Origin of the sequence: Hydrogenophaga sp. T2 (assembly GCF_049843535.1) — a bacterium.
In the GTDB taxonomy this organism is placed as follows: domain Bacteria; phylum Pseudomonadota; class Gammaproteobacteria; order Burkholderiales; family Burkholderiaceae_C; genus Hydrogenophaga; species Hydrogenophaga crocea.
In genome coordinates this window covers 226,518-274,864 of the sequence record NZ_JBBHZJ010000007.1, presented here as the reverse complement: position 1 = coordinate 274,864, position 48,347 = coordinate 226,518, and the positions used below count along the sequence as shown (strand labels likewise).

At 69.8% G+C, this 48,347-nt stretch carries 46 protein-coding genes, 2 tRNA genes and 1 riboswitch (1 of these 49 only partly in view); of the genes, 15 read left to right on the top strand and 33 right to left on the bottom strand.

Features of this window, described 5'->3' with window-relative positions:
* Nucleotides 1–113: 113 nt before the first annotated feature.
* From pssA to WDZ95_RS17615, 4 genes are all read left to right on the top strand, one after another.
* Nucleotides 114–923 carry a CDP-diacylglycerol--serine O-phosphatidyltransferase gene (pssA, locus tag WDZ95_RS17630; RefSeq protein WP_166226755.1) on the top strand — a complete coding sequence of 270 codons (810 nt, stop codon included), beginning with the start codon at nt 114–116 and terminating at the stop codon, nt 921–923.
* Between the two features lie 216 nt (nt 924–1,139).
* Nucleotides 1,140–2,828, top strand: coding sequence for a 2-isopropylmalate synthase (gene leuA, locus WDZ95_RS17625; RefSeq protein WP_425780323.1), 1,689 nt, complete (start codon nt 1,140–1,142; stop codon nt 2,826–2,828).
* Between the two features lie 28 nt (nt 2,829–2,856).
* Nucleotides 2,857–4,398, top strand: a complete 1,542-nt coding sequence (locus WDZ95_RS17620; RefSeq protein ID WP_166226753.1) for a 2-isopropylmalate synthase — start codon at nt 2,857–2,859, stop codon at nt 4,396–4,398.
* A 175-nt stretch (nt 4,399–4,573) separates the two neighbouring features.
* Nucleotides 4,574–5,758 (top strand): serine hydrolase, encoded by a 1,185-nt coding sequence (locus tag WDZ95_RS17615; protein WP_166226752.1) that lies wholly within the window; start codon nt 4,574–4,576, stop codon nt 5,756–5,758.
* On the opposite strand, the gene WDZ95_RS17610 is transcribed toward WDZ95_RS17615, so the two are convergent.
* From WDZ95_RS17610 to WDZ95_RS17545, 14 genes are all read right to left on the bottom strand, one after another.
* Nucleotides 5,759–6,562, bottom strand: coding sequence for an IclR family transcriptional regulator (locus WDZ95_RS17610; protein ID WP_166226751.1), 804 nt, complete (start codon nt 6,560–6,562; stop codon nt 5,759–5,761).
* A gap of 64 nt (nt 6,563–6,626) precedes the next feature.
* On the bottom strand, nt 6,627–7,367 hold the full coding sequence (locus tag WDZ95_RS17605; protein ID WP_166226750.1) for an arginyltransferase: 741 nt from the start codon (nt 7,365–7,367) through the stop codon (nt 6,627–6,629).
* Nucleotides 7,364–8,131, bottom strand: a complete 768-nt coding sequence (gene aat, locus WDZ95_RS17600) for a leucyl/phenylalanyl-tRNA--protein transferase (protein WP_425780319.1) — start codon at nt 8,129–8,131, stop codon at nt 7,364–7,366. The genes WDZ95_RS17605 and aat overlap by 4 nt, the downstream gene beginning before the upstream one ends.
* 30 nt (nt 8,132–8,161) lie before the next feature.
* On the bottom strand, nt 8,162–8,509 hold the full coding sequence (locus WDZ95_RS17595; protein WP_166226748.1) for a VanZ family protein: 348 nt from the start codon (nt 8,507–8,509) through the stop codon (nt 8,162–8,164).
* Between the two features lie 81 nt (nt 8,510–8,590).
* Nucleotides 8,591–8,666 (bottom strand) — tRNA-Asn (locus WDZ95_RS17590).
* Between the two features lie 58 nt (nt 8,667–8,724).
* Nucleotides 8,725–10,905, bottom strand: a complete 2,181-nt coding sequence (locus tag WDZ95_RS17585; protein WP_425780317.1) for a TonB-dependent siderophore receptor — start codon at nt 10,903–10,905, stop codon at nt 8,725–8,727.
* 69 nt (nt 10,906–10,974) lie between these two features.
* A riboswitch (TPP riboswitch) is annotated at nt 10,975–11,077 on the bottom strand.
* 31 nt (nt 11,078–11,108) lie between these two features.
* Nucleotides 11,109–12,161, bottom strand: a complete 1,053-nt coding sequence (locus tag WDZ95_RS17580) for an NAD(P)/FAD-dependent oxidoreductase (RefSeq protein WP_425780315.1) — start codon at nt 12,159–12,161, stop codon at nt 11,109–11,111.
* A gap of 1 nt (nt 12,162) precedes the next feature.
* A complete protein-coding gene (fdxA, locus tag WDZ95_RS17575; protein ID WP_425780313.1) occupies nt 12,163–12,492 on the bottom strand; it encodes a ferredoxin FdxA in 330 nt (109 codons plus the stop codon).
* A 45-nt stretch (nt 12,493–12,537) separates the two neighbouring features.
* The gene (locus tag WDZ95_RS17570) at nt 12,538–13,842 is read right to left on the bottom strand and encodes a sulfate adenylyltransferase subunit 1 (RefSeq protein WP_425780311.1); all 1,305 of its coding nucleotides are present in this window, start codon (nt 13,840–13,842) and stop codon (nt 12,538–12,540) included.
* Nucleotides 13,842–14,828: a sulfate adenylyltransferase subunit CysD gene (gene cysD / locus WDZ95_RS17565; protein WP_425780309.1), complete on the bottom strand. Its 987-nt coding sequence runs from the start codon at nt 14,826–14,828 to the stop codon at nt 13,842–13,844. Before cysD ends, WDZ95_RS17570 begins: the two co-directional genes overlap by 1 nt.
* Nucleotides 14,825–15,562, bottom strand: a complete 738-nt coding sequence (locus WDZ95_RS17560) for a phosphoadenylyl-sulfate reductase (protein ID WP_425780307.1) — start codon at nt 15,560–15,562, stop codon at nt 14,825–14,827. The genes cysD and WDZ95_RS17560 overlap by 4 nt, the downstream gene beginning before the upstream one ends.
* A gap of 10 nt (nt 15,563–15,572) precedes the next feature.
* Nucleotides 15,573–15,968, bottom strand: a complete 396-nt coding sequence (locus WDZ95_RS17555) for a DUF934 domain-containing protein (protein ID WP_425780305.1) — start codon at nt 15,966–15,968, stop codon at nt 15,573–15,575.
* A 10-nt stretch (nt 15,969–15,978) separates the two neighbouring features.
* The gene (locus WDZ95_RS17550) at nt 15,979–17,760 is read right to left on the bottom strand and encodes a nitrite/sulfite reductase (RefSeq protein WP_166226740.1); all 1,782 of its coding nucleotides are present in this window, start codon (nt 17,758–17,760) and stop codon (nt 15,979–15,981) included.
* Nucleotides 17,761–17,778: 18 nt separating this feature from the next.
* A complete protein-coding gene (locus tag WDZ95_RS17545) occupies nt 17,779–18,570 on the bottom strand; it encodes a sulfite exporter TauE/SafE family protein (RefSeq protein ID WP_425780302.1) in 792 nt (263 codons plus the stop codon).
* A gap of 172 nt (nt 18,571–18,742) precedes the next feature.
* Here WDZ95_RS17545 and WDZ95_RS17540 point away from each other — a divergent pair, with 172 nt between their 5' ends.
* The gene (locus WDZ95_RS17540; protein WP_425780300.1) at nt 18,743–19,531 is read left to right on the top strand and encodes a hypothetical protein; all 789 of its coding nucleotides are present in this window, start codon (nt 18,743–18,745) and stop codon (nt 19,529–19,531) included.
* A 34-nt stretch (nt 19,532–19,565) separates the two neighbouring features.
* Here the strand turns inward: WDZ95_RS17540 and WDZ95_RS17535 are convergent, their stop codons facing one another.
* Complete coding sequence (locus WDZ95_RS17535; RefSeq protein ID WP_425780298.1) at nt 19,566–20,693, bottom strand: FAD-dependent oxidoreductase; 1,128 nt, start codon at nt 20,691–20,693, stop codon at nt 19,566–19,568.
* A 54-nt stretch (nt 20,694–20,747) separates the two neighbouring features.
* Entirely contained in the window at nt 20,748–21,023 is a 276-nt protein-coding gene (locus tag WDZ95_RS17530) for an oxidative damage protection protein (protein WP_166226736.1), read from the bottom strand.
* Between the two features lie 248 nt (nt 21,024–21,271).
* Between WDZ95_RS17530 and WDZ95_RS17525 the strand changes: the two genes are divergently transcribed.
* Nucleotides 21,272–22,042, top strand: coding sequence for a ferredoxin--NADP reductase (locus tag WDZ95_RS17525; RefSeq protein ID WP_166226735.1), 771 nt, complete (start codon nt 21,272–21,274; stop codon nt 22,040–22,042).
* A 7-nt stretch (nt 22,043–22,049) separates the two neighbouring features.
* On the top strand, nt 22,050–22,559 hold the full coding sequence (locus WDZ95_RS17520; RefSeq protein WP_425780295.1) for a disulfide bond formation protein B: 510 nt from the start codon (nt 22,050–22,052) through the stop codon (nt 22,557–22,559).
* A 12-nt stretch (nt 22,560–22,571) separates the two neighbouring features.
* Here the strand turns inward: WDZ95_RS17520 and argA are convergent, their stop codons facing one another.
* Entirely contained in the window at nt 22,572–23,909 is a 1,338-nt protein-coding gene (gene argA, locus WDZ95_RS17515; protein ID WP_425780293.1) for an amino-acid N-acetyltransferase, read from the bottom strand.
* 58 nt (nt 23,910–23,967) lie between these two features.
* Between argA and hrpA the strand changes: the two genes are divergently transcribed.
* Nucleotides 23,968–27,876: an ATP-dependent RNA helicase HrpA gene (gene hrpA, locus WDZ95_RS17510; RefSeq protein WP_425780291.1), complete on the top strand. Its 3,909-nt coding sequence runs from the start codon at nt 23,968–23,970 to the stop codon at nt 27,874–27,876.
* A 21-nt stretch (nt 27,877–27,897) separates the two neighbouring features.
* Here the strand turns inward: hrpA and WDZ95_RS17505 are convergent, their stop codons facing one another.
* Nucleotides 27,898–28,827 (bottom strand): FecR domain-containing protein, encoded by a 930-nt coding sequence (locus WDZ95_RS17505; protein WP_425780289.1) that lies wholly within the window; start codon nt 28,825–28,827, stop codon nt 27,898–27,900.
* 193 nt (nt 28,828–29,020) lie between these two features.
* Here WDZ95_RS17505 and WDZ95_RS17500 point away from each other — a divergent pair, with 193 nt between their 5' ends.
* Nucleotides 29,021–29,740 (top strand): (2Fe-2S)-binding protein, encoded by a 720-nt coding sequence (locus tag WDZ95_RS17500; protein WP_425780287.1) that lies wholly within the window; start codon nt 29,021–29,023, stop codon nt 29,738–29,740.
* A gap of 39 nt (nt 29,741–29,779) precedes the next feature.
* On the opposite strand, the gene WDZ95_RS17495 is transcribed toward WDZ95_RS17500, so the two are convergent.
* Genes WDZ95_RS17495 through lptF form a run of 5 tightly spaced genes read right to left on the bottom strand, consistent with a single transcriptional unit; the run spans nt 29,780 to nt 34,540 of the window.
* On the bottom strand, nt 29,780–30,961 hold the full coding sequence (locus WDZ95_RS17495; protein WP_425780285.1) for a pyridoxal phosphate-dependent aminotransferase: 1,182 nt from the start codon (nt 30,959–30,961) through the stop codon (nt 29,780–29,782).
* A 37-nt stretch (nt 30,962–30,998) separates the two neighbouring features.
* The gene (locus WDZ95_RS17490; RefSeq protein WP_166226728.1) at nt 30,999–31,943 is read right to left on the bottom strand and encodes a CysB family HTH-type transcriptional regulator; all 945 of its coding nucleotides are present in this window, start codon (nt 31,941–31,943) and stop codon (nt 30,999–31,001) included.
* On the bottom strand, nt 31,940–32,305 hold the full coding sequence (locus tag WDZ95_RS17485; protein ID WP_166226727.1) for a sirohydrochlorin chelatase: 366 nt from the start codon (nt 32,303–32,305) through the stop codon (nt 31,940–31,942). The genes WDZ95_RS17490 and WDZ95_RS17485 overlap by 4 nt, the downstream gene beginning before the upstream one ends.
* Nucleotides 32,306–32,312: 7 nt before the next feature.
* Nucleotides 32,313–33,431 (bottom strand): LPS export ABC transporter permease LptG, encoded by a 1,119-nt coding sequence (gene lptG, locus WDZ95_RS17480; RefSeq protein WP_425780283.1) that lies wholly within the window; start codon nt 33,429–33,431, stop codon nt 32,313–32,315.
* Nucleotides 33,428–34,540: an LPS export ABC transporter permease LptF gene (gene lptF / locus WDZ95_RS17475; RefSeq protein ID WP_425780281.1), complete on the bottom strand. Its 1,113-nt coding sequence runs from the start codon at nt 34,538–34,540 to the stop codon at nt 33,428–33,430. Before lptF ends, lptG begins: the two co-directional genes overlap by 4 nt.
* A 27-nt stretch (nt 34,541–34,567) precedes the next feature.
* Here lptF and WDZ95_RS17470 point away from each other — a divergent pair, with 27 nt between their 5' ends.
* The 3 genes from WDZ95_RS17470 (at nt 34,568) to WDZ95_RS17460 (ending at nt 37,867) form a co-directional block, all read left to right on the top strand.
* Nucleotides 34,568–36,049 (top strand): leucyl aminopeptidase, encoded by a 1,482-nt coding sequence (locus WDZ95_RS17470; RefSeq protein ID WP_425780279.1) that lies wholly within the window; start codon nt 34,568–34,570, stop codon nt 36,047–36,049.
* A gap of 9 nt (nt 36,050–36,058) precedes the next feature.
* Nucleotides 36,059–36,496: a DNA polymerase III subunit chi gene (locus tag WDZ95_RS17465; RefSeq protein ID WP_425780277.1), complete on the top strand. Its 438-nt coding sequence runs from the start codon at nt 36,059–36,061 to the stop codon at nt 36,494–36,496.
* A gap of 177 nt (nt 36,497–36,673) precedes the next feature.
* Nucleotides 36,674–37,867, top strand: a complete 1,194-nt coding sequence (locus WDZ95_RS17460; protein ID WP_166226722.1) for a branched-chain amino acid ABC transporter substrate-binding protein — start codon at nt 36,674–36,676, stop codon at nt 37,865–37,867.
* Between the two features lie 81 nt (nt 37,868–37,948).
* Here the strand turns inward: WDZ95_RS17460 and WDZ95_RS17455 are convergent, their stop codons facing one another.
* Nucleotides 37,949–38,506: a glutathione peroxidase gene (locus WDZ95_RS17455; protein WP_420810310.1), complete on the bottom strand. Its 558-nt coding sequence runs from the start codon at nt 38,504–38,506 to the stop codon at nt 37,949–37,951.
* A gap of 293 nt (nt 38,507–38,799) precedes the next feature.
* Here WDZ95_RS17455 and WDZ95_RS17450 point away from each other — a divergent pair, with 293 nt between their 5' ends.
* Entirely contained in the window at nt 38,800–39,321 is a 522-nt protein-coding gene (locus WDZ95_RS17450) for a TlpA family protein disulfide reductase (RefSeq protein WP_425780274.1), read from the top strand.
* A gap of 21 nt (nt 39,322–39,342) precedes the next feature.
* Nucleotides 39,343–40,101: a sulfite exporter TauE/SafE family protein gene (locus tag WDZ95_RS17445; protein WP_166226720.1), complete on the top strand. Its 759-nt coding sequence runs from the start codon at nt 39,343–39,345 to the stop codon at nt 40,099–40,101.
* On the opposite strand, the gene WDZ95_RS17440 is transcribed toward WDZ95_RS17445, so the two are convergent.
* Nucleotides 40,102–40,938: an SIR2 family NAD-dependent protein deacylase gene (locus WDZ95_RS17440; RefSeq protein ID WP_425780271.1), complete on the bottom strand. Its 837-nt coding sequence runs from the start codon at nt 40,936–40,938 to the stop codon at nt 40,102–40,104.
* A gap of 105 nt (nt 40,939–41,043) precedes the next feature.
* Between WDZ95_RS17440 and WDZ95_RS17435 the strand changes: the two genes are divergently transcribed.
* Nucleotides 41,044–42,303, top strand: a complete 1,260-nt coding sequence (locus WDZ95_RS17435) for an NRAMP family divalent metal transporter (protein ID WP_425780269.1) — start codon at nt 41,044–41,046, stop codon at nt 42,301–42,303.
* 6 nt (nt 42,304–42,309) lie between these two features.
* Here WDZ95_RS17435 and proX read toward each other — a convergent pair whose 3' ends face one another.
* From proX to WDZ95_RS17395, 8 genes are all read right to left on the bottom strand, one after another.
* Complete coding sequence (proX, locus tag WDZ95_RS17430; protein WP_425780267.1) at nt 42,310–43,335, bottom strand: glycine betaine/L-proline ABC transporter substrate-binding protein ProX; 1,026 nt, start codon at nt 43,333–43,335, stop codon at nt 42,310–42,312.
* A 37-nt stretch (nt 43,336–43,372) separates the two neighbouring features.
* On the bottom strand, nt 43,373–44,482 hold the full coding sequence (proW, locus tag WDZ95_RS17425) for a glycine betaine/L-proline ABC transporter permease ProW (protein WP_425780265.1): 1,110 nt from the start codon (nt 44,480–44,482) through the stop codon (nt 43,373–43,375).
* 16 nt (nt 44,483–44,498) lie between these two features.
* Nucleotides 44,499–45,698, bottom strand: a complete 1,200-nt coding sequence (gene proV / locus WDZ95_RS17420; protein WP_166226716.1) for a glycine betaine/L-proline ABC transporter ATP-binding protein ProV — start codon at nt 45,696–45,698, stop codon at nt 44,499–44,501.
* Nucleotides 45,699–46,162: 464 nt separating this feature from the next.
* A complete protein-coding gene (locus WDZ95_RS17415) occupies nt 46,163–46,366 on the bottom strand; it encodes a SlyX family protein (RefSeq protein ID WP_425780263.1) in 204 nt (67 codons plus the stop codon).
* Nucleotides 46,363–46,980: a DUF1294 domain-containing protein gene (locus WDZ95_RS17410; protein WP_425780261.1), complete on the bottom strand. Its 618-nt coding sequence runs from the start codon at nt 46,978–46,980 to the stop codon at nt 46,363–46,365. The genes WDZ95_RS17415 and WDZ95_RS17410 overlap by 4 nt, the downstream gene beginning before the upstream one ends.
* Before the next feature lie 73 nt (nt 46,981–47,053).
* Nucleotides 47,054–47,143, bottom strand: a tRNA-Ser gene (locus WDZ95_RS17405).
* Nucleotides 47,144–47,163: 20 nt separating this feature from the next.
* Nucleotides 47,164–47,559, bottom strand: a complete 396-nt coding sequence (locus tag WDZ95_RS17400; protein ID WP_425780259.1) for a DUF2237 family protein — start codon at nt 47,557–47,559, stop codon at nt 47,164–47,166.
* A gap of 24 nt (nt 47,560–47,583) precedes the next feature.
* Nucleotides 47,584–48,347 carry the 3' portion of an SPFH domain-containing protein gene (locus WDZ95_RS17395; protein ID WP_166226713.1) on the bottom strand. The gene runs 154 nt beyond the window's last position, so 764 of the gene's 918 nt are visible here — the last part of the coding sequence; its start codon lies beyond the right edge, outside the window; it ends in the stop codon at nt 47,584–47,586.

Below are 48,347 nucleotides of genomic sequence, written 5' to 3'. Positions count from 1 at the left end.
GCGCGACGCAAGGCCGGGGCCGCGCAGGTGGCCCCGGCCTTTTTCATTCGGGCGCGTGGCACGTACACTGCGCCCCTGGCGGCCGTCTTGTGCCGCGGCGACCCATTGCACCCATGCACGACGGAACCGAGACCGAAATCGAACGCACTGCCGACGCACCACGCCGGCCCAAGGGCATCTACTTCCTGCCCAACATGATCACGCTGGCCGCGCTCTTCGGCGGCTTCTATGCGGTGGTCATGGCCATGAACGAGCGCTTCGACCTCGCGACCGTGGGCATCTTCGTGGCCATGGTGCTCGACAGCCTCGACGGCCGCGTGGCCCGGCTCACGAACACGCAAAGCGCCTTCGGCGAGCAGATGGACTCGCTGGCCGACATGGTGTCCTTCGGCGCGGCGCCCGCGCTCATCGCCTACGAATGGGCGTTGCGTGACCTCGGCCGCTGGGGCTGGATCGCGGCCTTCGTGTATTGCGCCTGCGCCGCGCTGCGCCTCGCGCGTTTCAACGTGAACACCGGCGTGGTCGACAAGCGCTTCTTCCAGGGCCTGCCGTCGCCCGCGGCCGCGGCACTGGTGGCGGGTTTCATCTGGCTCATGCAGGAGACCGGTGTGGCGCCCATGGACGTCACCTGGGTGCTCTTCGCGCTCACCCTCTACGCGGGGCTCACCATGGTGACCAACGTGCCCTTCTACAGCTTCAAGGACCTGAGCCTGAAAAAGAGCGTGCCGTTCGCGGCGCTGGTGCTCGTGGCGCTGGGCATCGCGGTGATCAACATCCACCCGCCCACCGTGCTGTTCCTGCTGTTCGTGGTGTACGGCCTCTCGGGTTATGGCGTGTACTTCTGGCGCAAGTCCAAGGGCCGGCCCACGAGCGTGATCAGCACCTCGACCGACGAGCCCGACGAACGCGGCCTGCATGACTGATCGCACCCATCGTCAACCCCTATCGGGTCGCTGATGGGCTTGTGATACATTGCATCGCATGTTTTCCCAAGCCGCTTCGCTGCTACTACTGGGTGTCCTGACCGGGCAGATGCGGTAGCGCGCGAGCGATTCACACCAAACGGCCCGTTTGCACCCGCAGCGGGCCGTTCGTGTTTCTGGGGCTGCGGGTTCTGTCGAACCGAGAGAGTCCACACCATGCTCAAGCAACCTGCAAGCAAGTACGCCGCCTTCCAGCCCGTCGGCCTCAAGGACCGCACCTGGCCCGATGCCGTCATCCGCAAAGCACCGGTCTGGCTGAGCACCGACCTGCGCGATGGCAACCAGGCGCTGATCGAGCCCATGGACGTGGAACGCAAGCTGCGCATGTTCCGCCAGCTCGTGAAGATCGGCTTCAAGGAGATCGAGGTCGGTTTCCCCTCGGCCTCGCAGATCGAATTCGAATTCGTGCGCCGCCTGATCGAGGAAAACCTGATCCCGGAGGATGTGACGATCCAGGTGCTCACCCAGGCCCGCGAGCCCCTGATCCGCCGCACCTTCGAGGCCTTGCAGGGCGCGCGCAGCGCCATCGTGCACCTCTACAACGCCACCGCACCCGTCATGCGCCGGGTGGTGCTGGGCATGGACGAGGACGCAATCGTGGCGCTCGCCACCGACAACGCGCGCCTGTTCAAGCAGCTCGCTGCCGAGCAGCCGGGCACGCGCTGGACCTTCCAGTACTCACCCGAAATGTTCTCGGGCACCGAGCTCGCCTTCTCCAAGCGTGTGGTCGATGCGGTGACCGAGGTCTGGGCGCCCACGCCGGAACACAAGTGCATCGTGAACCTGCCGTCCACGGTGGAGCACAGCACGCCCAACATCTTCGCCGACATGATCGAGTGGATGCACCGCCACCTGGCGCGGCGCGACGCCATCGTGCTCTCGGTGCACCCGCACAACGACCGCGGCACGGGCACCGCCGCGGGCGAATTCGCGCTCATGGCCGGCGCCGACCGCCTCGAGGGCTGCCTGTTCGGCAACGGCGAGCGCACCGGCAACCTCGACATCGTGAACGTGGCGCTCAACCTCTACACGCAAGGCGTGTCGCCCGGGCTCGATTTCTCCGACATCGACGAGATCCGCCGCACCGTGGAGCACTGCAACCAGTTGCCCGTGCACCCGCGCCACCCCTACGTGGGCGACCTGGTCTACACCTCGTTCTCGGGTTCGCACCAGGACGCGATCAAGAAGGCCTTCGCGGCCCGGCAAGACAACGACGTCTGGAACATGCCCTACCTGCCCATCGACCCCAAGGACCTGGGCCGCAGCTACGAGGCCGTGATCCGCGTGAACAGCCAGTCGGGCAAGGGCGGCATCGCCTACCTGCTCGAAACCGAGTACGGCCTTGAACTGCCGCGGCGCCTGCAGATCGAGTTCAGCCAGGTGGTGCAGGCCGTGATGGACACCGAAGGCAAGGAGCTCGTGGCGCGTGACCTGTGGCAGTTGTTCGAACGCGAATACGGCCTGGCCAGCGCGGCGCCGGCCCATGTGAGCACCACCGAGCAGGCCGACGGCCAGGTGCGCGTGGCCGCGGACCTCGACTGGAACGGCCGCGTGATGCCCGTGCAGGGGCAGGGCAACGGTCCCATCGACGCCTTCGTGAGCGCGCTCAACGCCGCCACGGGCCGCCATGTGCGCGTGCTCGACTACCATGAACACGCCATCGGCGCCGGCGCCCAGGCGCAGGCCATGGCCTACATGGAGCTGCGCGTGGACGGGCAGCACACCGTGTTCGGCGTCGGCCGCGACACCAACATCGTATCGGCCTCGTTCAAAGCCATCGTCTCGGGGCTGCGGCGCGCCGCCCCACAAGCACAATCCGCATCGATCGAACACGCCGCGTCCTGAACGCCGAGCGACCCACCGGAGCCCCACCATGAGCGAACAACTGATCATCTTCGACACCACCCTGCGCGACGGCGAGCAATCGCCTGGCGCCTCCATGACCAAGGACGAAAAGCTGCGCATCGCCCGCCAGCTCGAGCGCCTCAAGGTCGACGTGATCGAGGCCGGTTTTGCCGCCAGCTCGAACGGCGACTTCGAGTCGGTGAAGGCGATCGCCGACACCATCAAGGACTCCACGGTGTGTTCGCTCGCGCGCGCCAACGACCGCGACATCTCGCGTGCGGCCGAGGCGCTCAAGGGCGCGAACCGGGCGCGCATCCACACCTTCATCGCCACCAGTGCGCTGCACATGGAGAAGAAGCTGCGCATGACGCCCGAGCAGGTGCTCGAGCAGGCGCGGCAGTCGGTGCGCTTCGCGCGCAACCTTGTGGGCGACATCGAGTTCAGCCCCGAAGACGGCTACCGCAGCGACGTGGACTTTCTGTGCCGCGTGCTCGAGGCCGTGATCGACGAGGGCGCGACCACGCTCAACATTCCCGACACCGTGGGCTACGCGGTGCCCGAGCTGTATGGCAACTTCATCCGCACCCTGCGCGAGCGCGTGCCCAACTCCGACAAGGCCATCTGGAGCGTGCATTGCCACAACGACCTGGGCATGGCCGTGGCCAACTCGCTCGCGGGCGTGAAGATCGGCGGCGCGCGCCAGGTGGAGTGCACCATCAATGGCCTGGGCGAGCGCGCGGGCAACTGCTCGCTCGAAGAGATCGTGATGGCGGTGCGCACGCGCCGCGACTACTTCGGCCTCACCGTGGGCGTGGACGCCACGCAGATCGTGCCCGCCAGCCGCATGGTGAGCCAGACCACGGGCTTCGTGGTGCAGCCCAACAAGGCCGTGGTGGGCGCCAACGCCTTCGCCCACGCCAGCGGCATCCACCAGGACGGCGTGCTCAAGGCACGCGACACCTACGAGATCATGCGCGCCGAAGACGTGGGCTGGGCCGCGAACAAGATCGTGCTGGGCAAGCTCTCGGGCCGCAACGCCTTCAAGCAGCGCCTGCAGGAGCTTGGCATCGAGATGGAGTCGGAGTCCGAGATCAACACCGCGTTCGCCAAGTTCAAGGAGCTGGCCGACCGCAAGGCCGAGATCTTCGACGAGGACATCCTCGCGCTGGTGAGCGACGAGAGCGTGACGGCCGAGCGCGAGCAGTACGGCCTGGTGTCGCTCTCGCAGCGCAGTGAAACCGGCGAGCGCCCGCACGCCGCCGTGGTGTTCACCGTGGACGGCAAGGAATTCCACGGTGAGGCCGATGGCAACGGCCCGGTCGATGCCTCACTCAAGGCGATCGAGCAGCACGTCAAGAGCGGCGCCGAGCTGCTCCTGTACTCGGTCAACGCCATCACCTCGGGCTCCACCGAAAGCCAGGGCGAGGTCACGGTGCGCCTGCAGCACGGTGGCCGCGTGGTCAACGGCGTGGGTTCCGACCCGGACATCGTGGTGGCCTCGGCCAAGGCCTACCTGAGCGCGCTGAACAAACTCCACAGCAAGGCCGACCGCGTCGCGGCACAGGGCTAAGTTCAAGAAAATCAAGCACTTGGAAGCTCATCGGGCGAAAAGGTCAGAAAAAGGCAGTATGCGTGGCCTTTTTCCTCCGATCGCTCAAGACAGCCTTCCAAGTTTTTGATATTGCTGAATTTTTTCGGCGTCCCTATACTCCCGCCAGCGTTGGTCTGAGCCGGAGTGTGGAGTCATGTTGTTGCGTTCGAATGCCCTGAAATCGCTGTGTGCCCTGGTGATGGCCATGGCTGTGCTGGGCGGCACCACGCTGCCCACCGCTGCCCAGGCCTCGACCACCAACGCCAAGACCAAAAAAGCGCAGGTCAAGAAGGTGCCGGTGAAAAAGCCCGTCGCCGCCAAGACCGCCGCGGCCTCGCGCAAGACCGCCACCCGCAAGGTCAGCGTGGCCCGCGCCAAGACGCCCGTGCAGGCGCGTCGCAGCAAGGTGATGCAGCCCACGGCCAAGGCCGGTGCGGTCAAGGTCAGCAGCAGCCACCTGCGCGCCGTCAAGGCCGAGCCCGCTGCCGCGGTGATGCAAACGGCCATCGCCGCACCGTCCCCGTCCATGGCCCCGCGCATGGGCCTGCGCGACAGCGCCGATCACCTCGATTTCAACTCGAACGTCGCGCTGGTCATCGACCAGCAGACGCAGGAAGTGCTGTTCTCCAAGAACGACCACGCGGTGCTGCCCATCGCGTCGCTCACCAAGCTCATGACGGGCCTCGTCGTGGTGGACGAGAAGCTCGACATGAACGAGCCCATCACCATCACGCGCGACGACATCGACACGCTCAAGGGCAGCGGCTCGCGCCTGGCCGTGGGCACCACGCTCACGCGCGGCGAAATGATGCACCTGGCGCTGATGTCGAGCGAGAACCGCGCCGCCAATGCCCTGGGCCGCACCTACCCGGGCGGCATGCGCGAGTTCGTGCGCCTCATGAACGCCAAGGCGGCCCAGCTGGGCATGCACGACACGCGCTACGTCGAGCCCACGGGCCTCTCGAGCGACAACCGCTCGAGCGCGCGCGACCTCGCCACCCTGGTGTCGGCCGCCTACGAGCGGCCGATGCTGCGCGACCTCTCCACCTCGCCCGGCTATGAAGTCGACGTGGGCCGCCGCACCCTGCAGTACAACAACTCGAACCGCCTGGTGAAGAGCCCCGACTGGGACATCGGCCTGCAGAAGACCGGCTACATCTCCGAGGCCGGCCGCTGCCTCGTGATGCAGGCCCGCGTGGCCGGCCGCCAGCTCATCATGGTGTTCCTCGACGCCACCGGCAAACTCGGCCGCCTGCAGGACGCCGAGCGCGTGCGCCGCTGGGTCGAGAACCGCGGCGGTGACGTGCTCACCACCGAGCGCGCCCGCCCGCAGGGCTGATCAGCGCGCGCCGGGCCGCGGCAAGCGGTCGCTCGGGTGGCCGAGCGCGGCGGAGATTTCTGCCGCAGTCGCCTGCAGCCGAGGCAGCCAGCCCTCGTCGATGCGATCGGCCGGGGCCGAGATCGACAAACCCGCCACGAGCTTGCGCTGGTCGTCGTAAATGCCGGCGGCCATGCAGCGCACGCCGAGCTCCAGTTCTTCGTTGTCGCGCGCCACACCGGTCTGGCGGCATTGCGCGAGCTCGCGCTCCAGCGCGGGCAACTGTGTGAGGCTGTTGCGCGTATTGCCTGCGAGGCCGGTGCGCGTGGCGTAGGCGCGCACGCGCGCGGCGTCGTCGTCGGCCAGGAATAGCTTGCCGGTGGAGGTGAGGTGCAGCGGCGCGCGGCCGCCGATGGCGCGAACCACCTGCATGCCCGATCGCTCGCTGTAGGCGCGCTCCACGTACACGATTTCGTCGCCCTGGCGCACGCTCAGGTTCACCGGCTGCTGGATCTGCTTGTGCAGCTCCCGCATCGGGCCCAGCGCCGCGTCGCGCACGTTGAGTCGCGCCTTCACGAGGTTGCCGAGCTCGAGCAGTCGCATCCCCAGGCGGTAGCTGCCGGCCTCGGGGCGGTCGACGAAGCGGCCGATCGTGAGGTCGTTGAGGATGCGGTGGGCGGTCGAGGGGTGCAGACCGGTCTTCTCGCTGATTTCCTTGAGGGAGACCGGCTCCTCTCGCGAGGCGAGCACCTCGAGCAGGTTGAACATGCGCTCGAGCACCTGGACGGTGGGCGCTGACGGGGGGGTGTCGGTTCGCTTGATCATGATCGGGAGTGCAAGCGCCATCTTACGAGATGAAATCGACCCCGTGTGGCCGACGCGGCCCGGATCAGTCTTCCAGGCGTCTCCAGCGGCCGTCCACCAGCCGCTCGTGCGGGCGGAACCCGGCCTTGTAGGCCATCTTCGGGCTCTGCTCGATCCAGTAGCCCAGGTAGACGTGCGGCAGCTCCAGGGCCCGCGCCTGCTCGATCTGCCACAGCACGCTGTAGGTGCCGTAGGCCGCGCGCGCCTCGGGCTCGTAGAAGGTGTAGACGGCCGACAGGCCGTCGTTGAGCACGTCGATGATCGAGACCATGACCAGGCGCGACGGCTCGCCGTTCGCGTCGGGTTCGTGAAACTCCACGAGCCGCGAGTTGACGCGGCTTTGCAGCAGGAACTGCGTGTACTGGTCGACGCTGTCGTGGTCCATGCCGCCGCCGGCGTGGCGGCTGTTCTGGTAGCGCAGGTAGAGCTGGTAGTGCTCGGGCACGAAGCACAGCTTGAGCACGCGCGTGATCAGACCGGCGTGCTGGCGCTGGGCGCGGCGCTGGCTGCGGTTGGGCGTGAAGCCGTTCACCGGCACGCGCAGCGGGATGCAGGCGTTGCAGCCGTCGCAATACGGCCGGTAGGTGAACATGCCGCTGCGCCGGAAGCCGTGCGTGACGAGGTCCGAGTACGCGTCGTTGTGGATGAGGTGGCTGGGCGTGGCCACCTGGGAGCGCGCCTGCCGGCCCGCGAGGTAGCTGCACGGGTAAGGCGCCGTCGCGTAAAACTGCAGCGCCTGGAGCGGGAGTTCCTTGGGGTGCGTCACGCGCCGTCGTCAGAGGTGAGGATTTCGCGCCAGTATAGGGGGCTGAATTCCCAGCGCGGGGCCGGCTGCAGCAATGCCAGACGCACGTGCTGGACGAAGGCGTCGCGCGGCATCAGGCGCCCGCCCAGCGAGGCCAGGTGGGCCGTGTCCTGCTGGCAGTCGATCAGCGTGATGCCGTGCGCGCGGCAGAACGCCACCAAGGCCGCGAGCGCGATCTTGGACGCGTCGCTGCGGCGGCTGAACATGGATTCGCCGAACACCATGCCGCCGAGGTTGACCGCGTACAGCCCGCCGCACAGCTCGCCATCGATCCAGGTTTCCACGCAGTGGGCCGTGCCCGCGCGGTGCAGGCGGGTGTAGGCCTGCACCATGGCCGGCAGGATCCAGGTGCCGCTCTGGCCCTCGCGCGGCGTCTGGGCGCAGGCCTGGATCACGCGCAGGAAGTCGTGGTCGAAGCGCACCTCGAGCCGCTGCTCGCGCAGCAGTTTCTGCACGGTCTTGCGCAATGAACGATGCAGCCTGAAGCGCGCGGGCTCGAGCACCATGCGCGGGTCGGTGCTCCACCACAGAATGGGCTGGCCCGAGCTGTACCAGGGAAAGATGCCGCGCGCGTAGGCGGCCTGCAGCGTGGGGACGTCGAGCACGCCACCGGCAGCCAGCAGGCCGGGTGCGGGATCGCTGGGGCCCCAGGCCTGTTCCACCGGCGGAAATGGCTCCCCCGGCTCCAGCCAGGGCAGCGGTCTGGTGGGGGGCGTCTGGGTCATGGCGCTATTGTGCGCAGCGCCCGCCGCGCATCAAGCGCGACCCGTCCAGCGTGAGGGCAGGCAGTGCCACACGAGCAACGCCGCTGTGATACCGATCACGTCGGCCAGCCAGTCGATCCATTCGCCGTAGCGCCAGCCCGTGCCCCACTGCATGAGCTCGATCGCGCCGCCCCAGAGCACGAGCCCGGCGGCCAGCGGCCACACGAGCCGCGGATACGCGAGCAGCCCGAGCGCCGCGAGCCACGCGAAGCCCAGCGCGTGCTGGGCCTTGTCCCAAATGCTCATGACCTGCTGGGGCAGCAGTTGCACGGGGACCAGCGAAGCGATGGTCAGCACGCTGAGGCTGAGCCAGAAGCCGAGGCGGAGCAGGGTGCGCATGGGGAGACAGAGCCGTGCCGGCTGGCCCGGGTTCCAGAAACGACAAAGGCCTTCGGATGAAGGCCTTTGCTGTGTGTTGGGTGGCTCCCCGACCTGGACTCGAACCAGGGACCTGCGGATTAACAGTCCGTCGCTCTACCGACTGAGCTATCAGGGAACAGCCTCAGAGTATAGCGTCATTTTGGGCCGTTTTCGAGTCCGCTCGCACGAACTTGTCAGAAAGCGGTGTCCATCGCCACGCGCAGGGTGCGCGAGGCGCCGGGGAACAGGTAGACGTGTTCGTACTGGTAGGGCGCTTCCTGGAAGTAGCGGCGGTCGAACAGGTTGTGGATCGCCACGGTCCAGGTGGTGGGGCGGTTCATGAGGCGCGTGTCGTAGCGCAGCGAGGCGTCCACACGCGTCCACGACGGGATCTTGATCGACTCGTCGGGCAGCACCGTGCGGTTGCCTTCGTGCGAGAGGTGCGCGCCCAGGCGCAGGCCCGGCACCGCGGCCACGCTGTAGCCGAGGTTGGCGCGCAGCACCCATTGCGGCACGTTGGTGGGGCGCTTGCCGTTGAGCGCGGGCGTGAGCACCGAGTCGCGGCGTTCGGCGTCGATCCAGGTCACGCTGGCGTCGTACGACCACGCACCGCTGCGGCGGCCGCCCCCGAGTTCGAGGCCGCGGTGGCGCGCTTCGCCATCGATCACGCGCGTGCACGAGCCCGGCGTGCTGTCGCTGCAGCTGGCGCCGGTGTTGAGGCGGTCGGCCGACACCGGGCGCGCCACGTTGAACAGCGTGGCGTGCCAGCGCGAGCGGCCGTCGTCGGCCTTGAGGCCGATCTCCCACTGGTCACTCTTGAGCGCGGGCAGGGCTTCGCCGTTGTTGGTGTAGCGCGCGCGGCCCGCCACCACCTCCGACTCCACGCCCTGGCCCCAGCTCGCATAGGCCGTGTGCACCGGGCTGAGCTTCACGCTCATGGCGAGCCAGGGCGTGGTGAAGTCCTGGCTGTAGTCGGTGACGCGGCTGCCGTCGGTGCGCACGCTCTGGCGGTCCAGGCGCGTGTGGCGCAGGCCCAGCCAGGTCTGCAGCGCGGGCGTCCACTGGATCACGTCGGTGGCGAAGAACTCGGTGCTGCGTTCGCTGCGGTTGGTGAAGGGGTCGGTGAAGCTCGGGTCGGCGGGCAGCGCGGGCAGGGTGAACAGGTTGCCGGTGCCCACGGCGGCGTTGTTGTCGGCCTGGGGCTGGCCGCGCACACGCAGCCGGCTGGTGAGCACGCCGGCCGAGAGCTTGTGGCCCACGGCGCCGGTCTCGAACTGGCCGTTGATGCGCCACTGCGCGGCGGTCGTGTTGCGCTTCTCGTTGAGGCTGCGGAAGTCGTAGAGATCGAAGTCGCCGTTGGGGCAGTAGCGGTCGGCATAGTAGGTGCCGCTGCCGGCGTCGAAGCAGCCGAACGGGTAGGCGAGGAAGTCGTCGGTGCGCAGGCGCTGCGTGCCGAGCTGGGCCTGCCAATTCCAGCGCGCGTCGATGGCCTGGGTATAGCGCAGGCTGCCGCTGAAGTTGCGGAAGTCCACCGGCTGGCTCCAGGGCTGGGTGTTGATGTTGATCTTGGGGTCGGCCGGCGGCAGCGTGTTGCCGAGCAGGCTCAGGCCCGGCACGCTGGGCTGGCGGCGGCGCGAGAGTTCGAACTCGGCTTCGAGCAGGCTGTCGCGCGAGAGGCGCGCGTCCACCGCGAGCGCGGCCAGGCCGCGCCAGCCCTCGGTGCCGCGCGCCTCGCCCTTGAGCCGTTCGCCCGCGAGGTTGAGGCGGTAGCCGAAGTCGCCTTCGGCGAGCCGGCCGCCCAGGTCGAGGTGGGTGAGCGCATTGCCGTTGCTGTTGACCTCGGCGCGCAGGCGGCGCAGCGGCTCGTTGGTGGGGCGCTTGACCACGGCGTTGAACAGGCCGCCGGGCGCGCTGGTGCCGGCCTGGATGCCGCTGGTGCCTTTGAGCAACTCCACGCGCTCGAGGTGTTCGAGCGAGAGGCTGGTTTCGGCGCTGATGGGCAGGCCGTCGCGGCGGTAGTTGTAGCTCGGGTCGAGCACGAAGCCGCGCACGCTCGCGTAGTCGTAGTAGCCCGCGGCGTTGTAGGCGTCGCCCACCGAGCTGTCGAAGCGGTAGAGGTCGCGCAGCGTGCGCGCGCCGCTGTCGGCGATGGCATCGCTGCCGACCACGGTGGCGCTCACCGGGGTCGACGACAGCGGCTGGTCGCCGAAGCCGGTGACGTCGGCCGTGGCGTCTTGCGCGGCGCTGCGGATGGTGACGGGCGCGAGCGTGGTGTCGGCGCGCGGGGCGGGCTGGGCGGGCTGGGCGTGCGCGGTGGCGCACAGCGCGGCCGCGAGGGCCACGGGGAGCAGACGGAATCGGTTGTGCGTTGCCATGTGGTGGGTCCGGTGACGGTCCATGGCAGGTGGGCGTGGCGGGCGGCCGGGGCCGCACGGCGTGCGGTGGCTGCTTCGCTGCTGCTTCCCTGCGCGAGGATTACCTCAATCAGGTTCGAAGGGACTCTCTCAGTCGCGGCCGGCGAAGGCCACAACACCCCTAGCGGATGCGTTGGTGAAAACGCGCGCGGATTGTATCGGGCCTAGCCCGGCGCCACGCCCAGCAGCCGTTTGAGCCTGGGGCTGGTGGTGGTGTATTGCAGCGGCAGGCGCTCGTCGGGGCGCAGCACCGCGGCCGCGGCGAAGGCCGCGAGCGTGGCCTCGTGGAAGCCGCAGAGGATGAGTTTCTTCTTGCCCGGGTAGGTGTTGATGTCGCCCACCGCGAACAGGCCCGCCTCGCTGGTTTCGCAGCTCTCGGGCTGGACCACGAGCTGCTTGCGCTCCATGGCCAGGCCCCAGTCGGCCACCGGGCCCAGGCGGGGCGACAGGCCCAGCGCCACCAGCAGGTGGTCGAGCGCCAGGGTTTGCGGCTGGCCTTGCGGGTCGAGCAGCTCGAGCGCCTGCAGCCGCCCGGCCTGGGCGCGCAGGCCCGTGGGCTGGCCCACCACGAGCGCGATGCGGCCTGCGGCGATCGCGGCCTGCACGCGTTCGAGCGCGGCCGGGTCGTCCGAGCCCAGCACCTCGCGCCGGTGCAGCAGGCTCAGGCGCGCGGGCGGGGCGGGGCTGTCGAGCAGGCGCAGGGCCCAGTCGATCGCGAGGTCGTCACCGCCGTGCACCACCACGTGCCGGCCCGCGAAGGCCGCGGGGTCGTCGAGGCGGTGCTGCACCTGGGCGGGCTCAAAGGCCTCGATGCCTTCGAGCTTGAGGCGCTTGGGCTGGAACGCGCCCACGCCCGCGGCGATGAACACGGTGCGCGCGAGGAAGGTGGTGCCGGCGCTGGTGGCCACGCGCCAGCGCTGGTCGGCCTCGCGCTGCAGCGTGGTCACCGATTGCCCCAGGTGCAGGGTGGGCGCAAACGGCCGCACCTGCTGCTGCAGGCGCTGCACCAGCTCACGGCCGGTGCAGACCGGCAGGCCGGGGATGTCGTAGATGGGTTTGTCGGGGTAGAGCTCGGCGAGCTGGCCACCCACGTGCGGCAGGGCGTCGATCACCTGCGCCGCGATGCCCTGCAGGCCGAGCTGGAACACCTGCCACAGGCCTGCCGGACCGGCGCCGATCACCAGGGCATCGGTTTCGATCGGCGCAATGTCGGACATCTCAGCGGATCAGCTCGCCGAGCTTGCCGGTGCGGTCTTTCCACGCCTCGGCGTCGGGCAGCGGGGCCTTGCGCTTGGTGATGCTCTTCCAGGTGGGCAGCTTGGCGAGCTCGGCGTTGAGCTCGGTCATGTGCAGCTGGTCCTTGGGCAGGTCTTCTTCGGCGTAAATCGCGCTCACCGGGCACTCGGGGATGCAGACCGCGCAATCGATGCACTCGTCGGGGTCGATCGTGAGGAAGTTCGGACCTTCGCGGAAGCAGTCCACGGGGCAGACATCGACGCAGTCGGTGTATTTGCAGCGGATGCAGGCTTCGGTGACGACGTGGGTCATGGTGGGGTGGGCGGGAATTCGGAAAACAGCGATTTTACGGCGGGCTCAGCGCACCAGCACCGCGGCGGCCGTGCGGTGGCTGGCGGTGTCCACGAGCACCAGCGCACCGAGGGCGCGCGAGCGCACGAAGGGCTGCACCGCGAGCGGCTCCTGCAGCGCGAGCTCCACGTGGCCGATGGCGTTGGGCGGCAGCTCGGTGGCGTCGTGCTCGGCCAGGGTGTGGATGTCGAGCTGGTGCACGATGCGCTTGACCTTGGCCTTGACCCAGCGGTGGCCGTGCAGCGCCCAGTAGGTGCGGCCGGGCAGCAGGGGTTCGTCGTCGAGCCAGGCCAGGGTGGCGGCGATCTCGCGCTGCGGCGCGAGCGACTCGCCGGCCTCGTCCACGGCCAGCAGCCAGTCGCCGCGCGAGACGTCGAGCTCGCGGTCGAGCACGATGCCCGCGCTGTGGCCCGCGGCCACGGTGCCGGGCTGGCGCACGTGGTCGAGCACCTGGGCCACGACGGCGGTCTGGCCGTGGGGCGCCACGCGCACGCGCTGGCCCGCGGCGAGCGTGCCCGCGGCCACGCGGCCCCAGAACACGCGGCGGCCCTGCGAGGTGTCCGACGAGGACGAGAACTTCTCCACCCACTGCACCGGAAAGGCCAGCGGCAGCGCGGCGTCGGGCGCGGTCACGGGCAGCTGTTCGAGCCATTCGAGCAGCGTGGGGCCCTGGTAGCCGCACCAGCCGGCGGCCTCGGGGCCGTCGACCACGTTCCAGCCCTTGAGGGCCGATACCGGCACCACGGCCTTGAAGGCGAGTTCGGCCTGCTCGGCGAAGGCGCGCAACGCGGCACCGATGTGCGCGAAGGCCAGGGCGCTGTCTTCCACGGCGTCGAGCTTGTTCACCGCGAACACCACGGAGGGCACACGCAGCAGCTTGAGCAGCAGGCTGTGGCGGCGCGTCTGCGGCAGCAGCGCGAGCGCGGGGTTGCGCCAGTCGAGCTTGGTGGCGTCGACCAGCACCACCGCGGCGTCGGCGCTGCTCGCGGCCGTGACCATGTTGCGCGTGTACTGCTCGTGGCCGGGTGCGTCGCCAATGATGAACTTGCGCGCCTCGGTGCTGAAGTAGCGGTAGGCCACGTCGATAGTGATGCCTTGCTCGCGCTCGGCCGACAGGCCGTCGGTGAGCAGGGCAAGGTCGGTCTGGCCCTGGCGCTGCACGCCGGCCAGGTGGTCCTGCAGCACGGCCTTGCTGTCCACCAGCAGGCGGCCGATCAGCGTGCTTTTGCCGTCGTCGACGCTGCCGCAGGTGATCAGGCGCAGCGCGGCGCGGGTGTCGTCGGCGACGGGGGTGGCGGTGGCGGTGCTCATCAGAAGTAGCCCTCTTTCTTGCGGCGCTCCATCGAGGCGTCGCTGGTCTTGTCGTCCATGCGCGTGGCGCCGCGCTCGCTGACCTCGGCGGCCAGGGTCTCGATCACGATGTCCTGGGGCGTCGCGGCGGTGCTCTCCACCGGGCAGGTGCAGGTGATGTCGCCCACGGTGCGGAAACGCACGTCGCGCAGCTCCACCCGCTCGCCCTCGCGCGGCGGGGTGAGTTCGGTCACCGGCACGAGCAGGCCGCGGCGGTCCACCACTTCGCGGCGGTGCGTGTAGTAGATCGAGGGCAGGGCGATGTTTTCGCGCGCGATGTACTGCCACACGTCGAGCTCGGTCCAGTTGCTGATGGGGAACACGCGGAAGTGCTCGCCGGGGTGCAGCCGGGTGTTGAACAGGGTCCAGAGCTCGGGGCGCTGGGCCTTGGGCTGCCACTGGCCGAAGCTGTCGCGGTGCGAAAAGATGCGCTCCTTGGCACGCGCCTTTTCCTCGTCGCGGCGCGCGCCGCCGATCAGCGCGTCGAAGCGGAATTCCTCGATGGCTTCGAGCAGCGTGACCGACTGGTGCACGTTGCGGCTCTCGCCCGGGTGGGCCAGGCGCACCGTGCCGCGCTTCATCGAGTCTTCCACGCTGCGCACGATCAGCTCGGCGCCGAGCTCCTGGGCGCGCTGGTCGCGGAAGTCGGTCACCTCGGGGAAGTTGTGGCCGGTGTCGATCATCAGCAGCGGGTAGGGGATGCGGCCCGCGCCAAAGGCCTTCTCGGCGCACTTGAGCATCACCAGCGAGTCCTTGCCGCCCGAGAACAGCAGCGCGGGGCGTTCGAAGGCGCCGGCCACTTCGCGCAGGATGAAGATGGTTTCCTCTTCGAGCGCGTCGAGGTGGGCGTTGCTCAGCTGGTGGGCCGAGGCCTGCATCTCGTGCGAATCGTGCGAATCGTGCAAAAGGGCGGTTTCGACCACGGCGGGTTCGGTGCGGGCGTTCATGCGGGGGTCCGATCAAGAGAGGACACGGCGGCTTGCACATGCAGGCCGCATTCCTTGGCGCTTTCCTGCTCCCACCACCAGCGGCCGGCGCGGAAGTCCTCGCCGACGCTGATGGCGCGGGTGCAGGGCTCGCAGCCGATGCTGGGGAAGAAGCGGTCGTGCAGTTCGTTGTAGGGCAGCTGGTGCGTGGCGATGAAATGCCACACATCGCCCCAGGTCCAGTCGACCAGGGGGTTGAGCTTCACGCGCGCGGGCTCCTGCACCACCTCGCCCACGTCGGCGCGTGCGTTCGACTGCTCGCGGCGCAGGCCGGTGATCCAGCCGTCGTGGCCGTCGAGGGCGCGCGCCAGCGGCTCCATCTTGCGCACGTCGCAGCAGGCCTTGCGCAGCTCGATGCTGCGGTACATCGCGTCGTCGCCGTTCTGGCGCACGAAGTGCACCACGGCTTCGTGCTGCGGGCGGAACACGCGCACGGTGGTGGCGTAGCGCTGCTCGATCCGCGGGATCAGCGCCAGGGTCTCGGCGTGCAGCTTGCCGGTGTCGAGCACGAACACGCTGGCCTCGATGCCGGCCAGGTGGATCAGGTGCGTGACCACCATGTCTTCGGCGCCCAGGCTGGATGCCTGCGTCAGCCGTGGGTGCAGCGCGGCCTGCGCCTGCAGCAGTGCCATGGCGCGCTGCACCTTGGTGTCGAAATCGGCCGAGGGGCGGTCGTAGAGGTCGATGGCGCTCATGGGGCGGTCCTCAGGCGGCGGCGGCTGATGCGGCGGTTTGCGGCGCGGTGTGCACCGCATCGCCCTGGTAGAAGCCGGGGTAGTGCGCGAGCAGGCGCCGCGCGTGGGCCAGGTCCTGGCCCGCGGCCAGCACGGCCTGCGTGAAGCCGCTGCGCTGCATCTGCAGCACCTGGTCGATCAGCACGTCGCCGGTGGCGCGGATCTCGCCCGTGAAGCCCAGGCGGCGGCGCAGCAGAAAGGCCTGGCTGAAGGCGCGGCCGTCGGTGAACTTGGGGAATTGCAGCTCCACCACGCGCACGCCCGTGAGGTCGGTCTCGCGCGGGTCGTCGGTGTTGGCGAGCACGCGGCGCTCGGCCTCGCTCTCGGCGGGGGTGAAGCGGTCGGCCAGGAAGAGTTCGATGGTCATGGCGCGGTCCTCAGGCGGTTTCGGTCGTGCGCGCGGTGGCGCTGCGCACCGCGTTGGCGGCGGTCTTGAACGGCTCGATGCCGACGCGGCGCAGCGTGGCGATGAAGGTCTCGTCGGCCTCGCGCTGCGCGCGGTAGGTGTCGAGCACGGCTTCGAGCACCTCGGGCACTTCGCTGGCGGCGAACGAGGGGCCGATCACCTTGCCCGGCGTGGCCGCACCCGACAGGCGCGTGCCGTCGGAGCCGCCCAGCGTCACCTGGTACCACTCCTGGCCGTCCTTGTCGACGCCGAGGATGCCGATGTGGCCGCTGTGGTGGTGGCCGCAGCTGTTGATGCAGCCGCTCATGTGCAGGTCGATCTCGCCCAGGTCGTGCAGCTCGTCGAGGTCGGTGTAGCGCGAGAGCACGGCCTGTGCGATCGGCAGCGAACGCGCGTTGGCGAGGTCGCAGAAGTCGCCGCCGGGGCAGGCGATCATGTCGGTGAGCAGGCCGATGTTGGGCTTGGCCAGGCCGAGCCGGCGCGCCTCGCGCCAGAGCTCGGGCAGCTGGTCGCAGCGCACCCAGGGCAGCAGCAGGTTCTGCTCGTGCGTCACGCGCGCCTCGCCGCTGGAGAAGCGGTCGGCCAGGTCGGCCGCGCGTTCGAGCTGTTCGGCGGTGGCGTCGCCGGGCGCCTGGCCCACGCGCTTGAACGACAGCGTGACCGCGCGCAGGTCGGGGTTCTGGTGCGGCTTCACGTTGCGCGTGAGCCAGCGGCTGAACTCCAGGTCGTCCTCGGCCGCGGCCTTGAGGATGTGGGCGATCTTGGCGTCGGCGCTCTTGCGGTCGCAGCTCGCGGGCGGCGGTGCGAAGAAGGCGGTGAGGCGGTCGAGCTCGGCCTGGGTGATGGTGTGCGGCGCGCCGTCTTTGTCGAGGATGTCGCGGTACTCGGCTTCCACCGCATCGGCGAAGGCCTGGCCTTCGGCCTTCACGAGGATCTTGATGCGCGCCTTGTAGGCGTTGTCGCGGCGGCCGAAGCGGTTGTAGGCGCGCACGATGGCCTCGAGGTAGTTGCGCATCTGGTGCCACGGCAGGAACTCGCGGATCACCGTGCCGATGATGGGCGTGCGGCCCATGCCGCCGCCCACGCGCACCTGGAAGCCCAGCTCGCCGTCCACGTTGTGCCACAGGCGCAGGCCCACGTCGTGCCAGGGCGTGGCGGCGCGGTCTTCGCGCGCGCCGGTGATGGCCACCTTGAACTTGCGCGGCAGGAAGGCGAACTCGGGGTGCAGCGTGCTCCACTGGCGCAGCAGCTCGGCGAAGGGGCGCGGGTCGGCCACCTCGTCCACGGCGATGCCCGCGAGCGCGTCGGTGGTGGTGTTGCGGATGCAGTTGCCGCTGGTCTGGATGCCGTGCAGGCCCACCGAGGCCAGCAGGTCCATCACGTCGGCCGAGCGCTCGATCGGGATCCAGTTGAACTGCACGTTGGAGCGCGTGGTGAAGTGCGCGGTGCGGTCGGGCAGCGAGGGCACGTCGGCCAGCGCGGCGTTGGCCTTGCTGGTGTCGTGCGCTTCCTTGTGATCGAACTCGCGCGCCACGCGGGCCAGCACGCGCAGCTGTTCGCTGTTGATGTCGCCGTAGGGCACGGCCACGCGCAGCATGGGCGCGAAGCGCTGGATGTACCAGCCGTTCTGCAGGCGCAGCGGCTTGAAGGCGTCGTCGGACAGGGTGCCGGCCTGCCAGCGCTGGAGCTGGTCGCGGTACTGGGCGGCGCGCAGTTGGACGAATTGGCGGTCGAAGTCGTTGTAGCGGTACATGGCGGAGCGTGGGGAAAATCAGATCGCGATCAGCTTGAGGCCGGCGTAGCCGATCAGCACCGACAGGCCCGATCGCACCAGCCGCTCGGGCGTGCGGTGCACCAGGCGCGTGCCCAGCCAGATGCCGGGCAGCGAGCCGCACAGCAGCAGGCCCAGCAGGTGCCAGTCGACCGAACCCAGGCTGGCGTGGCCCAGGCCGGCCAGCAGCGTGAGCGGCACGGCGTAGGCGATGTCGGCGGCCACGATGCGCGGCAGCGGCAGCAGGGGAAACAGCAGCAGCAGCACCGACACGCCGATGGCGCCGGCGCCCACCGAGGTCAGTGTGACCAGGGTGCCGATGAGCGCGCCGAACAGCACCGGCAGCGCGGGGTGGCGCGCGCGCATGGCCTGGTCGAGGTCGGCGTTGTTCAACTGGCGCGGCAGCTGGCGGCCGCGCGCGGCCTTGTAGAACATGGCCAGCGCGGTGAGCACCAGCGCCACGCCCAGCGTGAGCGTCATGGCCTTTTGCACCGGTGCGCTCGCGGGCCCCACGCGGTGCAGGGTGTAGAGCGTGAGCGCGGCGGCCGGCAGGCTGCCCGCCGACAGCCAGGCCACCACGCGCCAGGGCACGAGCTTTTGCCGCGCCAGGCTCAGGGTGCCGCCGGCCTTGGTGGTGGCCGCGAACAGCAGGTCGGTGCCCACGGCCAGGTAGGGCTTGACGCCGAAGAAGAAGATCAGGATCGGCGTCATGAGCGAGCCGCCGCCCACCCCTGTGAGCCCCACGATGAGGCCCACGGCGAATCCGGCGATGACGATGGCGTACTCGGGCATGGCCGGCACTGTAGGCAGCACGGCTTATTCGGCGAACTACATTTTTCTCATGCGCCTATAGCTGGGTGGAATAAGCCGGTGGCCTGACCGGGGCGTGAACAAGCGCACGGCGGCCCGGGCCGTTCGCGGAACCCGCGGGAAACCGGTCCGCGGGGCACTACCATCGCGGACCATGCTGGGTGCTGGTGTGCTGGTTCAGGTGATCGGGTTCACGGACGTGGAGCGCCACGCCCTGAACACCGTTTTTCGTTTGTCGCGCGAGCGCGAGGTGGTCTATGCGCCCTGGAACGGCACCGGCCCCACGGGCGAGCCGCCGCCGGTGCTGCTGGTGGACGGTGACTGCGCCGAGGCGGTGCTGTCGTCGGCCCGCGCGCCGCACGAAAGCCAGCGCCTGATCTGGGTGGGCAGTGACGCCCCCGACCACGCCTGGCGCGTGCTGGAGCGCCCCATCAACTGGGCCGACCTGCTGCACGACCTCGACGCGGTCTTCGCCGCCACCCAGAGCGATTCGGGCCTGCTCGATCTGGACGTGACCCAGCCCGCACCGCTGGACATCGACGTCGGCAACTTCCCGCAGAGCGCGGTGCGCCGCGCCCTGGTGGTGGGCGTGGGCGAGGAAGAGGGCCTGTACCTGCGCACCCGGCTGTCGCTGGCGGCCGTGCCCTTCGTGGACGAGGCGCGCACCACCGAACGCGCGGCCGAGTGCATTTCGCAGTTCGACTACCTGTGCGGGGTGTTCAACCTCGACGACCACCACATCGACGCCTGGGGCCTGATGCAGCTCTTTCGCGAGCGCTATCCCCAGGCCATGACCCTGGCCATCACCGAGCTCGCGAGCCCGCGCGGCGGCTGGTGGCGCCGCCGCCGCGTGCAGCAGCACACCCGGCGCCTGGGCGTGTCGGCGGTGCTGCCGCGGCCGCTGCAGCCGCCGGTGGTGTCGCAGTGGCTGGACATGCTCTGAAACCCGGGCCGCGGTAGGCCGGGCGCGCCGCCACTCAGCCTGGCCCGCGCCTGGCCGCGCGCCAGGCGAAGCGCGCCGGGTCGATCGCGTCGCGCAGGTCGGCCTCCAGCGGCAGCGGCGTGCCGTCGATGGCCGAGGCCAGCCATTCCCCCGCGAACGCGGCCAGCGAAAGGCCGCGCGAACCGAAGGCGCAGCACAGGTGCAGACCGTCCAGGCGCGGCAGGGCCGCGAGCGCGGGCCAGCGCTGCGGGCGTTCGGGCCAGGCCGCGGTGTCGGGCGCGGCACCGATCAGCGGCAGGCGGTCGAGCGAGGCGCAGCGCACCCCGGCCCAGCCCAGCAGCCGGCCCGCAGTGAGATCGCCTGCCATGGCCTCGGCCGCGGCGGGCGAGAGCGGGCGCAGCCGCTCGAGGTTCTCGCGGTGGGCGGCGTCGTCGATCGTGGTGTCGGTGGCGCCGCGGCGAAAGGTCGAGCCAACGGCCCAGATGCGCTCGGGCCACAGGGGAGCCAGCCCGGGGTCGTGGAAATCGGGCACGAACACGCCGTCGTTGCGCTGCGGGCGTTCGGCCAGCGCCGGCCCTTGCAGCGGGCCCAGGCTCAGCTGGCCCTGCACCGGTCGCAGCGGCAGGGCCAGGCCCAGGGCGTCGGTGGGGGCGCGGCTGCCCAGCGCGGCGGCCAGCACCACGGTGGCGCTGCGCGCGAGCTCGGCCCCCGCCACATCGAGCAGGCGCCAGCCGCCGTCCGCGCGTTCCAGCCGCGCCAGGCGCGCGCCCAGGCGCAGCGAGAGGCGGCCGCTCGCGCGGGCTTCGTCGATCCAGGCCTGCACCAGCGCGCCCGGTCGCACCAGGGTGGCCGGGTGCCGGCCGGGGTCGTGGCCGTGGTTGTCGACCTCCGTGGGCCACCAGCCGCGGCCCGGCGGCAACAGGCGTTCGAGCTCGGCGCGCATCCGCGGCACGCCCAGCGCGGTCAGGCGCGACAGGGGCGTGGGCGAGCGCGTCACGTGCGGGCTCAACATGCCCACGGGCAGGGCCGAGGCGCCGTCGGCGGGCCGATCGCCCGCGCTCAGCAGCTGCACGGTCCAGCCGCGGCGCACCAGGTGCGCGGCCACGGCCGCGCCCGCCAGGCCGGCACCCACGACGCAGGCGTGGCGGGGATGGTGTTGCATGTCAGAAAACAAGAGGCCCGCTCGCGGCGGGCCTGCAAGGCTGGGGGCGGGCGCTCAGGGCGCCGTGGGCGGCACGAAGCCGGCGGCCGCGTCCGCGCCTTCGCCAAAGAAGTGCTTTTCCATCTGCCGCGCCAGGTACTGGCGGGCACGCGCGTCGGCCAGGTTCAGGCGGTTCTCATTGAGCAGCATGGTCTGGTGGCGCAGCCAGGCGGCCCAGGCTTCCTTGCTCACGCTTTCGTAGATCTTCTTGCCCAGCTCGCCAGGGTAGGGGGGGAAGTCCAGGCCTTCGGCTTCCTTGCCCAGCTTGATGCATTGAACCATTCGTGCCATCGGGGTGTCCTTGTCGTGGGCCGGCGCGTTATGCGGCCGAGTTATATCGGATGGAATAAACGATTCGTTCGTGTTCGAGGCCGGCTGCGGCAAGATGCGCGCCGAGCGTCGCGGTCGATCGTCCGAGGGCCTGCACTGTAGCAAGCTTTGATCTGCCACAAGCCCGTGAGGGTCGGCGCTGCGGCCCTGGCAGGGCCGCTTTTTACAATACCCCTGTCGCCCCTTGCGGGGCCTACCTGTTTCCCACCATGAGTGCATTCAACGAAGAGCGCGTGCTGAGCGTTCACCACTGGACCGACCGCCTCTTCAGCTTCACCACCACGCGCGACACCTCGCTGCGTTTCTCCAACGGCCACTTCACCATGATCGGCTTGCGCGTGGACGGCAAGCCGCTGCTGCGCGCCTACAGCATCGTGAGCCCGAACTGGGCCGAGCACCTGGAATTCCTGAGCATCAAGGTGCAGGACGGCCCGCTCACCTCGCGGCTGCAGCACATCCAGCCCGGCGACACGGTGATCGTGGGCAAGAAGCCCACGGGCACGCTGCTGATCGACTACCTGCTGCCCGCCAAGCGCCTGTACCTGCTGGGCACGGGCACGGGCCTGGCGCCGTTCATGAGCATCATCCGCGACCCCGAGACCTACGAGCGCTACGAGCAGGTGGTGCTGATCCACGGCGTGCGCCAGGTCAAGGAACTCGCCTACCGCGAGCTCATCACAGAGACGCTCAAGCAGGACGAATTCCTCGGCGACATGGTCAAACAGAAGCTGCTCTACTACCCGACGGTCACGCGCGAACCCTTCATGCACCAGGGCCGCATCCCGCAGTTGCTGGCCGACGGCGTGATCGCCAAGGACCTGGGCATTCCCCCGCTCAACCCCGCCGAGGACCGCGTGATGATCTGCGGCAGTCCCGAGATGCTGCGCGACCTCAAGGCCCTGTGCGAAAAGCTGGGCTTCAAGGAAGGCAACACCACCACGCCGGGTGACTTCGTCATCGAGCGTGCGTTCGTGAGCTGAGCGCGCCATGAGCGCCTTGCTCGCCTGGCCCGCGCAGCGGCCCCGTCAGGTGCTGGCCCTGGTGGCCGCGGTCTGCGTGGCCCTGCTGGCCTTCGGCATGGTCCTGCAGCACGTGGTGGGGCTCGAGCCCTGTCCCATGTGCATCGTGCAGCGCTACGCGCTGATCCTGGTGGCGGTGCTGGCCGCGCTGGCCGCCAGCCTGAAGTCGCGCGGCGCGCGCCAGGTGGGCGTGGGCCTCATGGGCCTGTTCGCGGGCTTCGGTGCCTTCACCGCGGCGCGCCAGAGCTGGCTGCAGTGGAACCCGCCCGAGATCATGTCGTGCGGGCGCGACTTCTTCGGGATGATCGAGGCCTTTCCGCTGGGCCGCGCGATCCCCATGATCTTCCGCGGCAGCGGCGACTGCTCGAAGATCGACTGGACCTTTCTCGGCCTGACGATCGCGAACTGGTCGTTCCTGTGGTTCGTGGCCTTCACGCTGCTGGCGCTGGGCCTCTTGTTGGCCCGCCCGGCGCGCTGAGCACGCGCGGCCTCAGAGCTTTTTCATCAGCACCTGGCTGCGCCGGTCCCAGTTGTACTTGCGCTTGCGTGCCTCGGGCAGCCAGTCGGCCCCGACCTGCACGAAGCCGCGCTTGACGAACCAGTGCATGGTGCGCGTGGTGAGCACGAAGATGCTCTGCAGGCCCTGGGCCTTGGCGCGCGCCTCGATGCGCTTGAGCAGCCGTTCGCCGTCGCCCTGGCTCTGCGACTGCGGTGACACCGTGAGCGCGGCCATCTCGCCCGTGCGTTCCTCGGGGTAGGGGTAGAGCGCGGCGCAGCCGAAGATCACGCCGTCGTGCTCGATGATGGTGTAGTAGCCCGCGTCGCGCTCGATCTCGTGGCGGTCGCGCTTGACCAGGGTGCCGTCTTTTTCGTAGGGCTCGATCAGCGCCACGATGCCGCTCACGTCGTCGATGGTGGCCTCGCGCACGCTCTCGAGCTTCTCGTCGACCACCATGGTGCCGATGCCGTCGTGGGTGTAGATCTCCAGCAGCAGCGCACCGTCGACCGCGAAGGGCAGGATGTGGCTGCGCTCCACGCCGCCCTGGCAGGCGCGGATGCAGTGCTGCAGGTAGAAGGCCGTGTCCGTGGGGTGCTCGGCCTTGGGCAGGCTGGCCAGCAGGCGCTGGGCATCGGCCAGCGGCAGCTCGGTGTCGATCTCGCTGTCGGGGTCGGCCGCGTCCACGCGGATGCCCGGGATCTCGGTGAGGAACATCAGCTTGTCGGCCTGCAGCGCCACGGCCACCGAGGTCGCCACGTCTTCCATGGTGAGGTTGAAGGCCTCGCCCGTGGGCGAGAAGCCGAAGGGTGAGAGCAGCACCAGGGCACCCATGTCGAGCGTGCGCTGGATGCCGTCGGTGTCGACCTTTCGCACCAGGCCCGAGTGCATGAAGTCCACGCCATCGATCAGGCCCACCGGGCGCGCGGTGATGAAATTGCCCGAGATCACGCGCACCGTGGCGCCGGCCATGGGCGTGTTGGGCAGGCCCTGGCTGAACGCGGCTTCGATCTCGTAGCGCAGCTGGCCCGCGGCCTCTTGCGCGCAATCGAGCGCCACTTCGTCGGTGATGCGCATGCCGTGCGAGTAGCGCGCCTCGTGGTTCTTCAGGCGCAACTGCTCGTTCACCTGGGGCCGGAAGCCGTGCACCAGCACGATCTTGACGCCCATGCTCTGGATCAGCGCGAGGTCCTGCACGAGGTTCTGCAGCTTGCCCGCGGCAATCGCTTCACCCGCGATGCCCACCACCAGCGTGTTGCCGCGGTGCTTGTGGATGTAGGGCGCGACCGAACGGAACCACGGGACAAAGGTGAAGTTGAAGACGTTGGACATCGCAGGCGGGCGGGCAGGTCGGGTTCCGGGTGAGCGGGATAATCGCGGGTTGCCGATTGTGTCCCAAGTCCCTGTCTTGCCCGCCTTGTCCGCCGCCACCCTTCGCCTCGAGTTCCCCGAATCGCTGCCCGTGTCCGCGCGCCGGCACGAGATCGAGGCCGCCATCCGCGAGCACCAGGTGGTCATCGTGTGCGGCGAAACCGGCTCGGGCAAGACCACGCAGCTGCCCAAGATCGCGCTCGCCATGGGGCGCGGCAAGCTCAACGCCAAACCCGGCGAGCGCGGCCGCCTGATCGGCCACACCCAGCCGCGGCGCATCGCCGCGAGCTCGGTGGCCAAGCGCATCGCCGAGGAGCTGCAGACCCCGCTCGGCGAGGTGGTGGGCTACAAGGTGCGCTTCCAGGACCGGCTCTCGCGCGACGCGTCCGTCAAGCTCATGACCGACGGCATCCTGCTCGCCGAGACGCAGACCGACCCGGACCTCAAGGCCTACGACACGATCATCATCGACGAGGCCCACGAGCGCAGCCTCAACATCGACTTCCTGCTGGGCTACCTGCGCCAGCTGCTGCCGCGCCGCCCCGACCTCAAGCTCATCGTCACCTCGGCCACGATCGACGCCGACCGCTTCGCCGAGTACTTTTCTTCGGCCCGGGGCAAGGCGCCCGTGCTCATGGTCTCGGGCCGCACCTATCCCGTGGAGGTGCGCTGGCGACCCTTCGAGGAAAGCCGCGAGTACGACCTGAACAGCGCCATCGCCGACGGCGTGGACGAGCTCTGGCGCGGCGGGCAGGGGGGCGACATCCTGGTCTTCCTGCCCGGCGAACGCGAGATCCGCGAGGCCGCCGACCACCTGCGCAAGCACCTCGCGCACCAGCCACTGCACCGCAACGCCGAGGTGCTGCCGCTGTTCGCGCGCCTGAGCCAGGCCGAGCAGGACCGCATCTTCCAGCCGCACGGCCAGCGCCGCATCGTGCTCGCCACCAACGTGGCCGAGACCTCGCTCACGGTGCCCGGCATCCGTTACGTGATCGACGCCGGCACCGCGCGCGTGAAGCGCTACAGCTTCCGCCAGAAGGTCGAGCAGCTGCTGGTCGAGCCCATCAGCCAGGCCGCGGCCAACCAGCGCGCCGGCCGCTGCGGCCGCGTGGCCGACGGCATCTGCATCCGCCTCTATGACGAGGCCGACTTCAACGGCCGCCCGCGATTCACCGACCCCGAGATCCTGCGCAGCTCGCTCGCGGGCGTGATCCTGCGCATGAAGGCCCTGCACCTGGGCGCGGTGGAAGACTTCGCCTTCGTCGATGCGCCGCAGCGCCGCGCCATCGCCGACGGCTACCAGCTGCTGGCCGAACTCGGCGCGGTCGACGAGGCCAACGAACTCACCGACATCGGCCAGGCCTTGTCGCGCCTGCCGCTCGACCCGCGCGTGGGCCGCATGATCCTGGCCGCGCGCGACGCGGGCGCGCTCGACGAGGTGCTGGTGATCGCGGCCGCCCTGAGCGTGCAGGACGTGCGCGACCGCCCGATCGACAAGCAGGCCCAGGCCGACCAGGCGCACGCGAAGTTCGACGACGACAAGAGCGAGTTCGTCGGCACGCTCAAGCTCTGGAAGTGGCTCGAAGACAGCAAGGGCGGCCACGGCACCGACCACAAGCTCAGCCACCGCCAGTACGAAAACCTGCTGCGCGAGCACTTCATCAACGTGCGCCGCGTGCGCGAATGGCGCGACACACACAACCAGCTGCACACCGTGGTGAGCGAGCAGGGCTGGCGGCTCAACACCGCGCCCGCCAGCTACGAGCAGCTGCACTGCGCCATGCTCGCGGGCCTGCTCGGCAACATCGGCTGCAAGAGCGACACCGAAGACTGGTACCTGGGCGCGCGCGGCATCAAGTTCCACCGCCACCCGGGCGCGCACCTGAGCAAGAAGCCCGGGCGCTGGATCGTCTGCGCCGAGCTGGTGGAGACCGCGCGCCTGTTCGGCCGCGGGATTGCGGCCATCGAGCCTGGCTGGCTCGAGCGCGTGGGCGCGCACCTGCTCAAGAAGCAGCTGCTCGATCCGCACTGGGAGAAAAAGGCCGCGCGCGTCTCGGCGCTGGAGCGTGCCACGCTCTACGGCCTCGTGGTCTATCACAACCGCCGCGCCGACTACAGCCGTGTGGACCCGGCGGGCGCGCGCGAGATCTTCATCCGCGAGGCCCTGGTCAACGGCGACTGGGACACGCGCCTGGCCTTCCTGGCCGCGAACCAGAAGCTGGTGCGCCAGGTGATGGAGCTCGAACACAAGTCGCGCCGCCAGGACGTGCTGGTCGACGACGAGGTCATCTTCGCCTGGTACGACGAGCAGATTCCGGCCGACATCGCGAGCGGCACCGCCTTCGAGCGCTGGTACGGCCAGGCCGTGCGCGACAACCCCAAGCTGCTGTACCTCACGCGCGAAGACCTCATGCGCCACGAGGCCGCGGGCATCACGGCCCAGGCCTTCCCGCGCACCGTGCGCCTGGGCGGCGTGGACTGCGCCGCGAGCTACCTGCACGAGCCCGGCGATGCGCGCGACGGCCTGTCGGTGACGGTGCCGATCTACGCGCTCAACCAGGTCAACGAAGAACGCTGCGAGTGGCTGGTGCCCGGCATGCTCAAGGACAAGGTGCTGGCGCTGATCAAGACCCTGCACCAGCGCCCGCGCTCACGCCTGGTGCCGCTGCCGGCCACGGCCGAGCGCTTCACCGAGGCCCTGAGCGCGCCCGAGCTGTTCGGCCAGGGCAGCCTGGTGGATGCGGTGCTCAAGCAGGTGCGCGCGGCCACGCAGCTCGACATCGTGCGCAACGACATCAAGGTCGACCAGTTGCCGCCGCACCTGTTCATGCACCTGCGCGTGGTCGACGAACACGGCCGCCAGCTCGGCCAGGGCCGCCACCTCGCGGCGCTCAAGGCCGAGCTCGGTGCGCAGGCACGCGGCGCGTTCCAGGCGCTCGCGGCGCTCAAGGTGCCGGCGGCGGCGGCACCCGCGTTCGCGCCCGTGCCCGCGCCCGCCGTGCGCGTGGCCAAGGCCGCAGCCGCGGCACCGGCCACGCCGGCCGCGCCCGCGGTCGATGCCGCGCAGCGCCACACGCGCTGGGACTTCGGCGAGCTGCCCGAGCTGCTCGAGATCCGCCGCGGCGGCCAGACGCTGATCGGCTTTCCCGCGCTGGTCGACGACGGCGACGCGGTGCGCATCGAGGTGTTCGACGAGCCCGACGCCGCGCAGGCGCGCCACCGCGAGGGCCTGCGCCGCCTGTTTGCGCTGCAGATCAAGGACGCGCTCAAGTACCTGGAGAAGAACATCCCCGGCCTGCAGGCCATGGGCGCGGCCTTCATGGGCGTGGACAAGGAGCGCGGCGGCGGCACGCTCGACGAGCTGCGCGCGCAGCTGATCGCGCTCGCGCTCGACCGCGCCTTCCTCGTCGATCCCCTGCCCGCCGATGCCCGGGCCTTCGAGCAGCGTGTGGCCGATGGCCGCGGCCGGCTCAACCTGATCGCGGCCGAGATCGCGCGCAGCGCGGGCGCCGTTCTCACCGAGTTCGCGGCGGCCCAGCGCAAGCTCAAGGACAGCAAGCCCCCGGCCGAGGTGGCGGCCGACATCGCGCAGCAGTTGCAGCGCCTGGTGACCAAGCGCTTTCTCACCGACACGCCGTACGCGCAGCTGCAGCACCTGCCGCGCTACCTCAAGGCCGTGCAGTTGCGGCTCGACAAGCTGCGCGCCGACCCGGCGCGCGACGCCGCCCGGCTGGCCGAGCTGCGGCCTCAGGAGCAGCGCTTCTGGCGCCTGGTGGCCGAGCGCAAGGGCGTGCAGGACGCGCGGCTGCAGGAGCTGCGCTGGCTGCTCGAAGAACTGCGCGTGAGCTTCTTCGCGCAGGAGCTGCGCACGCCGCAGCCCGTGAGCCTCAAGCGCCTCGACAAGGCCTGGGCCCAGCTCAACGGCTGAGCCCCCGGGGCCGCTGCGCGTTCAGCGCGCGCGCACCACGTTGCCCTGGGTCACCCCCAGCGGTGCGAGCTTGGCCAGCACGCTGCGCGCGTCCTGCTCGCTCGCGAACTGGTTGATGCGGACCTCGAAACCGCTGCCCTGGCCCGCCACGCGCGCCGGGTAGCCCGCGGCCTGCAGGCGATCGCGCAGCTCGTTGGCTTGGGGGCCGGTGGCGTTCGCGGCGGCCACCAGGCGCCATTCGCCGCCTTGCAGCAGCACGCCCTGGCCCGGGCGCATCTCCGCCTGGCCGATGAACTTGGCGAGCTGGTCGGGCGTGGCCTGGCCGGCCGGCGCTTCGGGCTTGCCCGTGAAAGTGACCCAGAACGCGCCGGGCTTTTGCAGGTCGGCCACGGCGCTGGCGCCGCGCTCCACGGCCACGTGGCCCTCGAACACACAGACCGCATCGTGGTCGGCGTCGCTCATGGCCCAGAAGTCGGTGCCGCGGATGCCCACGGTGGCGGTGGCCAGGTCCAGCTTCAGGTCGGTCTTGTTGCCCACGACCTTGCTCGAATAGTCGGTGGCGTAGCGGAACACGCCGGTGATGAGCTTGAAGCCGGCACTGATCTGGTTCGCGCCGCCCTGGGGCGAGCGCTGCAGGGTCTGCACCAGGAACTCGGTGGCCTCGCCCAGGCGCACCGTGCTGCGGTCGGACATGCGCAGCAGCATGCGCGAGCCGGCCGCGGTGATCGCCTTGTCGCCCTCGCGCAGCAGCGCCCCGGGTTCGGCCGCGCGGCGCTGGCCCTGGCGTTCGATCTGGGCCGGCAGCTGCACCGCTTCGATCACCGTGGTGTCGGCGGCGGCGTGCGCCGGCTGCCAGGCCCCCAGGGCACCCGCCGCGAGCAGCGCCGCCAGGCCCCGCATGCTGGCGCGGCGCGAGAGGGTGAAGGGGGGGTGGATGGTGGAGCTGTTCATGGGGGAAATCCGGGTAAAGGAAGGTGAGCCCTGGTAGGTTCCAGATGTACGTGTGCTTACCTTCAACGGATTCGGCGCTGGAAACTTGAGCGGTATTTCCCCGCGCAGGGTGTGTGTTGGGTCACGGGTCACCGCCCGCCCACCCGTATCTTGCCCGGCCTTCACGCGCCTTCGAACAGGAGACAGCCCCCCCATGGACCGCCGCGAATTCAATGCCGCCTGCGCCACCGGCGCGGCCGCCCTGGCCAGCGCCGCCCTGGGCGCGCCCGCCTGGGCCGCCAGTGCGCAAGCCCGCTCCTACGCGCGTGCGCTGCTGGTGGACGAGCTGGGCCAGCCGATCAAGGCGTCCCGGCTCGCGGCGCAGACCAACTACGTCTTTCATTACCCCTTCGAGGCCACGCCGGTGTTCCTGCTCGACCTGGGCAAACCCGCCGTGCCCACGCGGCTGCAGACCAAGGGCCGCGAGGCCTACGAATGGCCCGGCGGCGTCGGGCCCAAGCGCAGTGTGGTGGCCTTCTCGGCCATCTGCGCGCACCAGCTCGTCTACCCCACCAGGGAGCTGAGCTTCATCAGCTTCCGAAAGGGTCCGGTGGCCAATCCGCAGACGCCGAGCAAGGGCAACGACCTGATCCATTGCTGCGCCGACCACAGCCAGTACGACCCCGCGCGTGGCGCCCAGGTGCTGGGCGGGCCGGCCGAGCAGCCGCTGTGCGCGGTGCTGCTCGAGCACGATGCGCGCACCGACCAGCTCACGGCCACGGGCACGCTGGGCGGCGAGCTGTTCGACGCCTTCTTCAAGAAGTACGAGATGAAGCTCAGCCTGGAAACCGGCTCATCGGGCCGCAAGGCCGTGGCCGAGCGCAGCGTGGTGCGCGAGCTCGAACGCTTCTGCCGCAACCCCGTCAGGTGTTGAGGTGACCGCCCCACGCGCCGCCGTGGCGCGGGCAGGGGGTCACAGCTTGGACAGCCGCTTCAGCGCCTCGACCAGGGTCTCGTCCTTCTTGGCGAAGCAGAAACGCACCACCTTCTGGTCGAAGCCGTCGCCGTAGAAGGCCGAGAGCGGGATGGCGGCGACGCCGATCTCCTGCGTGAGCCAGCGGCAGAAGTCGGCTTCGGGCAGGTCGCGCTCGGGCACGGCGAGCGCCGAGATGTCCACGCACTGGAAGTAGGTGCCTTCGCCGGGCAGCAGCCGAAAGCGCGTGGCGGCCAGGCCTTCGCGGAACAGGTCGCGCTTGCGCTGGTAGAAGGCCGGCAGGTCAAGGTAGGGCGCGGGGTTGGCCATGTAGGCCGCGAGCGCGTGCTGCATGGGCGTGTTCACCGTGAACACGTTGAACTGGTGCACCTTGCGGAACTCGGCCATGAGCGGCGCGGGCGCCACCACGGTGCCCACCTTCCAGCCGGTCACGTGGTAGGTCTTGCCGAAGCTGCTGACGATGAAGGCGCGCGCGGCCAGGCCCGGGTAGCGCGCCGCACTCTGGTGCGGCAGGCCGTCGAACACCATGTGCTCGTAGACCTCGTCGCTGATCAGCAGCACGTCGGTGGGCGCGAGCAGCGCGTCGAGCGCACGCATCTCGGCCTCGGTCCAGCACATGCCGCTGGGGTTGTGCGGGCTGTTGATGAGCAGCGCGCGCGTGCGCGGCGTGATGGCCGCGGCGATCTTGTCGAAGTCGGGCCGGAAGCTGCCGGGCGTGAGCGGCACGCGCACCACGCGGCCACCCGCGAGCTCGATGTTGGGCACGTAGCTGTCGTAGCAGGGCTCGAGCACGATCACCTCGTCGCCCGGGTGCACCACGGCCAGGATGGCGGTGAGGATGGCCTGCGTGGCGCCCGCGGTCACGGTGACCTCGGCGTTGGCGTCGTAGCGGCGGCCATAGAGCCTTTCGACCTTGTCGGCCACGGCCTGGCGCAGCGCGGGCACGCCGGTCATGGGCGGGTACTGGTTGTGGCCCGCGCGCATGGCGGTGTCGACCGCGTCGAGCAGCGCCGGGTCGCAGCCGAAGTCGGGGAAGCCCTGGCCCAGGTTGACCGCGCCGTGTTCGCTGGCCAGGGCCGACATCACGGTGAAGATGGTGGTGCCCACCTGGGGCAGGCGCGAGGCGAGGGCGGGGGTGCGGGGCAAGGTGGCGGCGTCCATGGGGCTTGTCTCGGGAGCGTTGTGTTCGAAGGGGGCGTCAGATGTCGTATTCGTCGGGCTCGCCGGCCATCGCGCGCAGGATCAGATCGCGCGAGAGGCGGTCGGAGAGCAGTTCGCCGAAGCGCAGCACGAACTGGCGCAGGTAGGTGCCGCGCTTGAAGGCCACGCGCGCCAGGTTGTGGCCGAACAGCGCGCCCGCGGGCCGGGCCACGAGGTCGGGAGACTGGTTCTCGCCCTTGACCGCCATCTCGGCCACGATGCCCACGCCCATGCCCAGCTTCACGTAGGTCTTGATGACGTCGGAGTCGATGGCCTCGAGCACGATGTTGGGCTGCAGGTGGCGCAGCGCAAAGGCCTGGTCGATGCGGGTGCGGCCCGTGAAGCTCGGGTGGTAGGTGATCAGCGGCACCTGGGCGAGGTCTTCGAGGTCGATGCGCTCGCGCGCGAGCAGCGGGTGGTCGAACGGGAACACCAGCACGTGCTGCCATTCGTAGGCCGGCAGCGTCACGAGCTCGGGGTAGTTCACCAGCGACTCGGTGGCCATGCCGATCTCGGCCACCTCTTCGATCAGCATGCGCGCGACCTGATCGGGCGAGCCCTGGTGCAGGCTGATGCCGACCTTGGGATAGGCCTGGCGCAGCGCGGCCACCGGGCCGGGCAGAACGTAGCGCGCCTGGGTGTGCGTGGTGGCGATGGACAGGGTGCCGCTGTCCTGCGCCGAGTACTGCTCGCCGATGCGCTTGAGGTTGTTCACCTCGCGCAGGATCACGTCGATGCTCTTGAGCACCTGCTGGCCCGGCTCGGTCACGCGCTTGATGCGCTTGCCGTGGCGCGCAAAGATCTCGATGCCGAGCTCGTCTTCGAGTTCGATGATGGCCTTGGACACGCCGGGCTGCGAGGTGTGCAGCGCCTTGGCGGCCTCGGTGAGGTTGAGGTTGCGGCGCACCGCCTCCTGCACGAACTTGAACTGGTGCAGGTTCATGCACCCTCCTTGACGGCCAGCGCGGCCAGCAGATCGATCAGTTGCGGGTCTTCGCCCGCGGTGGGCAGGCGCTCGAACACCACCTGCGGGTGCTCGCGCTGCAGCGCGTCCATGAGCTGCGGCAGGTCTTCGCGCGCGTGTTTGCCCATGCCGAAGAACAGCGGCAGCACGCGCAGCGTGGTGGCGCCTGCGGCCACCAGCTCGCGCGCGGCGCTGGGCAGGTCGGGCTCGGTGAGCTCGAGGTAGGCGGTGCGCGCGAGCGTGCCGGGCGCGCGCTCGGCGATGCGCCGCGCGACGGCCTCGACCGGCGCGCGCCACAGCGGGTCGCGCGAACCATGGGCAAAAACGATCACGCCGAGCATGGGGTTCCTAACGCCTGAGCACCAGCCAACCGAAGGCCCCGAGCGACACCACCGAATAGATCATGGCGGGCGAGGCCGCGGCAAGCCAGGGCCGCCACTGGTTGAGGTTGCCGATGTAGCCGAACACGTTGTTGAGCAGGAAGAAACTGATGCCGATCATCACGCCGCCGAACACGTAGCCTGTGATGCTGCCCGAGCGGAAGTGCAGGTAGGCGAAGGGCAGGGCGAGCACCACCATCACCAGGCACGACAAGGGGTAGAACACCTTGCGCCAGAACTCGATTTCGTGGCGCTGCGCGGTCTGGCCGTTGGCCTGCAGGTGCCGGATGTAGGCGAACAGGTCGGTGGTGCGCATGCGCTCGGGCTTGAGCAGGGCCACGGCCACCATCTCGGTGTTGATGCCGCTGGGCCAGCGGAAGGTGTCGTGCTGGGTGCGCGCCACGCGCGCGGCGCCGGTGCCGCTGGCGTCGAACTCGCGCCGCTCCACCTGGTGCAGGGTCCAGCTGTCGTCGGCCTCGATCTGGCCGGTCTTGGCGCGCAGGGTCGACACCAGCGTGCCCTGGTTGTTGAACTCGAAGATGCGCACATTGCCCAGGCCGCCCTCGGCCGACAGCGAGCCCACGTTGACCGAGAAGCTGCTGTAGGGCTGGCGCTCCTTCAGCCAGGCGCCGGTCTGCCCGAGGCTGATCGCGCCTTCGAAGCGCGCCTTGTGCAACTGGGCCACGCGGTCGGCGAACGGGGCCACGTAGTCGCCCATCGCGAAGGTCACGAGCACGAAGATCGAGCCCAGACCCAGCAGGGTGCGCAGCGCGCGCCACGGGCCCAGGCCGCTGGTGCGCAGGATGGTGTACTCCGAGCCCTGGGCCAGCCGCGCGAGCACAAACACCGAGCCGATCAGCACCGCGATGGGCATGAGCTCGTAGATGCGGCTAGGCACCAGCAGCGCCACGTAGATCAGCGCGTCGGCCAGGCTGTAGACGCGCGCCGGATCGAGCACCGACTTCTTGCCCACGTCGGGCAGCTCGTCGACCAGGTCGAAAAAGAAGAACAGCGAGAGAAAGGCGAGCAGCACGAAGAACACGGCCGCAAAGACCTCGCCGTAAATGAGGCGGCGGATGGTCTTCATGCGCGCTTCTCCCGCTGGCGGCCCAGCCACTGCGCGAGCAGGGTGCGCAGGCTCACGCCGGTGTGTCGCTTGTAGAACCACAGCAGGGTGAGCAGCAGCACGCCGCCGTGCAGGCCCAGCATGTAGGGCATCAGCTCGATCACGCCGCGCGCGACCCAGTTCTGCCCGATGTTGAGCAGGTTGTAGTAGAAGACGAAGGCGAACAGCGTGAAGAACAGGTTGCCGCTGCGCCCCGCGCGCGGGTTGCCTGCCGTGGTGGCCAGCGCGATCAGCACGAAGTTGAAGGCCGTGAGCGCCAGGCCGATGCGCCAGCCCAGCTCGGCGAGGTTGGCCTGGGTGGGCTGCATCACCAGCTCCCAGCTCGGCCGGGCCTTGAGCTCCACGCCCGCGCTGCCCGTGGGCAGGGCGTCGCCGATCTGCGTGCCGTACTCGGCGAACTCGCTCACGCGCAGGCCGTCGTTGGGGCGCGATTCGAGCCGCTGACCGTTGTTGAGCATGAGCAGCTGGCGGTCACCGTCCCACTCGATGCGGCCCGAGCGCGCCGAGGTCACGGTCTCGCGGCCGTCGGTCTCGGTGCTCGAGATGAAGATGTTGCGGCCCTCGGTGCCGTCGGCCGTGTCCTTGTCGATGAAGAACACGCGCCGGCCGCTCGATGACTCCTGGAACTGGCCGGGCGCCACGCGCTCGAGGTCGCCGCGGCGTTCGAACCGGTCGCGCAGGTTGTTCACCTGCTGGTTGGCCCAGGGCCACACCAGCAGCACCATGAGCGTGATCACCATGAGCACCGGCCAGGCGAAGCGCAGGATGGGCCGCAGAAAACCCCCCAGCGAGCGGCCGCTGGCGAACCAGATGATCATTTCGCTGTCGCGGTACATGCGCGAGAGCGTGAACACGATGGAGATGAAGAGCGCCAGCGTGAGCACCGTGGGCATGCGGCCGAGCACGGTGTAGCCCAGCACCAGCATCACCTCTTCGGGGTTGACGCTGCCTTTGGACGCCGCGCCCAGGGTGCGGATCAACAGCATCGTGAGCACGATGGTGAACAGGATCACCAGCGTCGCCCCGAAGCTGCGGGCCAGCTCTCTGCGCAAGGATGAATGGAATAACATCGATCGTCGTTAGAACCAGAGCGGATTATGAACTTCGAACTCAAGACCCTGACCCCCGCACAGGCCGCCGAATTCCCGGCCGATGCCCTGCTGGTGCTGGTGCCCGACACCGCGCCCAAGGGCGACACCCCGCTGCACCGCCTGGTGGCCCAGGCCCTCAAGGGGGGCGACCTGGAAGCCGGCGTGGGCAAACTGCTCGCTGCCTACCGGCCCGAGGGCTTCAAGTCGGCGCGGGTGCTGCTGGTGCGCGCCGGCGCGGCCGACGCCACGGCCCTGCGCAAGGCCGTGACCGCCGGGGTGCAGGCACTCAAGGGTCCGGGCGTGGCCCACCTGGGCGTGGTGGCCACGCTGGTGGCGCTCGACAATGATGGCCTGCGCGCGGCGATCCAGGCCGCGGCCGAGGCCTCGTACGTGTTCACCACCACCAAGCCCAGCGCCAAGCCGCGCGCGCTGGCGCGCGTGAGCTTCGGCGTGAGCGACGCCGCCGCGCTGCGCGACGGCCTGCGCCTGGGCAAGGCCCTGGTGGCCGGCGTCGAGTTCGCCAAGGAATGGGCCAACCGCCCCGCCAACCACGCCACGCCCACGCTGCTCGGCGAGGCCGCGAAGAAGCTGGCCCGCGGCGGCGCGATCAAGGCCGAGGTGCTCGGGCCCAAGCAGGTCGAGGCCCTGGGCATGGGTTCGTTCATGGCGGTGGCGCGCGGCTCGGCCGAGCCGCTGCGCTTCATCGTGCTGCACTACCAGGGCGCGCCCAAGGGCGAGGCCCCGGTGGTGCTGGTGGGCAAGGGCATCACCTTCGACACCGGCGGCATCAGCCTCAAGCCCGCGCCCGAGATGGACGAGATGAAGTTCGACATGGGCGGCGCGGCCAGCGTGCTCGGCACCTTCGCGGCGCTGGCCGAGCTCAAGCCGGCCATCAATGTGGTGGGCCTGATCCCGAGCTGCGAGAACATGCCCGACGGCCTGGCCGTGAAGCCCGGCGACGTGGTCAAGAGCATGAGCGGCCAGACCATCGAGATCCTCAACACCGACGCCGAGGGTCGCCTCATCCTGTGCGACGCGCTCACCTACGCGGCGCGCTTCAAGCCGCGCGCGGTGATCGACATCGCCACCCTCACGGGCGCCTGCGTGATCGCGCTGGGCGCCGTGCGCAGCGGCCTGTTCAGCAGCGACGACGCCCTGGCCGACGACTTGAGCGTGGCCGGCGAGACCGTGGGTGACCTGTGCTGGCGCATGCCGCTCGACGACGAGTACGCCGAAGGCCTCAAGAGCAACTTCGCCGACATGGGCAACGTGGCGGGCCGCGCGGGCGGGGCCATCACCGCGGCCAAGTTCCTGCAGAAGTTCACCGCCGAACTGCGCTGGGCGCACCTGGACATCGCGGGCACCGCCTGGAAGGGCGGCGCGGCCAAGGGCGCCACGGGCCGCCCCGTGCCGCTGCTGCTGCAGTACCTGGTGAACGAGTCGCAGCGCGCCCCGGCCAAGCCCGCACGCCGCCGCGCCAAGGCCTGACGCCGCCGCATGGCCGAAGTCGCCTTCCACTTCAACGCGCCCGACCGGCTCGCCTACACGGCGCGCCTGCTGCGCAAGGCCTACCTCAAAGGGGTCCGGGTGGCGGTGCTTGCGCCGCGCCCGGCGATCGACGAGCTCGACCGCCTGGTCTGGCTCGTGGGCCAGGGCGATTTCGTGCCGCACGCCCGCCCGGGCGATCCGCCCGCGGTGCTGCAGCACTCACCCATCCGCCTCACCGACAGCCTGCCCGAGGCGCAGGGCATGCCGGTGCTCGTGAACCTGCACGACGAGCCTGTGCCCGAGCCCGCGCGCTTCAAGCGCGTGATCGAGGTGGTGGGGCTCGACGAGGCCGATCGCGCGGCGGCGCGCCAGCGCTGGCGCGCCTACGTCGCGGCCGGCATCGAGCCGCAGCGGCACGACCTCAAGCAGGCCGATCCGCAGGGCTGAGGGCGCGCCGCCCGCGCGGGTGTTGCGGCGCCCCGCCAGTTCCTGTGGAAAACCCTGGTCACGGGCCCTCGCGGGGCGCGCGATGGCCGGGAGTGCTTCGGAATTGGAGTAGATTCACGCGGTGGAGAAAAAAACGTTCCCTCCGCAATTCAAATCCATCCTTACCGAGGAATTTCCATGCAAGTGAACATGAAACTGGCAGTGCTTGCCGCAGCCGTTGCTCTGGCTGCCTGTGGCAAGAAGGAAGAGGCTCCTGCCCCGGCCGCCGCCGCCCCGGCCGCCGCTCCCGCACCGGCCGCCGAGGTCGTGGTCAAGATCGGTCACGTCGGCCCCACCAGCGGCGCGATCGCCCACCTGGGTAAGGACAACGAAAACGGCGCCCGCATGGCGATCGAAGAGCTCAACGCCGCCGGCCTGAGCATCGGTGGCGCCAAGGCCAAGTTCGAGCTGCTGGCCGAAGACGACGCCGCCGACCCCAAGCAGGGCACGGCCGCCGCGCAGAAGCTGGTCGACGCCAAGGTCAACGGCGTGATCGGCCACCTGAACTCGGGCACCACCATCCCCGCGTCGCAGCTCTACAACGACGCCGGCATCCCCCAGATTTCGCCCTCGGCGACCAACCCCAAGTACACCCGCCAGGGCTTCGCGGGCGCGTTCCGCGTGGTGGCTGACGACGTGCACCTGGGCGGCACGCTCGGCAAGTACGCCATCGAAACCCTCAAGGCCAAGAACGTGGCCGTGATCGACGACCGCACCGCCTACGGCCAGGGCGTCGCCGACGAATTCGAAAAAGGCGTGAAGGCCGCTGGCGGCACCGTGGTGGGCCGCGAGTTCACCAACGACAAGGCGACCGACTTCAACGCCATCCTGACCACCCTGAAAGCCAAGAAGCCCGACGTGGTGTTCTTCGGCGGCATGGACGCCGTGGCCGGCCCCATGCTCAAGCAGATGAAGCAGCTCGGCATCAAGGCCAAGTTCATGGGCGGCGACGGCATCTGCTCGAGCGAACTGCCCAAGCTGGCCGGCGACGGCATCAGCGACGAGCAGGTGTTCTGCGCCGAGGCCGGTGGTGTCGAAGGCGAACAGAAGGCCGGCATGGACAAGTTCCGCGCCGACTTCAAGACCAAGTTCAACGCCGACGTTCAGGTGTACGCCCCGTACGTGTACGACGCCGTGAAGGTCATGGCCAACGCCATGGTCACCGCCGGCTCGGCCGATCCCAAGGTCTACCTGCCCGCGCTCAAGGCCACCAGCTACAACGGCGTGACCGGCAAGATCGAGTTCGACGAGAAGGGCGACATCAAGAACGGCGCCCTCACGCTGATGACCTACAAAGGCGGCCAGCGCACCACCATCGCCGTGATCCGCTGATCCAGCGGCCTTCGGCCACAAAAAAGCCACCGCTTGCGGTGGCTTTTTTTTCGGCGCTTGCGACGGCAGGCCGGCGCGTGCTCAGCCCTTGGCCGCCAGTGCCTTCTCCACCGCCTGCGTGAGCGCGCGCCCCATGGGGTCGGTGTTGCTCGCGTACTGGTCGATCACCTTGCCGTCGCGGCCCACCAGGTACTTGTGGAAGTTCCAGCGCGGCGCCACGCCCGTGGCCTGCGCGAGCTGGCGGTACAGCGGGTTGGCCTTGTCGCCGCGCACGCCGCCGGGCTCGAACATGGGGAAGCGCACGCCGTAGGTGTTGAAGCACAGCTCGGCGATCTTCTGCTTGTCGTTGGTTTCCTGCTGGAAATCGTTGGACGGAAAACCCAGCACCACCAGGCCGCGCTCGCGGTACTTCGCGAACAGCGCCTCCAGGCCTTCGTACTGCGAGGTGAAGCCGCAGTAGCTCGCGGTGTTCACCACCAGCAGCACCTTGCCCGCGTACTGGCATAGGTCCTGGGGCGCGCTGTCCTGCAGGCGCGGGAAGCGGTGGTTGAGCAGGGCCGGGCAGGCGGCGGTCTGCGCCAGGGCAGGTCCGGCGCCCATCAGGGCCAGCGAGGCGAGGCAGAGGTCACGGCGGTTCATGCACGCATTGTGGGCCGGCCCCCGCCACCCCACAAAACCGTCGGAAAAAAGCGCCAGGGCAAAGCCCTGGCGCTGCAAAGGAAGCACCCGGGCCGCAGCCCGGGTACCTCTCACCAATCGGTGCGCCGGCGGTTCGACCACCCCGCGTTCGCGCCCGCATTCTTGCCGTTCCTGCCGTACCCCCACGGGTTCCACGTTTCTCGCGTCTGAGGGCGGTATATATTCGCAAACCCTGATGGATCGATGGAACGGGCCGCCCGGCCCGTGCCCGGCGACCGAGAGCGAGGAGACCGATGAACCCCAAGCCCCCGCGCGGCTGGCGCCGCCGCGACGCCCTGGGCGCCCTGGCGGGTGCCTCGGCCCTGCTGGCCGCTGGCGCGGCGCCCGCGCGCGAGGGCCCGCCGCTGCCCGCGGTGGGCAGCGCTTTTGTGCTGGCCGACCTGCCGCTGATCGACGGCAGCACCTTCAAGGCCGCCGATGCGAGGGGCCAGGTGGTGGTGCTTTATTGGTGGGCCAGCTGGTGCCCGTTCTGCGCCCTGCAGTCGCCGCACGTGCAGAAGCTCTGGGCCGCGCAGCGCGCGCGCGGGCTTTATGTGCTGGGCGTGTCGATCGACCGCCGCGCCGACGACGCGCGCCAGTACCAGCAACAGCGCGGCTACAACTTTCCGAGCGCCTGGCAGGCCGGCGCCGTGCTGCCCAAGCCCGGCAAGTCGCTGCCCGTGACCGTGGTGCTCGGCCGCGACGGCCGCGTCGTGATGGCCGAAGACGGCCAGCTCTTCCCCGAGGACGTCGAGCAGATCGCGCGCTTTCTCTGACCCGCCCGGCTGTCTGCGCGCATGACCGGCATCGCCCTGTACCTCTTGTTCGTGGCCATCGCGGTCTACGTGCAAAGCCTCACCGGTTTCGCGCTCGCCCTGGTGCTGCTGGGCCTGGTGGGCGCGATCGACCTCTACCCGCTCAACGACGTGGTGAACGTGCTGTCCATCATTTCGTTGATCAACGCGGGCGTGTTCCTGCACCGCCGCGGCGCGCTGCGGCTCGACCCGCTGCTGCGGCCCGCGCTGGGCGCAAGCCTGCTCGGCACGGTGGTGGGCGTGCTCGCGCTCTCGTGGGTGCTGGGCAGCGCCTACCAGGTGCTGCGCCTGCTGCTGGGCCTGAGCATCGTGGGCTGTGCGGCGCTGCTCTGGCGCGCCGCCCGGCCGCTGCCGGCGCCTTCATCGACCGCGGCCTTCGTGTCGGTGGGCTTCGTGTCGGGCCTCATGGGCGGGCTGTTCTCCACCGCGGGCCCGCCCCTCGTGTACCAGTTCTACCGCCAGCCCTGGACCACCGAGCGCATCCAGGCCTCGCTGGTCTACCTGTTCGGCGCGGGCGCGCTGGTGCGGCTGCTGGTGGTGTTGTCCACGGGCGGCTTCTCGCGCCAGTCGGCGGGCCTCGCGCTGATCGCCGTGCCCGTGGTGGTGCTGGTCACCACCTGGTCGGCGCGCCGGCCGCCGCCGCTGTCGCCGGCCATGCTCAAGCGGCTGGTGTGCGTGCTGCTGGTGGCCACGGGCGGCTCGATGGTGGCCGACGCGCTGCGCCTGATGGCGGCGCGCTGATCACGGCAACTGCCGGTCGATCGCCTCGAGCGTGGCGAGCGCCGGGCCCGCAAGGCCGACATCGAGCGAGCCCGGCACCGCCGGCGCCAGCGGGTTCACGCGCAGCAGCCGCCCCGCGTGCGAGCGGATCACCGCGTGCGAGAAGTGCCGCACCGTGGGCACCGCGGTGCCCGCGCCGATCTCGATCACCAGCGGCCGCTCGCAGTGCGCGAGCCAGTGCACCAGCCGGTCGCGCTGATCGGCCTGGCGCTGCGCCAGCCATTGGGCGTCGCCGAACATGAGCACGTTGGGCCGCGCGAGCGCGCCGCAGCGGGGGCAGCGCGGCGGCGCGTTGAGCAACTCGCAGCGCGCTGCGTCGACCTCAGGCTCGAAGCCGTCGGCCGGCCAGACCGTGTCGCTGCAGGGCCGCGTGCACTGCAGGTGGTGCAGCGAGCCGTGGCATTCCTCGATCAGCGCGGCGTTGAAGCCCGCGGCCTGGAACTGGCCGTCGACGTTGCTCGTGAACACCGCGAGCCCGTGCAGCGTGGCCTCGCCCCAGCGCCGCAGCAGCGCGAAGCCCGCGTGCGGCCGCACGCGCCGGTACATCGCGAGCCGGTGGCCGTAAAAGCCCCAGGCCAGTTCGGGGTGGCGCGCGAAGGCCGCGGGGTTGGCGATGTCGGTGAAGCCCAGGCCGGCGCGGCCGAGCGCGGGGTAGGCGTTCCAGAAGCCCTCTGGGCCGCGGAAATCGGGCAGTCCCGAGTCCACGCCCATGCCCGCGCCCGCGGCCACGATGAGGCCGTCGGCCTGGGCGATGAGGTCGGCGGCCTTGTGGATGTCGGCGGGCGGCAGGTCGGGCATGCCGCGAGGTTAGCGCAGCGCCGCACCGCCCCATGACAGATGTAATGCCGCTGCGCGCGCGCCAGCACGCCGCGGTGCGCGGTTTCTGGCACAACCGTGCGTGCCATGAAAGCCCTGTCCCGCCTCCACCTGCGACGCCGACTTCGCCAACTGGGCCCGGGCCTGATCACCGGCGCCGCCGACGACGACCCCAGCGGCATCGCCACCTACTCGCAGGCCGGCGCGCAGTTCGGCTTCTCGATGTTGTGGACCATGGTGTTCACGCTGCCGCTGATGGCCGCGATCCAGGTGGTCAGTGCGCGCATCGGGCACGTCACACGGCGCGGCCTGGCGGCCAACATCCGCGAGTCGTTCCCGCGGCCGGTGCTGCTCGCGGTGGTGGGCCTGCTGCTGGCGGCGAACACGCTCAACATCGCGGCCGATCTTGCGGCCATGGCCGAGGCGCTGCGCCTGCTGCTCGGTGGCTCGGCGCACGTGTACGCCGTCACCTTCGGGCTGGCCTGCCTGGTGCTGCAGGTGTTCCTGCCCTACGCCGTGTACGTGCGCTGGCTCAAGTGGCTCACGCTCGCGCTGCTGTCGTACGTGGCCGTGGTGTTCACCGTGCGGATCGACTGGGGCGAGGTGCTCGGGCACCTCGTGTGGCCGCGGCTCACGCTGGGCCACGAGACCTTGCTCACCGTGGTGGCCGTGTTCGGCACCACCATCAGCCCCTACCTGTTCTTCTGGCAGGCCGCGCAGGAGATGGAAGACGTGCGCGAGGGCCCCGCGCCCACGCGCGGGCAGGTGCGCGCGCACCTGCGCCGCATCAAGCTCGACACCTTCGTGGGCATGGGCTTCTCCAACCTCATCGCCTTCTTCGTGATCCTGAGCACCGCGGCCACGCTGCACGTGGCCGGCGTGACCGACATCCAGACCTCGGCCCAGGCGGCCGAGGCGCTGCGCCCGCTCGCAGGGGACGCCACCTTCCTGCTGTTCAGCCTGGGCATCATCGGCACCGGCATGCTCGCGGTGCCGGTGCTCGCGGGCTCGGCCGGTTACGCGGTGGCCGAGGCCGCGGGCTGGCAGGGCTCGCTTAGCGCGCGGCTCGACAAGGGCGAGGGCAAGGGCTTCTACGGCGTGATCGCCGCGGCCACCGTGGGCGGTGTGCTGCTGAGCTTCACGCCCATGGACCCGGTGCGCGAGCTGTTCTGGTCGGCCGTGCTCAATGGCGTGATCGCCGTGCCCATCATGGTGGTGATGATGCTGCTGGCCTCGCGGCCGCGGGTGATGGGCGAACACGCGATCGGCCGGCGGCTGCGCGTGCTGGGCTGGCTGGCCACGGCGGCCATGGCGGCCACCGTGGTCGCCATGCTGGTCACGCTGTGAGGGGGGTCAGTCCCTGGCCGCCTTCATGGCCTGATCGATCCAGCCGTCGAAGGTCTTCTGGTTGGCCTTGATCCAGCCGTCCACGTGGCGCTCGATGTCGGCGGGTTTGTTCTCGCCGTCGCGCATGCGCAGGTTCTGCGCGTTGATGTCGCCCACCGGCAGCGTCATGACCTCGAACAGCTTGGCCGCGGCCGGGTTCTTCTGCACGAAGTCGCGGTTGGCCACGATGCGCTGGGTGTTGATCACGAAGCCGTAGTTCTGGCCGTTGGGCAGGCGGGTGTCGAGCTTGGCCTGTTCGCCGGGCAGCGACGAGAACGGCACCTGCAGCCACACCACGTCGCGGCCCGGGCGCAGCACGCCGCTCACCCAGTAGGGCGTCCAGGTGTAGTAGAGGATGGGCTTGCCCTGCCGGTGGCGGGCGATGGTGTCGGCCATGAGCGCGGCGTAGCTGCCCTGCACGTGGCGCACCGTGTCGCGCAGGCCGAACGCGCCCAGCTGGTGCTCGATCACGGCCTCGCAACCCCAGCCCGGGTTGCAGCCGGTGAGGTCGGCCCGGCCGTCGCCGTCGGTGTCGAACAGCCGGGCGATCTCGGGCTGCTTGAGCTGGGCGATGTTGGTGATCTTGTGCGCGTCGGCGGTCTTCTTGTCGATCAGGTAGCCCTGGGCCGCGCCGGGCGAGAACGCGCCGGTGCGCGAGAGCTTGGCGTCGCCGCCGGCGTTCTTGTAGAAGTCGGCGTGCAGCGGGTCCCAGTGGGTGGCCATGAAGGTGGCGTCGCCGTTGGCCAGGGCCACATGGCCGGTGGCGTACTCCACCTCGCGCACCGGGCGCACGGTGTAGCCGAGCTGTTGCAGCGCGCGGCCCACCAGCAGGGTCTGGAAGGCTTCTTCGGCGATCGAGCTCTTGACGGGCTGCACCGTCACGCCCTGGCCGGGCAGGTCGCGCGCGGCCACGGGGGCGGTGGCAGAGGCGGCGATCAGGCCGCAGGTGAGCAGGGCGCGCCACAGCGGGAAGCGGCGGGACAGTCGGGTCATGGTTTCTCCTTGTCGGGTCGTTGGAATCGGGTGGGGGTCAGCGGCTGCGCGTGGCGAGCACGCCGCCGGGTTCGCGGGCGGCTGGCGCCGCAGGGCGGGGCGGCGCCACGAGCCGGTGCACGCCGCGCAGCAGCAGGCCCACGGGGCCGGTCTGCCACCAGTGGCGCGCACCGCGGCGCGGCTGGCCCATGGCCTGGGTGATGCGGTCGAGCGTGATGGCCAGCAGCACGATGCCCAGCCCGCCCACGGTGGCCAGGCCCATGTCGAGGCGGCCGATGCCGCGCAACACCATCTGGCCCAGACCGCCCACGGCGATCATGGAGGCGATGACCACCATGGACAGCGAGAGCATGAGCGCCTGGTTGATGCCGGCCATGATCGAGGGCATGGCCAGCGGCAATTGCACCTGCGTGAGCAGCTGCCACGGCGAGGCGCCGTAGGCGCGCGCGGCCTCGACCAGGTCGGGCCGCACCTGCCGGATGCCCAGCGTGGTGAGGCGCACCAGCGGCGGCAGCGCGAACACGATGGTGACGATCACGCCCGGCACGTTGCCGATGCCGAACAGCATCACCACCGGCACCAGGTACACGAAGGCCGGCGTGGTCTGCATGGCGTCGAGCAGCGGCCGCATGACGCGCTGTGCGCGGTCGCTGGCCGCGAGCGCGATGCCCAGTGGCAGGCCGATGAGCACACAGAAGGCCAGGGAGGTGAGCACCAGCGAGAGCGTGACCATGGCCTCGGGCCAGATGCCCAGCAGGGCCACGAGCAAGAGCGACACCACCGCGCCGATGGCCACGGCGCGGCCCGCGCACTGCCAGGCGATGAGGCCGAGCAGCGCCACCATGGCCGGTGTGGGCACGGCCAGCAGCGCCGTCTCCACACCGGCCAGCGTGGCGTCGATGGGCCCGCGCACACTCTGGAAAAAGGGGCGGAAGTGCTCCACCGTCCAGGCCAGGCCGGTGTTGATCCAGTCCTGCACGGGCAGGCTGCCGTCCCAGAGCTGGTTGAGCGCGAAGCCCGTGGCGTCGGGGCTGGTGGACGCATCGACCGCGGCCGCGTCGAGCCAGTCGCTGCCCGAGGGCTGCGTGCTGGCCGACCAGGCATCGCCGGCCGTCGTGTCCTGAAGGTAGGGGTCTTGGGTCTGCATGGGTCGTCCTCCGTCGTCAATCGCTGCCGCGGTCCATGAACCGCAGCAGCGTGGTCTTGCTGATGGCGCCGGCGTAGCGGCCCGCCTCGTCCACCACCGGCAGCGGCCAGGGCGACTGCGCCACCTGGCCGAAGAGCTCGTTCACGGGGTGGCTGTGCGCCACGGTCTGCACACCCGGCAGGAAGGCGTGCTGCAGGCCCAGCGGGCCTTCGTGCCCCTTGAGCGCGGTGCGCAGCGAATCGGCCGAGACCATGCCCAGAAACCGCTGCTGCGGGTCGACCACGTAGGCGTACTCGCGGTCCTGCTGTTCGAGCATGGACAGCGCGGCGCGCGAACCGCGCGTGGGGCTCTCGGCCACCACCACCTGGCTGCGTCGCGCGATGTCACCGGCCTTGAACACGGCGGCCGCGTCCACGCCGCGCACGAAGTTGCGCACGTAGTCGTCGGCGGGGTGGCGCAGGATTTCTTCGGGCGTGCCCACCTGCACCACCTGGCCGTCTTTCATGATCGCGATGCGGTCGCCGATGCGCATGGCCTCGTCGAGGTCGTGCGAGATGAACACGATGGTGCGGCGCCTGACCTGCTGCAGCCGCAACAGCTCGCTCTGCATGTCGCTGCGGATGATCGGGTCGAGCGCGGAGAAGGCCTCGTCCATGAGCAGGATGGACGGGTCGGACGCGAGCGCGCGCGCCAGCCCCACGCGCTGCTGCATGCCGCCCGAGAGCTCGTCGGGGTAGCTGTCACCCCAGCCTTCCAGGCCCACCTGGGCCAGCGCCTCGTCGGCCTGGGCCAGGCGCGTGGCCTTGTCCACGCCCGCCAGCTGCAGGCCGAAGGCGGTGTTCTCGCGCACCGTCATGTGCGGCATGAGCGCGAACGACTGGAACACCATGCTGATGTCCTTGCGGCGCAGGGCGCGCAGCTCGCGGTCGCTGTGCTCGAAGATGTTGCGGCCGTCGATCACGACGCGGCCCGCGCTGGGTTCGATCAGGCGGTTGAGCAGCCGCACCAGCGTGGACTTGCCCGAGCCCGACAGGCCCATGATGACGAAGATCTCGCCGGCCTTGATCTCGAAGTGCGCGTCGAACACGCCGATGGACTGGCCGGTCTGCGCGAGGATGTCCTGCTTGCTGTGGCCCTCGCGAACAAGGGCGAGGGCGGCCTCGGGCTCGTCGCCGAAGACCTTGAACACGTGGTCGATCTGAATGTCTTTTGCCATTGCGGCGGGCCTCCTGTTCGGTGGGCTTTGGGCAATGGCCGCCTGTGGAAACGGGGCGCAGGCGGCCGCGAACCGCAGCCACGCAGCAGGCACTGAAGACGACGAAACAACGACGAGCCAGAGCCTGTGGCACGCCAGGGAGGCCGTTCAGCGGGCCTGGTCGAGGGGGCTGAACGGTGTGGCGCGACGCGGCGTCGGGTGGCTGAGCGGGGTCAGCCGGGGCGGCCGGGCAAAGCCCGGCCAGGGCACCAGCGCCGCGACGGGATGCAGAACGATCCGCGAGTAGCGCCTGGAGCGCCAACAGAAGTTGTTGGCTGTTAGGAAGCTCGCATTGTAACTTTTGGGTCTAAGCGAGTCAAGGCCCGGGTTTGAAGGCGCGGACGCATTTGCGTGCAATGGGCCCGAAAACCGGCTGTACCGCCGGCAATTGGCGGCTTCTTGCGCGGCCTGCGGCGAAACGGCCTTCAGTAGTGCGGCGGCAGCTCGTGCGCGGGGTTGCGCGGTGCCGAACCGGGTTCCGGCGCCTGCTGCTGCAAGGCCGCCACCTGTGCCATCAGGGCATCGATCTGTTGCTGCTGCCGGTAGACCGTGAGGTTGAGCTCATCGAGCAGGTCCTCGGCGTAGGAGAGCTTGATCTCGAGTTCGGTGAGGCGTTGGTCGGTGTTCATGAAGGCAATCCCTGCAAACCGGGGGCCATGAGGTGCCAGGCCGCGAAGAGCCCGATGTTCACCACCACGGTGACCCAGAAGACGCTCACGAACGCCGGCTTGGATGTTTTGTGGCGCAGCAGCTGCTGCGCCAGCAAGGCGCCCGGCCAGCCCCCGGCGAGGCCCAACAGGTGGAGCGTGCTTTCCGGGGTGCGCCAGCGACCGCGCGTGGCGGCCGACTTGTCGAGCGCGTACGCGAGGAAAGCCAGTGCGCTCATGGCGGCATAGATCGCGTAGACCAGGGGCTTCACCGGTGCTTGCAGGGCCATGTAAACCACGGCGCCGATGAACATGGGCAAGGCCAACAAGCGGGGGATCGTCCAGGGGGCCGGCGATTCGCCGCGGCGAGAGCGCTTGGCGCGGCTGCGCACCGGGTACTGCACCGCACGAGCGCGCTTCTTGCCATCGGGTGCCGTCTCGACCTCGAAGGTCAGGGCCTGACCCGCCACCGGCCGACCGCTCCCGCCTGGGAAGGCCTTGATGTGCACGAAGATTTCCTGGCCACCGTGGACCGGCTGGATGAAGCCAAAGCCGCGGTCGTCGTTCCAGGTCTTGAGCTTGCCGTCGAGTCGCATGAGGGATTCTGTGACCCAAGAGGGCCGGCGGCCAACAAAAAAGCGGCCCGGGGGCCGCTTTCTGCGTGTTCACTGGCGGAGAGGGCGGGATTCGAACCCGCGGTGGGGATTAACCCACACACGCTTTCCAGGCGTGCGACTTAAACCGCTCATCCACCTCTCCGCGAAGCCCGCGATTGTAGCTCAGCCCGCCGTGCGGCCATCCTCGGTCTTGCGCCAGGCGTGCTGCTGCAGCACCTCCAGGGGCACGTGCTGCAGCGTGTTCTGGTGGGTGGCTTCGAGCACCACCGGGGGCGCCACGCCGGCCTCCAGGGCTTCGAGCCAGCGGCTCACGCACAGGCACCAGCGGTCGCCGGGCTTGAGGCCGGCGAAGCGCCATTGGGGACGCGGTGTCACGAGGTCGTTGCCGCGCGCCACCGAGAACGCGAGGAATTCGCTCGTGACACGCGCGCACACCACGTGGGTGCCGGCGTCGTCGGGGCCGGTGTGGCAGCAGCCGTCGCGGTAGAAGCCGGTGAGCGGGTCGAACGAGCAGGCCTGTAGCTCGCCGCCGAGCACGTTGTGCGCGAGGTCGTCCATGGTGTCTTCGGCTCCGGTGCGGGCTCAGGCCTTGGGCGTGCCGGCCTGCACCATCTTCATGGCGGAGCCGATCAGGGCCGAAACCTCGGTCATGTTGCTGGGCACGATGAGCGTGGTGGTGGCGTCGGCGGCCACCTTGCCGTAGGCGTCCACCGCCTTCTCGGCCACCTTGAGCTGCACCGCTTCCTGGCCTCCGGGCTGGCGGATGGCTTCTGCCACCTGGCGAATCGCGCTGGCCGTGGCTTCGGCCACGGAAATGATGGCCGCGGCCTCGCCCTGCGCCTTGTTGATCTCGGCCTGCTTCTCGCCCTCGGAGCGCGCGATGAAGGCTTCGCGCTCGCCGGTGGCGATGTTGATCTGCTCCTGGCGGCGGCCTTCGGACGCGGCGATCAGCGCACGCTTCTCGCGTTCCGCGGTGATCTGGGCCTGCATGGCGCGCAGGATCTCGGCCGGCGGGGTGAGGTCCTTGATTTCGTAGCGCAGCACCTTCACGCCCCAGTTGAGCGCGGCCTCGTCGATGGCCGAGACCACCTGGGCGTTGATCATGTCGCGCTCCTCGAAGGTCTTGTCGAGCTCGAGCTTGCCGATCACCGAGCGCAGCGAGGTCTGGGCGAGCTGGGTCACGGCCACGATGTAGTTCGACGAGCCGTAGCTCGCGCGCATCGGGTCGGTCACCTGGAAGTACAGGATGCCGTCGACCTGCAGCTGGGTGTTGTCGCGCGTGATGCAGACCTGGCTCGGCACATCGAGCGGGATCTCTTTCAGGCTGTGCTTGTAGGCGACCTTGT

Bases quoted from the DNA above. Each gene is read 5' to 3' on its own strand.
- WDZ95_RS17445 (WP_166226720.1), top strand. From the start codon at position 39,343: ATGACCGGCATCGCCCTGTACCTCTTGTTCGTGGCCATCGCGGTCTAC.
- WDZ95_RS17460 (WP_166226722.1), top strand. From the start codon at position 36,674: ATGCAAGTGAACATGAAACTGGCAGTGCTTGCCGCAGCCGTTGCTCTG.
- WDZ95_RS17495 (WP_425780285.1), bottom strand. From the start codon at position 30,961: ATGGACGCCGCCACCTTGCCCCGCACCCCCGCCCTCGCCTCGCGCCTG.
- WDZ95_RS17540 (WP_425780300.1), top strand. From the start codon at position 18,743: ATGCTGGGTGCTGGTGTGCTGGTTCAGGTGATCGGGTTCACGGACGTG.
- WDZ95_RS17535 (WP_425780298.1), bottom strand. From the start codon at position 20,693: ATGCAACACCATCCCCGCCACGCCTGCGTCGTGGGTGCCGGCCTGGCG.
- WDZ95_RS17550 (WP_166226740.1), bottom strand. From the start codon at position 17,760: ATGTACCGCTACAACGACTTCGACCGCCAATTCGTCCAACTGCGCGCC.
- WDZ95_RS17570 (WP_425780311.1), bottom strand. From the start codon at position 13,842: ATGAGCACCGCCACCGCCACCCCCGTCGCCGACGACACCCGCGCCGCG.
- pssA (WP_166226755.1), top strand. From the start codon at position 114: ATGCACGACGGAACCGAGACCGAAATCGAACGCACTGCCGACGCACCA.
- WDZ95_RS17410 (WP_425780261.1), bottom strand. From the start codon at position 46,980: ATGCGACTCGACGGCAAGCTCAAGACCTGGAACGACGACCGCGGCTTT.
- WDZ95_RS17525 (WP_166226735.1), top strand. From the start codon at position 21,272: ATGAGTGCATTCAACGAAGAGCGCGTGCTGAGCGTTCACCACTGGACC.
- WDZ95_RS17555 (WP_425780305.1), bottom strand. From the start codon at position 15,968: ATGACCATCGAACTCTTCCTGGCCGACCGCTTCACCCCCGCCGAGAGC.
- WDZ95_RS17530 (WP_166226736.1), bottom strand. From the start codon at position 21,023: ATGGCACGAATGGTTCAATGCATCAAGCTGGGCAAGGAAGCCGAAGGC.
- WDZ95_RS17520 (WP_425780295.1), top strand. From the start codon at position 22,050: ATGAGCGCCTTGCTCGCCTGGCCCGCGCAGCGGCCCCGTCAGGTGCTG.
- WDZ95_RS17500 (WP_425780287.1), top strand. From the start codon at position 29,021: ATGGACCGCCGCGAATTCAATGCCGCCTGCGCCACCGGCGCGGCCGCC.
- WDZ95_RS17610 (WP_166226751.1), bottom strand. From the start codon at position 6,562: ATGATCAAGCGAACCGACACCCCCCCGTCAGCGCCCACCGTCCAGGTG.
- WDZ95_RS17440 (WP_425780271.1), bottom strand. From the start codon at position 40,938: ATGCCCGACCTGCCGCCCGCCGACATCCACAAGGCCGCCGACCTCATC.
- WDZ95_RS17580 (WP_425780315.1), bottom strand. From the start codon at position 12,161: ATGTCCGACATTGCGCCGATCGAAACCGATGCCCTGGTGATCGGCGCC.
- WDZ95_RS17450 (WP_425780274.1), top strand. From the start codon at position 38,800: ATGAACCCCAAGCCCCCGCGCGGCTGGCGCCGCCGCGACGCCCTGGGC.
- WDZ95_RS17560 (WP_425780307.1), bottom strand. From the start codon at position 15,562: ATGAGCGCCATCGACCTCTACGACCGCCCCTCGGCCGATTTCGACACC.
- WDZ95_RS17435 (WP_425780269.1), top strand. From the start codon at position 41,044: ATGAAAGCCCTGTCCCGCCTCCACCTGCGACGCCGACTTCGCCAACTG.
- cysD (WP_425780309.1), bottom strand. From the start codon at position 14,828: ATGAACGCCCGCACCGAACCCGCCGTGGTCGAAACCGCCCTTTTGCAC.
- WDZ95_RS17455 (WP_420810310.1), bottom strand. From the start codon at position 38,506: ATGAACCGCCGTGACCTCTGCCTCGCCTCGCTGGCCCTGATGGGCGCC.
- WDZ95_RS17545 (WP_425780302.1), bottom strand. From the start codon at position 18,570: ATGCCCGAGTACGCCATCGTCATCGCCGGATTCGCCGTGGGCCTCATC.
- WDZ95_RS17415 (WP_425780263.1), bottom strand. From the start codon at position 46,366: ATGAACACCGACCAACGCCTCACCGAACTCGAGATCAAGCTCTCCTAC.
- WDZ95_RS17485 (WP_166226727.1), bottom strand. From the start codon at position 32,305: ATGCTCGGCGTGATCGTTTTTGCCCATGGTTCGCGCGACCCGCTGTGG.
- WDZ95_RS17400 (WP_425780259.1), bottom strand. From the start codon at position 47,559: ATGGACGACCTCGCGCACAACGTGCTCGGCGGCGAGCTACAGGCCTGC.
- fdxA (WP_425780313.1), bottom strand. From the start codon at position 12,492: ATGACCCACGTCGTCACCGAAGCCTGCATCCGCTGCAAATACACCGAC.
- aat (WP_425780319.1), bottom strand. From the start codon at position 8,131: ATGACCCAGACGCCCCCCACCAGACCGCTGCCCTGGCTGGAGCCGGGG.
- WDZ95_RS17490 (WP_166226728.1), bottom strand. From the start codon at position 31,943: ATGAACCTGCACCAGTTCAAGTTCGTGCAGGAGGCGGTGCGCCGCAAC.
- lptF (WP_425780281.1), bottom strand. From the start codon at position 34,540: ATGTTATTCCATTCATCCTTGCGCAGAGAGCTGGCCCGCAGCTTCGGG.
- proW (WP_425780265.1), bottom strand. From the start codon at position 44,482: ATGCAGACCCAAGACCCCTACCTTCAGGACACGACGGCCGGCGATGCC.
- argA (WP_425780293.1), bottom strand. From the start codon at position 23,909: ATGTCCAACGTCTTCAACTTCACCTTTGTCCCGTGGTTCCGTTCGGTC.
- lptG (WP_425780283.1), bottom strand. From the start codon at position 33,431: ATGAAGACCATCCGCCGCCTCATTTACGGCGAGGTCTTTGCGGCCGTG.
- WDZ95_RS17585 (WP_425780317.1), bottom strand. From the start codon at position 10,905: ATGGCAACGCACAACCGATTCCGTCTGCTCCCCGTGGCCCTCGCGGCC.
- WDZ95_RS17595 (WP_166226748.1), bottom strand. From the start codon at position 8,509: ATGCGCACCCTGCTCCGCCTCGGCTTCTGGCTCAGCCTCAGCGTGCTG.
- leuA (WP_425780323.1), top strand. From the start codon at position 1,140: ATGCTCAAGCAACCTGCAAGCAAGTACGCCGCCTTCCAGCCCGTCGGC.
- WDZ95_RS17620 (WP_166226753.1), top strand. From the start codon at position 2,857: ATGAGCGAACAACTGATCATCTTCGACACCACCCTGCGCGACGGCGAG.
- proV (WP_166226716.1), bottom strand. From the start codon at position 45,698: ATGGCAAAAGACATTCAGATCGACCACGTGTTCAAGGTCTTCGGCGAC.
- proX (WP_425780267.1), bottom strand. From the start codon at position 43,335: ATGACCCGACTGTCCCGCCGCTTCCCGCTGTGGCGCGCCCTGCTCACC.
- WDZ95_RS17505 (WP_425780289.1), bottom strand. From the start codon at position 28,827: ATGAACAGCTCCACCATCCACCCCCCCTTCACCCTCTCGCGCCGCGCC.
- WDZ95_RS17615 (WP_166226752.1), top strand. From the start codon at position 4,574: ATGTTGTTGCGTTCGAATGCCCTGAAATCGCTGTGTGCCCTGGTGATG.
- WDZ95_RS17465 (WP_425780277.1), top strand. From the start codon at position 36,059: ATGGCCGAAGTCGCCTTCCACTTCAACGCGCCCGACCGGCTCGCCTAC.
- WDZ95_RS17470 (WP_425780279.1), top strand. From the start codon at position 34,568: ATGAACTTCGAACTCAAGACCCTGACCCCCGCACAGGCCGCCGAATTC.